The following is a 57,671-nucleotide window of genomic DNA, read 5'->3' on the forward strand; positions in this document are numbered from 1 at the left end:
GAAGTCAAGCCCGCCAGAGCCGATGGTATTGCCGTAACAGGTGGGAGAGTAGGTCGGTGCCTTTTTTTATACAGAAGCCTTTGCTATACAGCAGAGGCTTTTTTGTGTTTATACCTTTTTTATCAAGATTATCTTATCTTTAAGAATAATTTTGATCAATATGTCACAACCTACTTTTTATAAACTCTTCGCATTATTTATACCCATATGGTTTTCATATGCTAGTCCAGCTCAGGATGTGAAACATAAGAAGCCGAATATTATTTTTATCTTGTCAGATGATCATACGAATAAAGCAATCGGTGTATATGGCAATAAATTAGCAAAAACTCCTAATATTGACCGGATCGCTAATGAAGGTGCTTTATTTAATAATTTTTTTGTAACCAATTCTATTTGTGGTCCCAGTCGAGCAGCGCTATTAACGGGTAAATATAGTTATGTGAATGGTTTTATTTCAAATGACAAAAAATTCAATATTAATCAGTTTATTTTCTCCAGATCTTTAGCTGAATCTGGATATCAAACTGCATGGATAGGAAAATGGCATCTGGAAACATTACCTCAGGACGCATTCAGTTATTGGACTATTCTCCCTGATCAAGGTCATTATTTTAATCCAGATTTTATTACACAGGCGAATGATACGGTTAATCATAAAGGTTATGTCACAGATATTATTACAGACCTTTCAAAGGACTGGATAGAAAAAAGAGATAAGGATAAACCATTTTTTCTTGTAATCGGTGAGAAAGCCACACATCGCGAGTGGTTGCCTGCATTAGAAGATCTCGGAGCATATGATGATGTTACTTTTCCAGTTCCGTCAACTTTCTACGATACTTATGAGAATAGGAAAGCTGCAGCTCATCAGGATATGAGTATTTCAGGAACAATGAAACTGGGCTTTGATCTGAAAGTAAATGTTGATTATGAAACCGACTGGATTTATAGCCGATTGGATAGCAAACAACGTAATGCTTACCGTGCTTATTACGGTGATCGGATAAGTAAAGAATTCAATGATAGAAAACTAACCGGTAAGAATCTCGCAGAGTGGAAATTTCAACGTTACATGCGCGATTACTTCTCTACAGCTAAGGCGCTGGATCGTAATATCGGAAAGATTTTGAATTTCTTGGATGACAATGGTTTGGCTGAAAATACGATTGTTATTTATGGTTCGGACCAAGGGTTTTATTTAGGCGAACATGGATGGTTTGATAAGCGCTTCATATATGAAGAATCTTTGAGAACTCCTTTTATGATCCGCTATCCTGGGGTTATCAAAGCGGGTACAGTCATTGAACAGCCTGTTTTGAATATTGATTGGGCTCCCACATTGTTAGCGATGGCAGATGCTCCTGCTTCAAAAGAAATTCAAGGAAAATCTTTTTTTGATCTTTTAAAAAATGATGAAGTATCTTGGCGCGATCGAATTTATTATCATTATTATGAATATCCACAACCTCATCGTGTGATGCCACATTTTGGTATCAGAACTACAAAGTTTAAGTTGATTCGTTTTTATGGAGAACAAGATTTTTGGGAACTTTACGATCTTGAGAAAGATCCTCAAGAATTGAATAATATTTATAGTGAGTTTGAAAATAGCGAACTATTAATTGCATTAAAAAAGGATCTGGCAATATCAATTAAAGAATACAAGGATGATCTTGCCGCAGAGATAATGAGTAAATAAAACATCTACCTTTTTTTTGTACTTGTATTGACTTTTTAGGTATATGTATGGTACTTTTAGAATTCCTATATCGGATTTATTTTGCCAAGATTATAACTATGACAGCATATATGGCTTTTGCTGGTTGATGAGTTCATCCAATTATTAAGCTTAATCTGATCTCCTATTTAGGTGTAATTTATTATGTCAGATTTATTTGTTGCATAAACTACTTTATAAACAGGTTGTTATGAGATGAAACAGCTGTAATTTTTATCGATGGACTCTTTTGGTATAGTATTTGGCTATTTTCTGAAAAGGATAGGTTATTTATGAAGGCAAAATTTGCAATTTTTTTGGGAGGGTTAATGTTATTGCTGTCTGTTAGTTCTTGTGTAGGATATTATCATGATCATGGTCATAGACCTCAACGGGGGCATCATCACGGTCACCATAAGAAAGGACATAATAAACATTACAAAAAGGGGCATAACAAGCACCATAAAGGTAATGGAAGAAATAGAGGAGGACATTAACATAATAAGGGGATTATATATCCCCTTATTATGTTATGACATAATGATCATTTCTGATTGTTTAGATAGATTCTCTAATGGTAATCGCGGCATCTAGTTCTATCGTTTCGTAGACAATTTCTCTCTTTTTTAATCGAAATTCTAGAATATGAATCATTTTTTCAAAAGCTAATTTTCCTATTCTTGTAGCTGGTTGAGAAATGCAGGTCAATGGTGGATTAAAAGAAAAGGCATAATTCGTATTTGAAAATCCAATAAGGGCAATTTCCGATGGAATTTTAATTTTTTGTTGTGCTAATAAACCTATTGTACGATTTGTCAATAAGTCTGTAGCAGTAAAAATGGCATCAGGACTTTTATTGTCATTTTTTAATTCTTCTAATTTATTTAGGATTTGCTCTTCAACGATTTGAATTTGTGATAGATCGCATCTCAGTAGTTTTTTGTCATCAAATGCGATGTTATTTTGTTTTAAAGCCTCCTGGAAACCTAGAAGTCTTTCATTTGTAACACCATTAGCAACTCCTGTAATGTGCAGTATCTTGCTGTAGTTTCTATCAATAAGTTCTTGCGTTGCTTTTTGTGCTGCTTTTTTATTATCAATTCCTATTTTGAAGGTTTGTAGATTATTATTGATACGATCGAAGATAACAATAGGACAATTGCCATTATGGAGTTGTTGTAAATAACTTAAGTTAGCACTATCTGATACAGGTGAAATTAATATACCATCAACGCCTTTTGAATATAGGATGTCAATACATTTTTTTTCTACTGCAGGGCTTTCTCGACTTTGCATAATAATGATATTGTATTTCTGAAAAAGCGAGGACTCTTCTATTCCTTCCAAAATTTGTGAAAAGAATGAATTACTGATCGTCGAAACAATAACTCCTATAATATTGGTTTTACCGGTTTTTAAACTTCTAGCTAATGCATTATACTGGTAATTATGTTCATGGGCATAAGCAATGATCTTCTCTTTTGTTTCTTTATTTATTTCGTAACTATCGGATAAGGCTTTGGAAATGGTGGGAGCTGATAAGTTTAGCGCTTTTGCGATATCTTTAAGAGTTAATCTTTTCATAATTTCCTAATATAACTTATAAAGATACTAAATTGTGTAAAGATTCGATCATTGTAAGGGACATAATGTGTTTCCAATAATTAAATCCTATGAAATCTTTCTATCTTTGTATTTATGAGTACATTATTAGATATAGGACAAAAGCCATATAATCATTATGGATCTTACTTGAAAAAGAAATATAATGGTCAACGCGTATATAAAGTCATTGTGGATGGGAATTTTACTTGCCCTAATCGTGATGGAAGTAAGGGGTATGGCGGTTGTTCATATTGTAATGTAGATTCATTTACACCTGAATCTGCACGAAAATTACCAACAATTCGTGAACAGGTGGAAGAAGGCATTAAAAGAGCGCGAGAAGGGTACAGGGCTGATAAATTCATTATCTATTTTCAACCCAATACAAATACTTATGCTCCTGCACATTTTTTAAAGGCTATGTATGACGAAGCTTTAGCTGTTTGTCCTGAAGATACTATTGGTCTTTCTGTTGGAACAAGACCTGATTGTATTGATTTTGAAAAGGTAGCTTTGTTAGAAAGTTATTGTGATCGTTATGATGTTGATCTGGAAATGGGGATGGAGTCAATTTATGATGAAACTTTGAATAGAATTAACCGGGGCTGTTCTCATGATGAATTGCAAAAAGCACTAAAATTAGTTGAAAATAGTCCATTGGAAATTTGTGTACATACTATTTTTGGTTTTCCTTGGGAATCGCATGAAATGATGTTAAGATATGCTGATGAAATAAATAAGCACCCGCAGATTAAATTTGTGAAGTTGCATCATCTGCATATTGTTGAAGGATCGATCATGGGCGTTCAGTACAAGCGTGAACCTTTTCATGTTTTCTCCATTGATGAATATTGTGACTTTCTAGCAGAATTTATTCCGCTATTGCGACCGGATATTGTTATTCAACGTTTATTTGGGTTGGCAGATCAAGATTTACTGATTGCTCCAAATTGGGGAATGAAGAAATCAGCTATTCAAACGTACATAGATAAGGCTTTGGAACGTAAAGAGGCCATACAAGGCTCGAAATATATAGGATAAAAAAAGGTTGCTATCATTATAGCAACCTTTTTTTTATTTTTCTATGATTGATTTTAAATCGGCCGGAGAGTAATTGATCGATTTTAATGTTTTGTTATCTTCTGTTCTGAATACTAAGAATAGACCATCTACTTCTTTATAGTAACTATCGACATCTTTTGAATTTTTGTAATGTGCTATTGTTGCTTCAGCCTCTTCAATGGATTGACAGGCTTTACTCATGTTGGAACGTTGCACTTCTTCGAATAGCTCATTAAATTTGTCTTTTAAACCAAATTCAAGTACAGCACCTGCTAACACATACTGTATATCACATAATGCATCTGCTACTTCTACAAGATCATTGTTTTGGATAGCTTCTTCCAACTCTTTTAATTCTTCAGCAATAAGAGATACACGTAATGCACTGCGTTTTTCACTTGGGATAGTTGGTTTTTCTAATATCGGATGCTGGAAAACTTTATGAAATTCGGCTACGGATGTTAATGTTTTTGGATCAGTCATGTTATATTTTATTTTTGCTAAATTATGCAATATAATCTAATTTAAAAATTGAGTCAAATAAAAAAAGCAGCTGTGAAGCTGCTTTCTATATAAAGGAGTAAATATTAAATTAAATGTTTCAATTGAACTAGCTCACGCTCTTCAATGTATCTCCAACGACCTCTTGGTAAATCCTTTTTAGTCAAGTTAGCATATACAACACGGTCTAGTTTTACTACTTCATATCCTAACGATTCAAAAATACGTCTTACGATGCGATTTTTACCACTATGGATCTGAACACCAACTTCTCTTTTACTTCCGCCAGTTACGTAGCTTAAATCATCAGGTTTTACAAAACCATCTTCCAGTTCAAGACCGAAAACAATTTTATTAAAATCACCTTGTGTTAAGCTTTTATTCAATTCTACGTTGTAGATTTTACTGATGTTATTTCGAGGGTGCGAAAGTTTTTCAGCTAAATTACCATCGTTTGTCATTAATAATAAACCAGTTGTATTTCTATCTAAACGACCTACTGGATAGATACGTTCTTTAGTAGCTTTTGAAACTAATTCCATTACTGTGTGACGCTCCTGAGGATCTTCGGTAGTAGTAATGTAATCTTTAGGTTTATTTAATAGGACATAAACCATTTTTTCACGTTTCAAACGCTCACCATTATATTTAACGTCGTCTTTAGCTGGATCTACTTTAGCACCTAATTCAGTAACGGCTTCACCATTAACACTAACAACGCCAGCTGCGATTAATTCATCTGCTTTTCTTCTAGAACATACTCCAGAATTAGCGATATAACGATTTAAACGAATTAGGCCGTCATTTTGAGAAGATTTTGAACGTTGAGGTCTTTCTGTTGATCTTCTTTCAGTAGAACCCTCTTTACGATCTTCGTCATTATTGAATTTTTTATAAGAAGATTTATATTGTCTATCTGATTTGTCTCTAGCTGGACGTTTAAAGTCAGTTTGATCACCATCAGATTTTTGAAAAGATCTGCCTTCTTTGTTAAAAGGTTTGTCAAAAGTTCTTTTTCTGTCGGAGCTATCACCTTCTTTTCTGAAAGGTCTCTCACCGCCAAAAGATCTGCTTTCTTTGTTGAAAGGTTTGTCAAAAGTTCTTTTTCTGTCGGAACTTTCACCTTCTTTTCTGAACGGTCTATCACCACCAAAAGATCTGCCTTCTTTGTTGAAAGGTTTGTCAAAGCTTCTTTTTCTGTCGGAGCTATCACCCTCTTTTCTGAAAGGTCTCTCACCACCAAAAGATCTGCCTTCTTTGTTGAAAGGTTTGTCAAAGCTTCTTTTTCTGTCGGAGCTATCACCCTCTTTTCTGAAAGGTCTATCACCACCAAAAGATCTACCTTCTTTGTTAAAAGGTTTGTCAAAGCTTCTTTTTCTGTCGGAGCTATCACCCTCTTTTCTGAAAGGTCTGTCACCGCCAAAAGATTTACCTTCTTTATTGAAGGGTTTGTCAAAGCTTCTTTTTCTATCGGAGTTTTCGCCATCAAATTTTTTGAAAGGTCTATCACCTCCAAAAGATTTTTTGTCGTTATTATATGGTCTGTCTGTGTTATCTTTATTGCCGAATGATGAACTTCTCGGTCTTTTGTTTTCTTTGAAATTAGAGGATCTATCATCCTTTGAACGATCGCCTCTTGGTTTGAAGTTTTCTGAGGTACTTCTTGAGTTTTTGGACTTGTCATCACGACTGTTCCTTTTATTGCTGAATGGCATCTTATTACTATAAAATAATGTGAACGGCAAAGTTACCCATAATTTTCTTTTTTTCTAGAAATAAATTTAATTTTTTTTTGGAGGGATGAAAAGTTACAAAAAAATCAAGCTTGAAACATGTTTAAACCTTGAAAAGGTTAAGTGTTTGTTTTTTAAGTAAATAGTCTTTATCTTTGTAGCCTTGAATTTGTACCAAGCTATTTTTTGATCGATTTTATCGTGGATAGGGTAGCATTAAGGGAGTGAATGTTTAGAAAAAAAGTATTATGTTGTAGTCTGATTTTGTCGGCGTTAGTGTTGTCAAAATTGTACTCAAACCCAAACACAATTGCTGCAGGTGATGATAAGATCATTACTGTGAAAGCGCCAAGTAATCTTTCTAATGGGGAAGATGAAAAGGAGAAAAATGAAAATAATGATAATAATAATGATCATTATTTGAGTTCGTTGACATTTGCCAATGATACGTTGCCGATAAATCGGCCACATGTTGAAAGCAAGTTGTTGCGATATTTTAAAAACTTCTCTTTCAAAAAGAGAGGCTCTTACAGTCTACATAAAAAAGCAGAGGCCTATCTGCCGCAGATTGAGAAGATTTTAGCATCCTACGGTATTCCTGAAGACTTTAAGTACGTTCCATTGGTAGAAAGTGGATTGGATCGAGGAGTCGTTTCTTCTAAAGGGGCTGGTGGCTACTGGCAGTTTATGCCTGCAACTGCTAGACTTTATGGATTGAAAGTGAATGGAAATGTTGATGAGAGACGAGATTTGACGAAGTCTACTCATGCCGCCGCTAAGTACATTAAATCACTTTATAAGCAGTTTGGAAACTGGACTCTTGTAGCTGCTGCTTATAATGTAGGTGGAGGAAGTTTAAAGGGTTCTATTAGACGTCAGAAAGAGGATAGTTATTACAATTTGAAATTGAATAATGAAACTGGTTCTTATGTCTATAAATTGATTTCGATGAAAGAAATTATTGAGAATCCTGAAAAACATGGTTATACGCGATATGCGAACCGAACGGATCAGAAAGATCCAAATGAGAATATGTTATAAAAAAAAGGCTTGAATTATATAATTCAAGCCTTTTTTTTCTAGTGTCTGTTCTACCTATCTTAGGTCTACAATTTCATAACCGCTGTATTTGCTTTTGTTAAAGCTAAATAAACTGTTATCCAAATTCTTATTGGGAACCTGACTCTTAATCGTGTAACTGTATTGACCACCGTTTTTATCATAGATAGTCGCATCATATATCAGTTTTGTTGCTCTATTGATGCGGAGTTTTATCTTAGAATAGTTCTTTTTGCTATCAGTTGGTGTTAAATGAACGACATTTAAAAGTGTGTTTCCAGATTTTTCATTTGCAACCAAGTTATATTTAAATCCGGTTTTATAAAAGCTAAAAATATTACTGGGATCTATTGCATCTGTGCTATTCTCTATTGCCGCAATCTGAACTTCTTTTTCTTCTTTCAAAATAGTATATAAGCTCTTTGCATCTGATATCATTTCTTGACTATTCATCGTAATATGATATCTATTGTTTTTCTTATCTAAATAGAGTGTCCCTGCGTCGGTGTAGGCAGATTTATTTGAACCCTGAATTGCTGAAAATGAAAAGTTTGCTTGTACCGTTTGATAACTATCATACTTTTTACTGACTTCTGTCAATATTTTTTTTGCAGCAGCATCTTGTTGTGCCAGTGCTGGAGTTGCGACTGCTAAGGTTATGAAACCTAGCATGATGCCCATTGTTTTTTTCATCTTTTAATCCTTCCTTAATGTTTCTAAAAACTGTTCTAAAGAATATTCATCGGGATAGAGTACTTCACGGGCCTTGCTTCCTTCAAAAGGACCAACGATTCCTGCAGACTCTAACTGATCAATTATTCTCCCAGCTCTATTGTACCCCAGCTTTAATTTACGCTGGATGAGTGAGGTTGACCCCTGTTGATGCATAACAATTAGGCGTGCCGCTTCTTCAAATAATTGATCTCTATCTGAGAAATCAAAATCTGTAGAACCTGAACCATCGCCACTTTCATCAACATATTCAGGTAGCATAAATGCGGATGGATATCCACGTTGACCTCCGATAAAGTCAGAAATCATTTCGACTTCTGGAGTATCTACAAATGCACATTGAATACGAATCAAGTCACTACCTGTTGATAAAAGCATATCTCCACGACCAATTAATTGATCTGCACCTCCTGAATCTAAAATAGTACGTGAATCTACTTTAGATAATACGCGGAATGCCAAACGTGCCGGGAAATTGGCTTTAATCGTACCTGTAATGATATTGACCGACGGACGTTGGGTGGCAATTACCAAGTGAATACCTACCGCACGTGCTAATTGTGCTAAACGTGCAATGGGTGTTTCAACTTCTTTACCAGCTGTCATCATCAGATCGGCAAACTCATCTACAATAAGAACTATAAAGGGTAAGAATCGATGACCCTCCTCAGGGTTTAATCTGCGATTGACAAATTTTGCATTATATTCTTTCAAATTACGTACTTGTCCATTTTTTAGCAAGTCATAACGTTGATCCATTTCAATACAAAGGGAGTTTAATGTGTTGATAACCTTCTTTGTATCTGTGATAATAGCATCTTCTTCTCCTGGTAATTTCGCGAGAAAGTGTCGCTCTATTTTTTTGAATAAAGAAAGCTCTACTTTTTTTGGATCGACCAATACAAACTTTAATTCTGCAGGATGTTTCTTGTACAGTAGCGATGTTAAGATTGCATTGATACCTACGGATTTACCTTGTCCTGTAGCACCGGCTACCAGTAAGTGGGGCATTTTCGCTAAATCGGCAATATAAACTTCATTCGAAATTGTCTTCCCTAAGGCGATTGGCAAGTCCATATCCGTCTTTTGGAATTTTTCTGTTGCAATAATTGATTTCATGGAAACCATTTCAGGATTGCTATTAGGGACCTCGATACCAATAGTTCCTTTTCCCGGCATCGGAGCAATAATACGGATACCTAAAGCCGCTAAACTCAGTGCAATATCGTCTTCTAGATTTTTGATTTTTGAAATACGTACTCCAGGTTTAGGAATGATTTCATATAATGTTACCGTAGGACCGATTGTAGCCTTAATATGTTCAATCTCAATATTGTAATTACGTAAGGTATCAACAATTCTGTTTTTGTTGGCCTCCAGCTCTTGCTGGTTGATCGTGATTTTTCCAGTTCCATAATCTTTTAATAGGTCTAAGGTTGGATGCTGATATCCTGATAAATCTAATTTAGGATCATACTGACCGAATTGTGCAACTAGATCATTAGCCGTAATCGTTTTTTCTTCTTTAGGTGATTCTACTTCTAATTCATGACTTTGTACCGGCTTTTCTTCTACAATAGGATCTATTTGAAGAGGTTCGTCTACCGTAAATGAAACGGTATTTTCATTAATTATATTCGTATCTTCTTCAGTTGGAGTTGGTTCTTCGATTTCGAATGGGATGAGCACTTTGTTCTCTGGTTTAATTTCCGAAACAGGTAAAATGATTTCTTTATGAGGAGGAGTGAATTCTTCATTTAATTGAATATCAGCATTTCTACTCGATTGAAATTTGTCATTCAGACTAGGTGCAGGTGTATAGGTTTCCCTTCTATTGATTAATGGTTCAGATACTGATGGTTCTGCTGTACGGATGGAGTTTGTGTAGTTTGTTTCTTCTTCTTCCGTATCAAAATTTTCATCTTCCTCCTCTTGTTTTTTACGCGAGTCGAAAATACTAAATTTTAGATCTAGGTTGTATACCAGTATCAATGTCGTCAAATAGGCAAAGATTAAGATTCCGGCAACACCAACTGTTCCAATTTGAGCTTCTAATAATTTATTAGTCCAGAAACCAAACTTACCTTCTAAAATGTGAGGCACTTTTGTAATGAAGCTATGCAAGAAACCTAGTGTAACAGATATAAATACGATTGCGATAAAAGAGTATATAATGGTACGATAAACTGGTAATATTGATTTTTTGTACAATAATTTATACCCGATTACAAAGAAGACCAGTACAAAGAGAAAGGACGCAATGCCGAACCAATTGTAAATAAATTGATTTGCAAACAATGCACCATATTTTCCCAATCTATTTTGTACTACAGGTAGTTCGATATCGGGATTGTCAATTTCTTCCGCTGTATTCATCACTACGCCCCAACCACCATTATTGGTTGCAATATAGCTTTGATCTTCAGACCAGGTGAATAAATATGAAACAAAAGCTATCCCCAATAATATCGCACATAGTATCAGGAAAGCCCCTAAAATTTTAATTAATTTTTGTTGCAGTTCTGATAAGTCTCTAGCGGGAGCTTCTTCTTTATTTTCTACTTTCTTATTATTGGGAGCTTCTTTTTTCTGACTCCTTTTAAATGTTGTATTAGCGCTAGATGGTCTAAATGTATTTCCTTTATTTGACATGAATTTTCACAGTTATCCTTCATACAAACTTAAGTATTTAGGAGGAAATTTAATTGGCTTACTAAACCTTTTATTTTTTCTTGTAGCATTTTGTTTCTAACATACGTTTTTTAATGAGACGATCGTTGAATTTTGTTGTAAATAAAAAATGAAAATGAAAAAAGCATTATTTTTTGGAATCAGTATAATGGTTTTTATGCTGACATTAAATTCATGTAATAAGCTGGATGATGATTACGCTTATGTGGAAATCTCGGCTGTGTCTGCTGTGAATGCTGTACCTGGATCTGAAGGATTAGATATTGGTCTCGACCAGAATAAATTGAATAATAACTGGGAGGGTGTTTTCTCCTTTAATCGCGTTTTGAGTTATAAAAATGCGTATCCTGGTAGTAGACTCGTGCGGGTATTTGATCCGAAATCAACTCCTGGTGATACAGCACTAGTGAGTAAAAAAGTAGATTTTACTCCAGGCAAATTTTACAGCCTCTATGTGATCGGTAAAGATAAAGTTGATGTATTGGCTACTGAAGATGATTTTGGAACTTTGAAAACAGGATATGCAAAATTTAGATTTATGAATTTGAGTCCTGAAGCATCTAAGTTGACGCTTACATTAAATGATGTTGATAGTTTAGCTGTTAAAGATAAAGCTTATAAAGAATTGGCCCCTTTTAAGAATATTAAAATTGCTGATGTATATAAACTGAAAATAAATGGTGTTGGTATGACTGAACTGTTGGGAGATTTTAAACCTGAAGATAAGGAAGTTTATACCATTTATGCCGCAGGTTTGAAGTCAAGTAGCGATACCAATAAAAAATATAGCTTCCAAATCGTTAAGCATAAATAAGTAGAAGATCTGGTTATAATTGTGGTTGATTATAATAACTAAGCCTGTTCTGAAAAGAACAGGCTTTTTTTATCTCTGGACTGTATTTAATCGAATGGGAAGTAAATATTTGACATTGACCGGTATACCTCTTTGTCTTCCTGGTTCCCATTTTTTCATCTTTTTAGCGACTCTCAGTCCTGCTTCTCCGGTTCCATAACCGAGATCTCTTTTAAGTTTGAAATCGCGGGGTTCTCCACTTTTATCGATAATGAATTCAATTTCTACGATACCATTTACACCAGCATATAACGCTTGAGCAGGATAATCATAATTTCGACCAATATACTGCATCAGTGTGCTAATACCTCCGGGATAAGCAGGTTCTTTCCAGCCTGTAATTGAATCATAAGGTGTTTTATTGCCTATTGAATCTGTGGTAATGCCTGAAATCAGTTTCCCTTCTGTGAAAGTTTCTGTAAAGGTATATCGCTTTCCATTAAAGTGCCCCTTCCAATCACCTTGTTTTTTGTGATCGACATAGTTACCTTCTTCGTAACTATACGAGTTCTCTGATACGGCGAAACCATTGCCATTTTTTAGCAGGATCTTTCCTGTTGAATCTGCGTAGGCTAAATAAAGTGGCTCTTCAATTTTATATTTACCTTTTTTATCGATCGAAAAGGGATAATATAGAATAGATTTTATTTTACCATTTTGATGATAGTAGAATGCCGTATCGATCTGTTCTGAAGAATTTGAATACATCTGCTCTGATTTCAAATTCCCATTTTCAAACATTTCGTATTTTTTACCCTTAAATTTTGTTCCAAAAAAGTCGCTTACTTTGCCCTGCAGTTTTAATCCATTATTAGAAAGATAAAATTCTTCTGCTATTGTATCTTTTATATTTTCATCTGGAAAGGTAACAATTTTAACGTAATATGCTTTATCAAGCTCCTTTGTTATACTTCCGTATTTTGTATATAGCGTTTGAAAGTTTACTTGTGCATAACTAAAAGTAAACGTTATAAGATACAGCAGGCTTATTAATACGATTTTTCTCATCTAACTTAATGTCTGTTTGGATATGTAATTTTTTTAAAGTGTAAAGATAGTAAAAGTTCATAAAATAAAAATGACCGATCAAGTCGGTCATTTTTATTTTATGTAATTAAAAAAGTTTATTCAGCAATAATTAAATAGTAGTTTTTCTTTCCTCTTTGTGCAATGATATATTTATCATTAATCAAGTGAGAAGCATTGATTACTTGTTCAATATCTGTCGCTTTTTCGCGGTTGATTGACACACCACCACCTTGTAGCATTTTACGCGCTTCACCTTTAGAAGGGAATACCTGCGTGTTGACTGCTAGTAGATCTAATATGTTAATACCACTGCTCAAAGTTTCTGGTGAAACATTGAATTGCGGAATACCTTCGAATACATCTAAAATAGCTTCATGATCTAATCCATTTAAGAATTCAAGCGTACCATTGCCGAATAAGAAATCAGAAGTTTTGATTGCTGTTTCATATGCTTCTTCCGAGTGTGTACGGATAGTAATGTCTTTTGCTAAGGCTTTTTGTACTGCTCTTGTATGTGGAGCTGCATCGTGCTCGGCAATGATGGTATCAAGTTCTTCTTTAGATTTTAAAGTAAAGATCTTAATCCAATTTTTAGCATCATCGTCCGAAGTATTTAACCAGAACTGGTAATATTTGTATGGTGATGTTTTCTTAGGATCTAACCATACCGCTCCGGATTCAGTTTTACCAAATTTTTGGCCATCAGCTTTTTTAATTAACTGTGTTGTGATAGCAAAAGCAGTCCCTTGATCTTGGCGACGGATAAATTCTGTACCCGTTACGATATTTCCCCACTGATCGGAACCTCCCATTTGTACTTTACAGTTGTGATGTTTCCATAGATAATAGAAGTCATATCCTTGAATCAATTGGTACGAGAATTCTGTAAACGAAAGGCCGTTTTCACCTTCCAAACGTTTTTTTACAGAATCTTTAGACATCATATAGTTAACAGTAATTAATTTACCAACATCACGAATAAAATCTAAAAATTTGAAATCTTTAAACCAATCGTAATTGTTAACCATTTTGGCATCATTTTCACCTTCTCCAAATGCAAGGAATTTACCTAACTGAGTTTTCAAACAATTCACATTGTGATTTAATGTGTGTTCGTCCAATAAGTTACGTTCTGCAGATTTGAATGAAGGGTCTCCAATCATTCCTGTCGCACCACCAACCAAAGCAACAGGCTTGTGTCCTGCATTTTGGAAGTGTATCAACGTCATGATTTGTGTCAAGTGACCTACGTGTAAAGAGTCTCCTGTTGGATCAAAACCAATATAACCAGATACCTTTTCTTTATTTAGTAAGTCCTCAGTTCCGGGCATAATGTCTTGAAGCATGCCTCTCCAGCGTAATTCTTCTACAAAGCTCATTGTGTAAAATGGGTTAAAAATTTTTAATATAAGCCACAAATATAAGAGATTAAGCTGTATATTGAGTGAATATTTCTCGTTAAATGACTACGGTAGGTATAAAAATGCTGTTATGAATTTTTTATCACACTTTTATTTTGAACGTTTTGCGACGACTCCTGAAAGAGTTGTTGGTAGCTTATTACCTGATCTATTGAAAAATGCCGATAAGGCCTTTATCCTCAAACCCAATAATTTTGAAGATCAGATAGGAGCCAAACCGTTACAATCGGAATTGCTTAAAGGGTGGAATGGGCATATTGAAGTTGACCGTCTGTTCCACAATTCGGATTACTTTTTCCACCATACACATGAGATCAAAGAATCTGTCAAGAATGAATTGATCGGACTTCCGATTAGGCCTTCTTTTTTTGCGCATATCGCACTGGAACTGTTATTAGATCATCTTTTAATTGAACATAAAGCTGTTTCTATTGCTAAGTTTTATACCGCTCTTGAGCGGGTAGACCGTAACTCTTTACGATTTTTTCTAGTTACTAGTGAACTAAAGGATGTCGCGAAGTTTGATGCTTTTTTTGATAGATTTATTGCCTCTCAATACATTTATGAATACACGGATCTGATACAGGTTACCCGTGCGTTATTTCAGATTTGCAAACGTTTATGGTCTTTTGATGTTCATGAAGATCAAGTTTTGTCGTTAAGCAGTAAATTGAGCCTTTATGTAAAAGAAAATATGAAGGATTTTCATGACATCTATCAATATATTCATTATGAAATGATAGATTTTGAATAGTATTTGTCATGCATTACTATTATCCGTATTATTTTTTTTTATTTTCGTAGCAAATTACTTAACATATTAACATAAACTACATGTTTAAAAGACTTTTTCGTAAGAAAAGTGTTGATCAGATTATCTACGACTCGCAACATGGTGAGGGTTCAGGACTTGCAAAGGTACTCGGTGTAAGAGATTTGGTTTCACTAGGTATTGCGGCTATTGTCGGTGCAGGAATTTTCAGCACAATCGGCCTAGCAAGCTATGAGGGGGGACCTGCGGTTTCACTTCTGTTTATTTTTACAGCTTTTGCCTGTGTTTTTACGGCTTTGTCTTATGCTCAGTTTGCCAGTACAGTTCCAGTTTCGGGAAGTGCTTATACTTATGCATATGTTGCCTTTGGGGAATTATTTGCTTGGATTATCGGGTGGGCTTTAGTTTTGGAATATGCTGTTTCTAACACCGTAATTGCAATTTCCTGGTCTCAGTATTTTGCTTCGATGCTGGAAGGGTTTGGGATACATATACCCGCTTGGTTATCGATGGCTCCTGGCTATGCATTGGAAGCATCAAAAAAGCTTGCTGAGCACGGTGCAAATGCGTTGACGGCAGCAGATAAGCATGGATTAGAAGCTTATTTAAGCGCTCCGCGAATCGGGGGAGTACCAATCATCTTTGATCTCCCTGCAGGTATTATTACTGTACTAGTAACTGCTTTAGTCTATATTGGGATTAAAGAATCACAACGTGCTAGTGCGATCATGGTTATGATCAAAGTCGGGATTATATTGGCTGTAATTTTTGGGGGTATCTTTTATGTGAAACCGGAAAACTGGACACCTTTTGCTCCAAACGGAATGCACGGTGTTATGGGAAGTGTTGCGGCTGTGTTTTTTGCTTTTATTGGTTTTGATTCGATTTCAACGACTGCAGAGGAATGTAAGAATCCACAACGTGATTTACCTAAGGCGATGATCTGGTGTTTGGTAATCTGTACGGTCTTATATGTCGCTATAACCCTCGTATTAACGGGTATGGTTAATTACACGGAGTTGAATGTAAAAGATCCTTTAGCTTTTGTGTTTAAGTATGTTGGGTTTGATTATATGGCTGGTGTTATATCGGTTACTTCCGTAATTGCCATTACAAGTGCATTATTGGTGTACCAATTGGCGCAACCGAGAATCTGGATGACGATGAGCCGGGATGGGCTGATGTCTAAACGCTTTGCACGTATACATCCTAAATATCGAACCCCTTCTTATGCAACTATAGTAACAGGTATCGTTGTGGGAGTTCCATCATTGTTTTTTAAGATGGATTTTTTTGTCGATTTAACAAGTGTAGGTACTTTCTTTGCCTTTATTATGGTATGTGCGGGTGTTCTTTATATGGATTATTCTGGATTATCTGAAAAGTCAAAATTTAGAGTTCCTTATGTAAATGGTAAATATTTAGTTGGTCTAGGCTTACTGGTTACTATTGTTTTGATGTGGATTTATGGACAGGCAATCCTATCAGAATGGAAGAACCTGACTTTTATGGAGATAATCGAACATAAGGTGTTGATCATCATTTTTTGGTTAACCTGGTTAGGACTTAGTATTTATAGTTTTAAAATGAATTTCTCTTTATTGCCGGTAACTGGTATTTTGATTAATCTTTATTTAATGACAGAATTGGGAGCGAGTAACTGGATTATCTTTATTATTTGGCTTATTGGTGGATTAGTTATTTATTTCCTTTATGGATATAAGCACTCTAAATTGAATAAAGAAAGTATTTCTTAACGTGCATCATGCTACTAGATATAAAAAAAGCTCTAAACATTGTTTAGAGCTTTTTTTATATCTGCTAGAATCTCCAGAGAAGGATTCTGCCAACTTTATTTCCCTGTTCCATTCGGATGACTTCCATTTCGGTTACATTCAGCTTTTTAAGCTTGTGTTGTAAACCTCTGATATCTTCGCGGTGAGCTACCAATGTCGAAAACCATTTTACTTGATCTTTATAAAATTGGCTTTCAAAAATCATTCGTCCGATAAAAGCTTTTTCGCCACCATCGCACCACAGTTCGCTTCCTTGACCTGCAAAACTTTGAACGATATTTTCTTGCTCAGCGGGCTTTAAACTTTTTATTTTGCGGTCTGCTTGTGCCAATGCTTCTAATTGAGAGGAAAAGAATGGTGGGTTACAGATCACCATATCATATTTTTCATCTTCGAGAATGATATCCTTGAAGATAGCTTTGGGGTTATTCTGTAATCTAATCTGCACATTGTTTTTAAGTTCTGGATTTAACCGAACGATTTCAATGGCATTTTTGTACGCTTTCTTTACAATTTCTGAACCTACAAATGACCAACCGTATTCGTGATGACCGACAATTGGGTAGATACAATTTGCGCCAACTCCGATATCAAGGATTTTAACTTGTTTTCCTTTTGGAATTTCATTATTGTTGCCTTTCGCTAATATGTCAGCAACGTAATGAATGTAGTCTGCCCGCCCTGGAATAGGAGGGCAAAGGTTCTCTTTCGGAATATCCCAATATTGAATGTTATAGTATTGCTGAAGCAATGCTTTATTTAAATGTCTTACTGCTTCTGGATTTGTAAAATCTATTGTTTTTGTTCGGTAATCGTTAACAAAAATGAATGGTTTGAGTTCAGGAACGACTTTGATTAATTTCGCAAAATCGTATGCATCAAGATGTTTATTTCTAGGGTGAAGTTTTTTTGTGGGAGTTGTTGCTGTTCCTGCCATAATGTTGTATTTGATGCAAAAATAAGCTTTTATTTTAAGAGATCGCTGAAATAAAAAATAGCTGGTGGTAAATGCTCAATAAAAAAGCCTCCAAGCTGTTTTTAACTTCTTGGAGGCTTATGGTATAAACAGGATACTATCAGTTGTTTTTCCGCTTTAAATCTATGGTTGTTGTTTGCGGTAAACTTAGTGGTACGCGTTCTATAGTTACAAAACTAGCATCTAAACCAAATCCTTTTTCTTCGGATAGACTTAATTTTTTAAGATAACCATATATCTCCATGATAATACGTTCGGACCAACTTAATTGATTTCCTTTTGAGAGTACTTTTTCTAATACAACAAATTTAAAATCTCCTGGGATTTTGTGTTTCTTTAAAGTATCGTACTGGCTGGTAATATCAATTTCACCTTTTTGCACCATATCTTCCACTACTTTGCGGAATAGCAAACTGATACGTTGCTCCTCCCTAAAGCCTAGTTTGAAATCTATACGAATTAGTTTTCCAGGAATTAATTGATCGATTGTATACTCACGTGTGTGGGGATGATCCATAACATCAACGTGAACCAACCAGTACACGTCGGCACGTTTTGGTTTTTTATTTAATATCGAATAAATTATTTTGGATTCAATTTCTGATTTGAAGTTTGCACTTGTTAGATACACTAAATGTGAAGCGTATGGAGGTACAGACTTGTCTTCGCTCAATTCTGAAATGATCGGATAGTACTTATCGATATTGATGAAGTTAACAAATCTGTTTTTAATACGTCTGGCACTCCACCAAGCGTACATTATGAGAAATAGAAGCGATGCTAATAATAATGTAAGCCATCCTCCATGCGCAATTTTTACACCATTTCCGACTAGAAACATCAATTCTAATATTAAATAGAAGCCTGTAAATAATGCAATGAAATATTTATTGACTTTTTTAGCTGCAAGAAAGAAAGTCATCAAAATTGTTGTCGTTAAGAATGTCAAGTTGATGGCCAAACCATAGGCGGCTTCCATATTACTTGATTCTCCAAAAATTTTAATGATCAGCATACATCCAGCCCACAAAATTAGATTGATGGAAGGAACATATAATTGGCCTTTATGATCACTTGGATAGCGAATAGCAACCTTCGGCCATATATTTAAGCGTACAGCTTCCGAAATAAGGGTATATGACCCTGAGATCATGGCTTGACTGGCGATTACTGCAGCCATGGTTGCAATCGCAATACCGTAACCAAGAAACCAATGTGGCATGATGGCATAAAAAGGATTATTTTCTCCTAGTACTTTGCCTTCTTGTGTCAATAACCAAGCACCTTGACCAAAGTAGTTCAATACGAGTGTTAGTTTTACGAAAATCCAGCTGATGCGGATGTTTCCTTTACCACAATGTCCCATATCTGAATAGAGAGCTTCTGCTCCTGTTGTACATAGGAATACAGCACCAATGATGAAAAGGGCATTCGGATATGCTATGAGTAGTTTAATAGCATAATAAGGATTAAGCGCCTTTAATACTTCATATTCAAGATGAATATTACTAATACCTAATACTCCGATGGTGGAAAACCAAACGAACATCAGTGGACCAAAGATTTTACCAACTACCGATGTTCCAAAGCGTTGGATAGCAAATAATAAGGTAATAATTGTTACCACAATTGGAATTGTTGGTAGACCCGGATACTTAATGTCTAATCCTTCAATCGCCGAAGAGATGGTGATGGCAGGTGTAATCATACCATCTGCAAGGAGAGTAGCTGCACCGATCATTGCTGGAAAAATCAACCAAGGTGCTCTTTTACGTACCAATGAAAAAAGAGAGAGAATTCCTCCTTCACCTTTGTTGTCTGCCTGAAGGGTAATCAGGACATACTTAACAGTTGTTTGTAAGGTAACTGTCCAGAAGACACATGATAATCCACCCAGAACAAGGTCTTTGTCAATGACACCTTTGTTCATAATGGCTTTGAAAACGTAAAGTGGAGAGGTACCAATATCTCCAAATATGATCCCTAAACTAATTAGTAGACCAGCAAGACTTACTTTTTGTGCGGTACTTTGATGACTAGTCGTCATTTTTTTATTTGATTTAAGTAAAAAAACCTTCATTTTAACACGAATATGAAGGTTCGTTGCAATAGAAAAACTCGTGCCAAATTTTAGCAATTAGTTTGACAACGGCAAATCTTGTTAAAAATTGTTAAATGGCAAATTTTTATTCAATATAAGTTAATAATATCTAAACAAATAACCTACTTTTGTTGTTGATAAATTGATTGGGAAATATTATATTTGATTTAAACTATAACCGATCTAAGAAGTCCTATATACAAATGAAAATTATTATTAAAAAAATAGCTTATTTAGGCCTGCTCTGTGTGATTACGCTGACAGGAAGTTTAGGCTATGCATCTGTATTGCATACTTCGAATTCTACTGAAACGGCCAATAACGATGGACTATCTTATTTGGATAAGGCTGATCATCTGGCTTATTCTATGGGATTAACCGCTAATTCTGATAATACGAAGGAAGTAGATAAGCTGATTAATAATGTTAAAGTTTTTTATAACCCGATTTCAGAACAAATAAGTTTATCATTTAAATTAGGGAAACAAAGTTCAGTTGCGATTAAAGTGATGGACGCACTTGGAAATGAAGTCGTTCAGTTAATGAATGGAAGTTTAGATGCTGGTAATCAAAATCTTTCTTTTGATCCAACTGGTAAACTTAATTCAGGATTTTACTTTATCCGTGTTGTTTCTGGCTCAGAAACTGTTGTAAAGAGATTTTCTGTGCGTAAATAGAAATTAAACGATAAAAAATATAAAAGGCTTAAATGATATCATTTAAGCCTTTTTCGTTAATTAGGAATTTCACTTTCTTCTATCCACAAGCCATCCGATTTAATGATGTTGATGAGCTCGTCTAAAGCATGTGCTGAACTTACATTTTTCTTAACAACTTCTTGACCGCGATAAAGTGTAATCTTATCAGGTCCGGCTCCTACATAGCCATAATCGGCATCAGCCATTTCACCTGGACCGTTAACAATACAGCCCATAATGCCTATTTTTAATCCTTTTAAATGATTTGTTCTATTTCTAATCATCTGCGTGGTCTCTTGCAGATCGAATAATGTACGTCCACAGCTCGGGCATGATATATATTCTGTTTTAGAAATTCTAGATCTTGTTGCTTGTAGGATTCCAAATGATAAGGATACTATTTTGTCCAAAGGTGTTGCTGGCGAATCAATCCAAACTCCGGATCCAAAGCCATCAATTAAAAGTGCTCCTAAATCGGTCGCTGCGTATAACTGAAGTTTCGAAATTGGTTCTTCCGGATTCATGAAATCACCAATTGGTCCAGAAAATGCCACGGCTTCGTAGGTTCTTTTAATGATAACCGGGTTATCTAAGCCAATTTCTTGAAGATTTTTGAAGAATTGTCTTTGTTCTGCCATGCCATGAACTGCTGTTGTCTCTAAAAGAAACACAATAGTTTTATCAAGTGGTAGCGTTTCAAATAAACTTGTTACTAAATCTTCGTTTTTAATTTTTACTATATTTAAAGAAGCATCCTTCTCATTAGCTTGATTGAATTCTTCCAGCGTAAATAAAGGGTGTATATTGGCTTTATTTTGAATACTTTTCCACGTGTTGTAATTATACAGTTGTTTTAAATTTGCCGGCATGTTAAAAGATGGCAATTGATCGCCTAGATAAACAAAATCAACCGACTGCTCTCCCATGTGATATTTGTCTAACAGCATATCGTAGCGGTAGCCTGCTTGCGACAAGAAACCGGCATCTTTTAGATTTTGTCTGGAGATGTCAACTACTACACGTGGGACCAATGATCCTCCAATAAAAGTATTGACTTCTTTTGAGATATAAGGAGTAGGGCTGTTATTGTCTGTTAATTTTAAGATTGGAGGAATCACAGACGTATTGAAATCGTGCTGTCTTTTTGTATATCGATTAACTAAAGCAATAGCAACTGGAGCTTCTTTTTCTGGCTCTTCAGTCAGCGAAACACGTACTGTATCACCTAAACCATCTTCTAATAAAGTTCCTATTCCAACAGCTGATTTGACGCGTCCATCTTCTCCATCACCAGCTTCCGTTACACCTAGATGTAATGGATAGTTCATGTTCTCACTAATCATCTTCTCGACCAGCAGTCTATAGGCACGAACCATCACTTGCGGATTGCTTGATTTCATGGAGATACATAAATTGTAATAATTTAAGTCTTCACAAATTCTGATGAATTCCATAGCCGATTCAACCATTCCTTCTGGAGTATCACCATAGTGACTCATGATTCTGTCCGAAAGGGAACCATGATTGGTTCCTATGCGCATAGCAGTGCCATATTCTTTACAAATATTGACTAAGGGTTTGAATTTTTTATAAATACGGTCTAATTCAGCTTGATACTCACTGTCTGTATAGCTCAGTTGGTCGAACTTCTTCTTATCGGCATAGTTACCCGGATTTACACGTACTTTTTCAACGATTCTTGCTGCAACTTCTGCCGCATTGGGAGTAAAGTGAATGTCTGCTACTAGAGGAACATGATATCCTCGGGCGCGTAATTCTTGCTTAATATTAGCCAGATTATTAGCCTCTTTTATAGAAGGAGCTGTTATTCGTACATATTCGCAACCAGCATTGACCATTCTGATGGTTTGTTCCACAGAACCCATGGTATCCATGGTGTCGATTGTTGTCATACTTTGAATACGTATCGGATTGTCTCCACCCATGGGTACATCTCCAATTTGTACTTCTCTTGTCTTCCACCTTGAATAGGTGGTTTGCGAGTTGCAATAAATACCAGGTAATGTCAAAAGTTTACTTGTGTCCATATCTAATGCAAAGTTATGCATTCTACTGCACTTCTCTAGGGTCTTTTTAGTAGCGGCTAACTGTTACTGAGGTTATACCACCATCAATTGAAATTTTGAATTTATTTTTGGCATTTTCAAAATTAGGACTTGTCAGTATTCCTTTGTCTCCACCTTTTATAAAACTGTCATCAGCATCTACAGTTGACAGTGCCATTTCTGTAATAATCTGGCATGCGACTTCTCTTGGTAATGCTATTTTTATGGAAGAAGCACCGGCGTCAATATTAATATTAGAAATCATTTGTGGATTTCCGAGTTTAAGATCTAGATTACTCGCGCCAGCATCAACTGTAAGATTTTTAATTTTAAAATTTGATAAGTCACCTTGCATATCTGCAGCACCTACGTCAAAGTTTAAATCCCAGATGATATTTTTGTTTAGCTTGATAATGGTGGAATTTCCTTTTGAATCTATTCCTTTTTTTGTTTTTCCACTTAAATTAAGCGTTGCAGCCCCGTCGTTCTTAACATCAGTATTTAATGATAGAAAATATTTGTCAGATGTATTGGCTGCTTCAAAGAGATTTGCTACGGTTGTATCTTTTAATACTAACTTGGTAGCTCCTAAGTCAATATTGGCAGTCGCATGGCTGGTATTTATATTTTTCTTGGCAGAGACAGCGTTTGAGGTTCCGATGAAATCTTCTTCATTTTCGGAATCAATATCCAGATCTCTATTTTCCATGATTCGGGATAAGAAACTTTGGTTAGGTGTTGTGATGCCTATAAATGTGAATATTGCTAAAATGACGCATGTGGTTCCGATAGATATCATATATCCAATGTCTTTCTTAGGAACAAGAATATTTACGCCTACCAAAATGATTAATAATGGCCAATAGCGAAAAACTTCGAACCAATTAAACTCAATAATATCCATTTTACTTAAGAGTAAGATTACTCCGATGAATAAAAATATAATGCCTGTGGTGATTCTTTTTGCGTCCATAATAAAATTATTTGTTCGTTTGTTTTTAAAACTACAATACAAATGTAATCTAAAATAAATTTTTGATTTTATGAATTAGGTTATTCATGTACTAATCTCGGTAAAATATATGATTTCATCGGTAATTGAGAGATTGTATTTCTTGGGGACGATCTATTTTTGCTTGTTTTGAGGTTATGGTATTCTTATGAATCTTGTATCGCTATCGTAATGTTATGGCAAACCAATTTGTAATATATGGTGTTATAGTAGTATATTAGACGTTAAAGAAGAAAAATACTATTTATATATGATATTTCACCATATTGGTTCTTATTTGTTATTGCTGCGGTCGGTTTTTAAGAAACCAGAAAAAGGAAAAATTTATTGGAAGGAAACGATGCATGCCATGAACGAAATTGGTATAGGGTCTTTAGGTCTCATTCTTATTATTTCTACGTTTATTGGGGCAGTTATGACGATGCAAATTGCCTTTCAGTTGGTTTCTGATTTGATTCCAAATTCAATAATTGGTTCCATTAACCGAGATTCCAATATTTTGGAACTGGGACCTACGATTTCTGCTTTGGTGCTTATGGGAAGTGTTGGGTCTTCTATTTCATCACAAATCGGCTCCATGCGTGTGACTGAGCAAATCGATGCTTTAGAGATTATGGGTATTAATGCACCAGGTTACCTTATACTACCCAAAATATTGGCTGGAATTACCATGGTTCCTGTTTTGGTTATCTTAGCAATTTTTTGTGCTATTTTGGGTGGACTCATCGGAGGAGCTCTTTCTGGAGCAGTAACACCATCAGACTATATTATGGGAATTCAAGAGGGCTTTAATGGCTTTACCGTTACTGTTGCAATTGTAAAAGCATTTGTTTTTGGCTTTATCATCACTTCCATATCTGCATATAAAGGTTTTACGGTTCGAGGTGGGGCTTTAGAAGTCGGTCAAGCGAGTACTAAAGCAGTTGTTATTGGCTGTATTACAATATTGGCAGCTGATTATTTAATAACGGCTCTCATGCTTTAATTTCTTTTAAAATAATTATGATAAAAATAGAGCAGATTTATAAATCCTTCGGAAGTAACGAGGTATTGAAAGGTATTGATGCCACTTTTGCACCAGGTAAAGTAAGTTTAATTATTGGAGGATCAGGCTCTGGAAAAAGTACCTTGCTAAAATGTATGGTTGGGCTACATGAGCCGGACAAAGGTCGTGTTCTCTTTGATGGTAAGGATTTTTCAAAACTTAGTTTTGAAGACCGTATTCCAATTCGAAAGGAAATTGGCATGTTATTTCAGAATTCGGCATTATTCGACTCCATGACTGTGGAGCAAAATATTATTTTTTCATTGGATATGTTTACGGAGATGTCTAAATCTGAAAAATTAGACCGGGCTAATTTTTGTTTGGAACGGGTTAATTTGAAAGGAAGGAATAAACTTTATCCTTCAGAGTTATCCGGTGGGATGAAAAAACGAGTTGGAATTGCTCGTGCAATAGCCATGAGTCCAAAGTATCTTTTCTGTGATGAACCAAATTCGGGTTTGGATCCAGAAACTTCCATTTTGATTGATGAGTTAATCTTAGAGCTAACAGAAGAGTATAATGCGACAACAATTGTGGTTACGCATGATATGAACTCGGTAATGGGTATTGGAGAATATATTCTATATCTCTACAAAGGGCAAAAGTTTTGGGAAGGTTCAAATCAAGATATGATGCGGTCTGATGTGGAAGAATTAAATAATTTTGTATTTGCAAGCCCACTGATGAAGCGAGCAAAAGAAACGATGTAATCTATTCATCATTGCGTATTTGTTTTTAGATTTACGTATCTTTGCGCCAAATTATTGATTTTGACTACTACAGATATACAATTATTAACACCACAACATTGGAAAGATTACGAGTTAATCGATTGTGGTGATTTCGAGAAATTAGAACGCTTTGGCAATTTAGTTTTGATTCGTCCAGAACCGCAGGCTGTATGGCCAAAAACGCTATCTGCAGCGGAATGGAATAAACGCCATGATATTAAATTTAAAGGTCGCTCTGCTACTTCGGGAGAATGGTTGAAAAAAAATCCTAAAGCGCAGGATCGTTGGCATATTCAATATAAGAATGATGATGTTGCGATTAAATTCCGTCTGGGATTAACTTCATTTAAGCATGTTGGTATTTTTCCTGAGCAAGCGGTTAACTGGGATTATATTTCACAGTCAGTGCGTGCTTTTGAAACGGAAAATCCTAAGGTCTTAAATTTATTTGCTTATACAGGTGGTGCATCATTGATTGCGCGTGCCGCTGGAGCAGATACAACTCACGTGGACTCTATTAAACAGGTAGTTAGTTGGGCTAATGAAAACCAAGAGTTGTCGGAAATTGATAATATTCGTTGGGTAGTAGAAGATGCATTGAAGTTTGTAAAGCGTGAGGTAAAAAGAGGAAATAAATATAATGGTATTATTTTAGATCCTCCGGCTTATGGTCATGGTCCTAAAGGGGAGAAGTGGAAACTGGAAGATCATATCATGGAAATGATGCATGATGTGGTGCAATTACTAGATCCTAAAGAGCATTTCTTGATTTTAAATACTTATTCGTTAGGTTTCTCTTCTGTTATTGTGGAGAACTTAATTCGTACTGCGTTTCCAAAAGTAGAAAATCTAGAAGTCGGAGAGTTATATTTGCAAGCTACTGCGGGACCAAAATTACCTTTGGGTGTTTTTGGTAAGTTCAGAAAAGTTGCTAAATAGATACTATAACAAAATATAAATTAATAAAAGGATAGCCGATTGGCTATCCTTTTACTATTAATAAGTTTCTCTTTAATTCAGTATATTGTACTGTTGGAACTTATTAAAATTTTATTTCTGCGAGTTCTCTTTCTGCACTTTTGAGTTGCTCCGGTATACATTCTACAATTTGATCTGAAAACCCCTTTAGCTCATTTTTTAATCTGCTGTAATAAGCTATTCCTTCTATAAGTTGATTTTTGAACTTTTCGACATATTTTATTTTTTTGTCATTGACCGTGTCGGCATTCATTTCTACATATTTTTTGATGTGTGCTACATATAAGTATAGTTCACTAATAAATAAAAATGGCCTTTTATCATTTTTGATCAAATCGTCTTTGCCATAAATATGATTAATCATCTGATCAAGGGAGAACTTATTTTTAAACCAAACAGTATTTGGACCTGGACAAATGGATACAGCATCTTGTTCTTTATGTTTCAGGATGTTATATTTTAAATATGCCGGGGTAGCTAGTCCATCACATAGACATGTCTTTTCTGTAATAAGATCATATTCCATATTATAGGTTTTTTGATCTAATGATTTTCCCTGTAATTCTTTTATTTTTTTGTCTTGATATGCACGTGAAGCTGTACATAGCGGTTCATTACTGAAATCTAAGTTTGATACGAGATATTTCTTTTTACATGGACTTCCGGGTCTTCCGTCTTTTATTCTTTTTAAGCGTAGGCGTTCTGCAGAGCTTTTTCTGAAATTATTAAAAGGTACTCCGAGAGGAGAAGCTCCACTGATATAAAAGTCTTCTTCTTCCGATGTGGTCAGTGCTAATAATGTTTCATCATCGACTGTGGTTGCTTCGGGGACCAATAAAAATGGTGATCCCCATCCTACAGCATCAAATTCATAATGTTTCAGTAGGAATTGATGTTCACTTGATGTGCCCACACCTCCTTGAACAGTGTATTTAATCGGCGGAGCAGCTTGGAAGTTGCAACCTTTTTGTAACCAATAATTCTGATAAATGCTGAATAGTTCTTCCTGTAATTCGTGTTTTTTATTTTTAAATTCGGATAGGATAGGACCTAATAAAAATCCTTCTGTTGCAAAGGCATGTCCACCACAATTTAGCCCAGACTCTACACGAAATTCTGAAACCCAGATTCCTTTTTTCGCTAAAAACTTTGCTTGAATCAATGCTGATCTGTAGTCGCTAACTTTTAGTGTTATTTTTTTCTGAAAAGTTCCATCTTCTTGCTGGCAGAAAGCAGGCAACTCTGCTAAATAGGCGTATAGTCTTGGATTCATACCTGCTGATAAGATGACAGACGACTGCAGGTCTGATTGTGCAAAACCTCGTAAGGCAGCTAGCGCGTCTGAGTAAGTATCATCTAATGCAATTCCATCTTTATCATAATTAATTTTGTCGACTTTAGACATGATATTGACATCGATATCTCCAGCTTTGATAAAGGATCTAAGGATTTGCTTTTTTTTAGCCTTTTCTAAGATATCTGTTTCTGAAAGCATCGCATAATAGATATTTTTTGCGGGGTGGGATTCGGGGATGAGCTGGAAGTAGCGATCGATCTCTGATCCTTTTTCAAAAAACTCTATACGCATATGCTCAATTTGTTCTTGAACAATGTTGGAAACCAGATTTAAATAACTGGAAATACGATGAGCTCTGTAGTCAGGTTCTTTTTTTGTTATCGGATGGTATTCTTTTTTGTTTAGGGTACAATAGTATGCTCGAATACGCTCAATTAATTCATCATCTACAATGGATATCACAGATGAAATACCAAATCGAGCGACTTTTAAAGGGGAATCTATTGAAAATGCTAGACCCAAAACGGGAATATGGAATGAATGCGTCATATCAGTTTTATTTCAATACGAAATACCGAATAAAAAGGATATGAAAAAGTAATGTCTGTGTGTTTAAAAAATGATATGCGTCACTTTTATTATATCCCTAAAGAATCTTCTGCCCGATCTCATGTAATAGTTATGATTCTTTTACACCTTTAGTTGTAGTACAGTTTTACTGCAGGTGAACGAATGGGATTTCTAAAATGGCTGTATGGATAATATGAAAGAAAAACAAGCGGTCTTAACCCGCTTGTTTTTCTAATTTCGCCAGTTTGGCTAATTCTTCTTCTAGATCTAGTTCTACACGAAGATTATTGACGATATGTTTTTGTCTATCGGGAGTGTTTTTACCCATATAGTATTCCAAAAGTTGCTGTATTTTATTGTCTTTAGATAAGAAGACAGGGTCTAAGCGCATATCTTTTCCGATAAATAAACCAAATTCGGAAGGGGAAATCTCTCCAAGTCCTTTAAATCGGGTAATTTCGGGCTTATTTCCTAATTTTGCAATTGCGCGTTGTCTTTCTTCATCGGAATAGCAATATATGGTTTCTTTTTTATTCCGTACACGGAACAAGGGTGTCTGTAAGATAGACACGTGACCAGCCTTTACTAAATCAGGAAAAAACTGAAGGAAAAATGTCAAGAGAAGTAAGCGGATGTGCATACCATCTACATCGGCATCTGTAGCAAATACAATGTTGTTATAACGTAAGCCATCTAAACCGTCTTCAATATTTAAAGCATGTTGCAGTAAATTGAACTCTTCATTTTCATAGACAATTTTTTTAGACATGCCGTAAGAGTTTAAAGGTTTTCCTTTTAAACTAAAAACAGCTTGTGTCTGTACATCTCTAGATTTAGTAATTGAACCTGAAGCTGAATCCCCCTCGGTGATAAATAAGGTTGTTTCCTGATTACGTTCGTTTTTATCGGAGAAATGGACCTTACAATCGCGTAATTTACGGTTGTGTAACGAAGCTTTCTTGGCACGTTCATTTGCAAGTTTTTTGATACCGGCAATATCTTTACGTTCTCTTTCCGATTGTAAGATACGTTTTAACAGAGCGTCTGCTGTATCTGAATTTTTATGCAGGTAATCGTCCAATGCTTTTTTTAGAAAGTCATTGATAAATGTTCTTACAGTTGGACCATCTGGACCGATGCTTTGGGAGCCAAGTTTTGTCTTGGTCTGTGATTCAAAGACCGGCTCTTGCACTTTGATTGCGATCGCGCCAATGATAGATGACCGTACGTCTGATGCTTCAAATTCTTTTTTATAGAACTCACGGATTGTCTTCACTAAGGCTTCGCGAAACGCTGCTTGGTGTGTTCCTCCTTGCGTTGTATGTTGTCCATTGACAAAAGAGTAGTATTCTTCACCGTATTGCTGTCCGTGGGTAATCGCGATTTCAATATCCTCACCCTTTAGGTGAATGATAGGATAACGCATGGATTCGGTGTCAATATTCCGCTCTAATAAATCTTTTAGACCATTTTCAGAGATGAATTTCTGTCCATTGAAATTAATAGTTAATCCAGAATTTAAAAAAACATAATTCCAGATCATGTTTTCCACAAACTCTAAACGATATTTGTAATTTCTAAAGATGGTCTCATCGGGGTAAAATATAACTGCGGTACCATTACGCTGTGTTGTTTCTTTTTCTTCATCTGATAGTAACTCACCTTTACTAAACTGTGCGATACGGGTTACTTTTTCGCGGTATGATTGTACCGTGAACTGTCCAGACAAAGCATTGACAGCTTTAGTACCGACACCATTAAGACCTACAGATTTTTGAAAGGCTTTGCTATCGTATTTACCTCCGGTATTGATTTTGGATACTACATCTACGACAGAACCAATGGGAATTCCACGTCCGTAATCCCGAACAGCGACTTTATTGTCGTTGACCGTAATATCGATCGTTTTTCCAGCTCCCATCACAAACTCATCAATAGAGTTGTCGACTACTTCTTTTAATAAGACATAAATACCATCGTCGTACGCAGAACCATCTCCTAATTTCCCAATATACATACCGGGACGTAAGCGAATATGTTCTTTCCAATCGAGGGAACGTATACTATCTTCGTTATAAGTACTCATGTTTTTTAATTATTCTTCGGTGTGTAGCAAAAATAGCAAAATAAAGATTAAATAAGTGCAGTCACGATCTGAAAACATTTATTTAGAATGGAAGATCTCTCTAGAGGAGCGTTTGTGTAATTGTTCTCCAATAAATTGTATAAATATTTATATTGCATTCCCTATTATTTACTTAAATTTAGGAAACATTATAAATAGAAATTATGGGCTTATTTGATAAAATACGGAATGAGTTTATCGATATCATTGAATGGGTAGATGATAGTCCTGATACTATAGTCTGGAAATTTCCACGGTATCAGAATGAAATAAAAATGAATTCGCAGTTAACAGTACGAGAAGGACAAGTTGCTGTGTTTATGAATGAGGGGGTGATTGCGGATGTCTTTACTGCGGGTAGACATGTGCTGACAACTCAGAATATGCCTATCATGACGACCCTCCAAGGGTGGAAATATGGATTCAATAGTCCATTTAAAGCAGATGTGTTTTTCATAAGTTTGCGTCAGTTTACTAATCAAAAATGGGGTACTAAAAATCCTATTATGTTAAGGGATGCTGAGTTTGGTCCTATACGGCTTCGGGCTTTTGGATCTTACGCTTTTCAGGTTAAAGATGCTGCTGTCTTCTTAAAGCAAATTGCGTCGACTAATCCAACTTTTACGGTTGAAAGTATTAATGAGCAACTTCGAAATATCGCTGTAACCAGAGGGATGGATGCAATTGCAGAGTCAAAAATTGCTGTCTTAGACCTAGCTTCTCATTATGATGAGGTATCCAACTTTATACAAGAGAAAATACGTCCTGAATTTGAAGAGATCGGTTTGAATCTAAATAAATTTCTAATTGAGAATATTTCATTGCCCGAAGAAGTTGAAAAGGTATTGGATAAAAGAAGCAGTATGGGTATTGTTGGAAATTTAGGTGCTTATGCTCAATTTCAAGCAGCTAATTCCATGGAAAAAGCTGCTGAAAACCCCAATGGCGGAGGTCTTATGGGCGCAGGAATGGGTGTTGGATTAGGTGCCGGAATGGCTGGCCAGATGTCAGGTATATTTCAACAGAATAAATTTGAAGGCAATAATCCGACGGGTGCCTCTCCATCGGTGGCACCACCGGCGATACCACAAGCGGTTCAGTATTTTCTAGCGATTAATGGAGTTCAAGAAGGACCTTTTTTGATTGATCAGCTGAAAGACGAGGTAAGAAGCGGCAAACTAGTTTCTTCTACACTCGTTTGGAAAGCTGGACTGGAAAATTGGATTGAAGCGCGTGAAATTGACGAATTGACAAGCTTGTTTAATGCTGGCCCTCCGCCAATTCCGGGGGCATAGATTCTGTTTATGAGTTTTGAGGAAAAGACAACGGAAGTTAGTCAGAATTTAAAGTGTCAGGGTTGTGGGGCGATTTTAGCTTACCAACCAGGAACGTCATATCTAAAATGTGCTTACTGTGGTACTGAAAATCAGATTAAGGAAAGTGACTTAACGAACCAAGTTATCAGTCCGGTTGATTATGAAGAATTTACAGCAGCGATGCAAGATATTCATGACGCTCGGTTTACGGTTGCTGCTGAGGTGGTGCATTGTCAAAACTGTGGAGCCAATTCTACATTAGATCCGCATGTTACAGCAGATTTATGTGCTTTTTGCGCTTCTCCTTTGGTGATTGACCATCAAGAAAAACGTATTGTAAAACCACATGGGGTGATTCCGTTTTTTATTGAGGAGAATAAGGCATTTCCGCTTTTTAAAAAATGGGCTGGAGGTTTATGGTTTGCTCCCAATGATTTTAAGCGTATTTTTAGTGCGCAAAATAATAGGTTGAAAGGTGTTTATATTCCTTTTTGGAGTTATGATGCCGAAGCGAGTTCTTCTTATGAGGGGCAACGAGGTGAATATTATTATGTCACTAGAACTAGAAGAACTGCTGATGGCAAAACAGAGACCTATGAGGAGCAACAGACCAGATGGTATTATGCTTCTGGACGTGTTTTTAACCGATTTAAAGATGTTATAGTTAGTGCTTCAACGTCATTACCTAATAATTTTGCTTCAAAAATAGGTCCTTGGAATATGGAATATCTGAAGCCTTTCAATGATCAATATCTTAGTGGATTTATCGCAGAAACCTTTAGTATTGATCATGTGGCTGGTGCTCATGCCGCCAAAAAAATTATGGATGATGAGATCGCTGATACCGTCAGATCGGATATCGGCGGAGATACGCAAAGGATTGACGATATTGATTCTGTTTATAAGGATATCAGGCTAAAGTATATCTTACTTCCGGTTTGGCTGTCGGCTTATCGATATAAGGGTAAAAGTTATCAGATTATGGTTAACGCATTTAACGGTAAGGTTTATGGACAACGACCATATAGCTTTTGGAAGATTGCGCTCTTGATATTGTTTGTAATAATTCTAGTCGTTTTGTTAAGCCAAATGGGATAATCTTGTTATAAATAAAAAATGGTCTTATTGAAAATACAATAAGACCATTTTTTATGATATGATCGATAGCTTTATTTGTTTAAAGAAAGTAAGAACCCTATTGTAAAGTTGGCATCCCAGTCAAATACAAAGGTATCGCAGTTCGTAGCATCTTTAATTGCTTTATAGATATTTACCCCACTTTTGATTTTTACTTTATCGGTATTATAGGTTTCTGGATTATTTAATACGGTAAAACGTTCTTCGCCAGTACGTGTTTGTTGGGCCAATTCAAATGGCACTCCCCCTATGATAAAACAGATTTCTCTGTTGGCTGCAGGAATTTTTGCTGTTAACGTTTTTACTTCAGTATAAACATCTTCATCTTTTAAGTTCTTTTCGTAGTATTTCGCACCTGGTGCTTCAAGTGATTTTGTTTCACCAGCAACCCATGAAATTTTAGTATTACCTGAGCCAATATCTACGACAAAGGAATTGTCCTGATAAGAAGGAGGAAGTACGCATTTTAGTGCTAATTTACCTTCTTGTTCTGCTGTTACTAAATTAACAACAAATCCCATTTTCTTTAGTTCGGAAACAATAACTGCTGTCTTAGGTTCTTTTTGTGCGCCGGAGCTGATGACAAAGTGTATGTTTTTTGATTTAACACCTTTGTCAAACATAGTTCCAATGTAGTCTTTAAGTCCTTTCCGGATATCTTCTGTACTGGCTAGACCTTCATAGACAAATGATTTGCCAAAATCTTTGGAAATGATTTCCCAGTGATTCTGCTTATCGATATTTACGACAAAAGAATTGAAACCTGAGGCTCCGACTTCGATTACTCCTTTATATTCACCATTTACAGGTTTTTCAGGTTGATAGTTAAATGTTCTTTTATCGTCAGTTGATTGTTTCGATGGATTGGACGATATATTAATAGCTGTGGTATCGGAGGTGCTCGTTGATTGTCCATCAAATTTACCAGATTCGAAAGCCCAATAGCCCAGAGCCAGTAATGGGATTGCAATAATTATTGCTTTAATTGGCCAACGTAATCTAGCCCATGTTGATTTTTCTTCCATAATTATAGTGTATTTTTTTTAAATTGATTAATCTAATAATGTAAATCCCTTATCTATTTTTTCTTCCGGTTTGAGTTCATAACTTGCGTCTGCCATCTGGCTTACATTCAGTACTTTCAAATTTCGTTCATCTACTTTACGGATAAATTCTTCTAATTCTACTTGGGTAGGAGCTCCTCCTACTGTTATGTTATTGTTTTGATCTAAAAAGTCTAGGTTTGATCTGATGGAAGCAATATTTTGGCTGATGGCTCCTGTTGCGGCATTCATAGCTTCTTGGAAAGCCCAACCGTCTTTTATATTAAAGACATCGGCAAGCCCTTCTGTAGCATTTTTCATCTTTTGAGTAGCTTCTAGTTTTTTTGAGATAATCGAAATACTGCTGTCTAGAGTACTTACATAAATTCGAGCAGCACTTTCATTATCTTTTAGTACTTCTAGTACCTTTGCAAATTGATTAGCATACTGTACATAGCTTCTCGCATTTTGTTCTTCAGACTCTCCTTCTTTTCCTAAGAGAAATGCTTTTGTCCGTGTCTCTTTTGCATTTCGCATGTAAGCATTCGCTTTCTCCGTATTGTTGTTTTTCGATTCATTTTGGGCATTTTCATCTTGACTTGCCGCTTCTGCAGTGAAACGTTTTGCATAAATGTATTTTTCTTCTGCTGTTTTTTGTGCGGTTTCACCGCTTTGAATCATATCGATACGAACGCCATCTACATTACTTATTTTTTCTTTTACTCTTTTTAAGGTATCTTTTGCGTCTTTTGATAAAAGCTGTAAGGTCTCTATTGGATTATTACGAATAATGGCTTTTTCGCCTTTAAATAAAAGGACAGTGCCAAAGCGATGTAATAGCTGAATAATTTTTGGCGCTAATAGTAATAAGGTTATTAATAAAATACTGAATATTACGAACAAAATACTTTTAGCGGCATATTCAAGCATGACGGGTAAAAACTTGAAAAAAGCAATTGCTCCGCCAATAACCAATGCCCAAAAGAATATACTGGAGATTGTCTTTTTGGCTTCTGGTGTTTGCATCTGAGCAGGCAGATGGTCTCCTAATACTTGAAAAATTGGTAGCTGTGATTTTATTTCAGCTGGAATATTAATGTACTGTTCTTTCTTTTCCATTGGTTTATATCTTATGAGATTGACCTTTCTATAATTGCTAAGGTTGTTTGTATATCATTGACGACTTCATTGACAGCGGCGTTTCCAATTGATATCTTTTGCTCTATCTCTTTTAGTTTTGGCTCATATTTATCATTAATCTGGGCTAGGGTAATTTGTTTCTTTTTCAAATCATCCTGAAGCTTTGCAATGCTATCGGTCAATGTTTTTATTTCATTATTTAAGGTTGTCTTTTCAAATTCACGGTCTTGTTCTGCTTTATGCTTTTCCGATTCTTTTTGCTGTGTTTCTTTGGCTATGGTTTCTTTCAGTTTGTTAGCATAATTAGTGCCAGTTGTTTTTAGCTTGTCCTTTGTTAAAGTATTATCAACAAACTTAAGCGAAGTATAGGCTGCTTTCAGTGTTGTTTCGTCTACTTTTCCCATTGCAGCCGCAGCATTCCATACCTCAAAAAAGTCTAATCCTTGTTCATTGAGTCTTTCCAGTATTCCGAGCACCTTCAGTTTCATTTGTTTAATATCGGTGGAACCGTCATTGGCTGTAATGGGTATGGCTGGAGGCTGCTGGTTTGAAACTGTTTTTATTTCGGGGGCTGTTGAATAATCTTTTATTTCTGTAGCGGGTGGATTTTTTTGGATATCGGGAGACGGGTTTTTGAGCTGAGTCTCTTCCTGATCTGTAAAAATTAGCTTTTTAAGACTATCCAATATACTATAGCTTTTATTGTTTCCTTGATCAGTCATAATTTTTGTTAGTTAAGTATAGTAAAAATAATAAAAAATGGTAATCTTGATTCATATTACTACATTTTTAAAACATTTATTTTATATCACGATTGCCCTGTCGGGCAATCCGAAATTTAATTGTAATCTATTTAATGATAAGGGACAGGCTAGGAGGGATATAAATCAATCAATCTATTGAGTTTGGGATAAAAAAAACTCGGAAAGCTAATTTCCGAGTTTTCGTGATGATAAGAAATAATAATTTGAAACGATTATTTTATCTACCAAAATCATCTTGAACACGAACAATATCGTCTTCGTTTGAAGGATTTTCGATATCGGTATGTTGCCATATTTCAGCTAATATACCGTAACCATCTAATCCGATTAATCGGTGGCGCTGACCTTGACGAAGTTTGATGACACTACCTGCTGTTAGCGTTTGTACAACTGATTCGTCATCTGTATCCGATACCATAACGCCCACAGTTCCGTGAATTACTTTCCAAATTTCGGCACGACGGTGGTGATACTGCCATGATAATCTTTTTTCGGGAGCTACAACGAGAATTTTTGGACTTAATTTGCCAGAAATTTTTAGGTCTTTTACATCTAATCCGTCGAAATACTCATCGGCAAATTTTTGTGCTTGATCTTCGTTGATTACAAAGAAACCTCCCCAGGGTCTTGTCTGATCTGATTTATCAATTTCAAATCCTTTTTCTTTTAACGCTTTATCTAATTCCTCAAATAGCGTTGATTTATCAGTTACCATAAATATGTGTCTTAGTAAGAATGTACGGTTATTTTAGTGCTAAATATAAATAAAATCTTTTAAATAAAAAGTGCATAAACGTTTTAGCGATATTTTTTTTGTTTACAATTTATCTATTGTTTTTATTTCTAGTTACGTTTGGTTTCATCTGAATCGGATATTTATTAGAAGTTGCATACGTCCTATTTGAAGTGTGCTATGATTATATCCTCTCAAAATATTTGATTAGTTTTGTAATCCTATATTAAAATTATCAGTATGTCAGAAATTAAAATAGATCGTGAAAATACGTCTTTTATGCAAGCTGTTGCTTTTGTTAATCAGACAAATCAACATGTTTTTCTTACAGGAAAAGCAGGGACCGGAAAAACGACATTTCTGAAATATATACGTGATCATAGTTATAAAAAAATGGCGATCACTGCGCCAACTGGTGTTGCTGCTATGAATGCGGGAGGTACAACCCTACATTCACTTTTTTGGTTGCCTTTCGGAACTTTTATAGAAGATCACGAGCTAAAATGGGATGAACAGGATGGACATATTTATAATAAAAGCCGCTTATTCAGTACTATTAAACTAACTAAACAGCGTCGGACGATTCTTCAAGAATTGGAATTATTGGTTATTGATGAGGTATCGATGGTTCGGGCTGATACATTAGATGCTATTAATGTTATTCTGCAATCTGTGCGTCGTGATATGCGACCATTTGGAGGTTTACAATTACTTTTTATTGGAGATCTTTATCAATTACCACCCGTAGTGCGTGATCATGAGTGGCAGGTTTTGCGAAATCACTACAGCTCTGTGTTCTTTTTTAATGCCAAGGTTCTTCGTGACAATCCACCGATTTTATTAGAGTTAGATAAGATTTATAGACAGCAGGATGAAGGTTTTATTTCCATTTTAAACGCAATTCGAAATAATAACTGTGATATCGAAATGCTGAAAGAATTGAATACCTACTATAAGCCAGATTTTGAGCCAAAGGAAGGAGAGCAGTTTATTACGCTTACTTCACATAATCGAAATGCTGATGATATTAATGGAAAAGCATTGGCTAATCTGTCTGGTAAGATGCTGAATTTAAAAGCTGTTGTTAAAGATGATTTTTCTCAAGGATCTTATCCCGCAGAAGAGATTCTTTCTTTGAAAATTGGTGCCCAGGTGATGTTTATACGTAATGATACGGGTGAGGATCGGAAATATTATAATGGTAAGATCGGTACTGTGAAAGATATAAATTTGCAAGCTGGAACTGTGGTTGTTAAATTCCCCGATGGAAGTGAGGATGTGACGGCTAAGCGAGAAACTTGGGAAAATATCAAATACAACTATGATAAAGGGCAGGATCAGATCAAAGAAGAAGTACTGGGGACATTTTCACAGTTTCCGTTGCGGTTAGCTTGGGCGATTACTATTCACAAGAGCCAGGGTCTGACATTTGATAAAGCAATTATAGATGCGGGTACTTCATTTGCTGCAGGACAGGTTTATGTTGCATTAAGTAGATTGACGAGTTTAAAAGGGTTGGTCCTGAAATCCATTATACCGACCTACGCAATTAGAACAGATAGTCAGGTTGTTGATTTTGCATTGCGCTCTTCTTTTCAAACCGATATTAAAGAAATATTGGAACAGTGTCAGAGGTCTTATTTGGCACAAAACCTAATTCAATGTTTTCGCTGGGATTATCTAACTACTTCATGTCAAGAGCAAGTTATTGCATTAGCTGATCGTAATATCGATAATAAAGTGGAGGCAGAGGCTTTTTGGTCTACCATACAGTCAAATCTGCTCACACAAGAAAAAGTAGCACATAAATTCATTACACAATTATATGAGCTTTTAAAAAAAACAGATCAACATGTAGACTACGCTTTGATCTGTGACCGTACGACTTCAGCGGTCAATTGGTTCTTACCTAAGATGGATCATGATCTCGTTGATGCGTTGGAACAGCATATTAAGGAATGGCAGATTAAGAAACGAACTAAAAAATACATTGATGAGGCTAAAGAACTGTTGTTGGATTTTAAGCGTAAGCGTGAGCAACTTCGACAGTGTTTGATTATCGCAGATGCATTATCTAAAAAAGATAATTTTCAGGAAGCTTTGGAACAGGTGCAGGAGCAGTCAAAGACAAAAGAAAAAGAAGATTTAGTCGTGCAAAGTGAAGAGGGAGAGAGCTCTAAAAAGTTGGATACAAAGCAGGTAACTCTTGAACTCTACAAAGATGGTGCTAGTATTGAGGAGATCGCGGTGAAAAGAGGTATGGTAGCGGGAACAATTTATGGACATCTTATTCATTTTGTTGGGACAGAAGTGGAGGCCACAGAATTGATTGAACAGGATAAGCTGGATCTCATCATTAATACCATAAAAGCACATCCAGGTAAATCTTCGTCAGAATTAAAGATGATGCTGGGAGCGAGTATAGACTATCCGCATATTAAAATCGGACAAAAAGTTTTAGAAAATCCAGTTCATGATTAAGATGTTTCAAAATATGTGTATGTTTGTAAAAGTTAGCTATAAATAGCCATGGGAAAGTCTAATAAAAACCCAAATAAGTGGATGGTTTTTATCTCATTGCCTCTGCAAATGGGAGTCACAATTTATTTGATGTATATGTTAGGCACCTGGCTAGATGAGAAATACCATTTTTCTAATGGTCTTGCCATGAAAATATGCACATTTATAGGTATTTTCGCCTCACTTTATCATTTTATACGAGAAGCTAATCGATTGAACAGGGATGAATAATTACATTAAATTTATTGCAATACTTCTAATTTTTACTGCGGTCCTCTTTGGGGCGCACTACTTTGCACTACCCTCTTTTGGGATTGCTGATTTTAAAAGTTTAACTGGTTTTGAATTGTATAGTTTATACGCATTTGAATCTGTTGCTTCATTAGTTGTATTAATTGTTATCCTGATCTCCGATTCCGTAATGCCTAAAAATATAGGTTTCATTTTTTTGGGCCTAATTACGTTAAAAGCAGCATTAAGTTATGTTTTTTTTAGAGGGGGATTGAATCATTCGTCCGATGATATATTCGAATATAATTTTTTAATCGTATTTTTTCTATACTTGTTTTTTGACGTATTAGTTGCTTTTAAGGTCATTAATAAAGAAGTGGAATCAGTCAATAAGTAGTTTTAATAAAAAGTTCAAATTAATCGCAAAAAATGACAAATAATATTGTATTTTTGCGCAAAAATAAAAAACAGAACATGGGGAGCGTTAAGAAAGCATTTCTTTTTTTTGCAGTAATTTTATTTGCTGTTAGTCCATTTTTAGTAAAGGCATCTGAGTCTCATACAGCTGAGATTTCAACTCACGCAGAAGAGCCAAAAACTCAGCGGGAGGAAATAGATGAGTATATTGATCACCACTTACAAGACGATCATTATTTCTCTTTGTATACAGATAAAAAAGAAGGTAAGACTTATGGATTTCCTTTGCCAGTGATTATCATTGACGGGGGTGTTAAAATTTTTATGTCCTCAGAATTTGATTTTGGTAAAAATACCGTTGAAAAAGATGGACAGTTTTATAAATTATACCATGGTAAAATCTACAAAACAGATGCTACCGGTACACTTAATTATGATGAACACCATCACCCGACAAATGCTAAGGCATTAGATCTATCAATTACTAAAAATGTTGTGGGTTTAATTTTAGCAACTGTTTTGTTATTCTGGGGATTTATTGGCCTAGCAAAAACATACAAAAAGGGAGCGAATAATTTACCTAAGGGTGCAGGTCGCGTGTTAGAACCTTTAGTTTTATATGTACGTGACGAGATGGCGGTTCCAAATATTGGACATCGTTATAGAGAATTTATGCCGTACTTATTGTCTGTTTTCTTCTTAATTCTAGTTTTAAACCTATTAGGTTTAACACCGCTGGGATTCAATGTTACAGGTAATATTTCAGTAACGATATGTTTAGCAATCTTTACATTTTTATTTGTGAATATTAAAGCAAATAAGGACTACTGGAAGCATATTTTCTGGATGCCAGGAGTACCAGTTCCTTTTAAATTTGTTTTGGCACCAATTGAAGTATTAGGAATGTTTACAAAACCATTCTCTCTAATGGTTCGTTTGTTTGCCAATATTACAGCTGGACACACCGTTATTATGGGATTGATTGCAATTGTTTATGTATTGCAACAACAATTAACGTTGGGAGGTAGTATCGGGGTGTCTATGCTATTGACAACTTTCCTGATGGTAATTGAAATATTAGTAGCATTTTTACAAGCGTTTATCTTCACGATGTTGTCATCGCTATTTATTGGAATGGCTGTTGAAGAGCATAACGAAGCACATCATTAAGAAATTTTTTGTTTAATTATATTTAAATCATTTATTATGTACAATTTAATTGGAGCGGGTTTAATCGTTATCGGAGCAGGATTAGGTCTAGGTAAAATCGGTGGTTCAGCAATGGAAGCTATCGCACGTCAACCAGAAGCAGCATCTAAAATCCAAACTGCGATGATCATTATCGGAGCCTTATTAGAAGGTTTAGCTTTCGGTGCGTTATTATTAGGTAAATAATCACCCAATGAATTTAAAAGTATTATTTATGACGGTTGGTCATAAATAATACTTTCAATTAGACGAAATACAAAAAATATTATCATACATCAATGGAAAAATTAATAGAACAGTTTTCATTTGGTTTGTTTTTCTGGCAAGTCATCATCTTATTAATCATTATCTTTTTATTAGGTAAATTTGCTTGGAAACCTATCATCGCTGCTTTAGCAGAACGTGAACAAGGTATCTCTGATGCTTTGGAATCTGCTGAAAAAGCTAAATTAGAGATGGCGCGCTTAACCAATGAAAACGAATCCTTACTAAAGGAAGCTCGTGTAGAACGTGATCTTATCTTGAAAGAGGCTAAAGAAATGAAAGATAAGATTGTTGCTGAAGCAAAAAATGTAGCCCATACTGAAGGTGCTAAGATGATAGCTCAAGCATCAATTGAAATCAATGAGCAAAAAAACAAAGCAATGGCAGAAGTAAAGAATCAAGTTTCTACTTTGGCATTGGATATTGCTCGTAAAGTATTAAGCAAAGAATTTGAAGACCAAAATAAGCAAGAAACGTTAATTGCAGATTTGCTTAAAGACGTGAAAGTAAACTAATCGGTCATTCAAATTTTATCATTAAAGAAGTATGTCAGTATTTAAAGTAGCATCAAGATATGCGAAATCATTAATTGATTTGGCAAAAGAACAAGGTAGTTTGGACGCTATCAAAACGGATATGGATCAATTCATCGAGGTTTTGAAAGCTAATCCTGAGCTACGTGCAGTATTGTCTAATCCAATTATTAAATTGGACAAGAAAGTAAATATCTTAGAGGCATTATTTAAAGATAAAATCAATCCTGCTATTTTATCATTCTTCAAGATCATGATTGAAAAAGGTCGTGCTGAAGTGATCGAGGCTGCTGCTCATGAATTTGTTCGCGAGTACAATGAAGTAAAAGGAATTGTAAAAGCTACAGTGATATCTGCAGCACCACTTTCTGATACTAATTTATCAGAATTAAAAGCAACAATTGCAAATCAAGTTAATGCGCAGGTTTTGATTACAAATAAAGTTGATCAATCTTTGATCGGTGGGTTTGTAATCACGATTGGTGACAAACAATATGATGCAAGTATTGCAGGTAAATTAAATAGATTAGAAAGATATTTTGAAGGTCAACGCGTTTAGTGTTGATTTTAGCATTTAACAAAATCAAGAACCCCTTATAATAATAACAATGATAGAGGTAAGACCAGATGAGGTTTCGGCAGTTTTAAGAGAACAATTGTCGGGCTTTAAATCAGAAGCCGAACTAGAGGAAGTTGGTACCGTACTTAGTATTGGTGACGGTATTGCTCGTATTTACGGCTTAACTAAAGTTCAGTCCGGTGAATTGGTTGAATTTGATAACGGATTACAAGGTATCGTATTAAACTTAGAAGAAGACAACGTTGGTGTTGTACTTTTAGGTCCTTCAGACATCGTGAAAGAAGGTGATACTATTAAACGTACTAATCGTATTGCATCTATTAAAGTAGGTGAAGGTATGTGCGGACGTGTTGTAAATACATTAGGTCAGCCAATCGATGGTAAAGGACCTATTACAGGTGAGACATACGAAATGCCAATCGAGCGTAAAGCTCCAGGTGTATTGTTCCGTCAGCCAGTAACGGAGCCATTACAAACAGGTATCAAAGCGATCGATGCAATGATTCCAGTAGGTCGTGGACAACGTGAGCTAGTAATCGGTGACCGTCAGACAGGTAAGACTGCAGTATGTATCGATACAATCTTAAACCAAAAGGAATTTTATGATGCTGGTCAACCTGTATTCTGTATTTATGTTGCTATTGGTCAAAAGAACTCTACAGTTGCGAATATCGTTCGTACTTTAGAGGAACGTGGTGCGATGGCTTATACGGTTGTTGTTGCGGCTTCTGCTGCTGATCCAGCTCCATTACAATTTTACGCGCCAATGGCGGGTGCTGCTATCGGAGAATTCTTCCGTGATACAGGTCGTCCAGCATTGATCGTATATGATGATTTATCAAAACAAGCGGTAGCTTACCGTGAGGTTTCTTTATTATTGAAAAGACCTCCGGGACGTGAAGCATACCCAGGTGACGTTTTCTACTTACATAGCCGTTTATTAGAAAGAGCTGCGAAAATCAATGCTTCTGATGAGATTGCTAGAAATATGAATGATCTTCCTGAGTCTATCAAACACTTGGTAAAAGGTGGTGGTTCATTGACTGCTCTTCCAATTATTGAGACTCAAGCGGGTGACGTTTCTGCTTATATTCCTACAAACGTAATTTCAATTACTGATGGTCAGATTTTCTTGGAGTCTAACTTGTTTAACGCAGGTATCCGTCCAGCGATCAACGTAGGTATTTCTGTATCTCGTGTAGGGGGTAATGCTCAGATTAAGCCGATGAAGAAGGTAGCGGGTACATTGAAATTAGACCAGGCACAATACCGTGAGCTAGAAGCTTTCGCGAAATTTGGTTCTGATTTAGATGCAGCAACTAAAGGAGTTTTAGACAAAGGTATCCGTAACGTTGAGATTTTGAAACAAGCTCAATACTCTCCGGTTTCTGTTGAAAAACAAGTAGCAATTATTTATGCAGGTACTAAAGGTTTATTCCGTTCAGTTCCAGTAAATAAAGTGAGAGAATTTGAAGAAGAATACTTAACGTTGTTAGAGCAACGTCATCCAGAAGTTTTAAATGCTTTTAAAGCAGGTAAATTCTCAGATGAGTTAACTTCAGTATTAGAAACAGTAGCTAAAGATTTAGCATCAAAATATTAATTAGATATGAGTATAGAGTATTGAGTATAGCGAGTTATACTCAATACACAGTACTCAATACTCAAATCTCAAATTAAATATGGCAAATTTAAAAGAAGTAAGAATCCGTATCGCATCGGTAACATCAACACAGCAGATTACTAAAGCGATGAAAATGGTATCTGCAGCGAAACTAAAACGCGCTACTAATGCAATTGTTCAATTGCGTCCGTATGCGAATAAACTTCGTGAAATTTTGGCAGATGTATCTGCAAGTGTAGAAGGAAGTAATTCTCCTTATACGGTAGATCGTGAACCAAATAAAGTGTTGATTATTGTTGTTTCTTCTAATAGAGGTTTGGCTGGTGCTTTTAATGCGAATGCAATCAAAACTGCAAATAATTTAGTTGCTGAAAAGTATGCTGATCAATTACGTAAAGGTGATGTAAGTATCATTACTGTAGGTAAGAAAGGATATGATTTCTATGCTAAAAAGCCTGCTTATAATATTATTGCCAATCATAGTGATTTATTCGGTGCTTTAAATTTTGAGAATACTTCAAAAATCACTGAATTTGTAATGGAACAATTCAAAGAAGGTAACTTTGACCGTGTAGAAGTGGTGTATAACCAATTCAGAAATGCAGCGGTACAAATCTTGACTTCGGAACAAATTTTACCATTACTTCCTACGGAAGATACCCTTTCGACTAAGGAAAAAACTGCTGAGGTTGATTATATTATCGAACCTTCGAAAGAGAAGATTATTGAGGAATTAATTCCTAAAGCTATTAAAATTCAATTGTATAAGGCTATTTTGGATTCTCATGCTTCTGAGCATGGTGCCCGTATGACTGCAATGGACAAAGCAACTGATAACGCTGGAGATTTGTTAAAAGCATTAAAGCTTTCGTACAACCAAGCACGTCAAGCTGCTATTACAACAGAATTAACAGAGATTGTTTCTGGTGCAGCGGCATTATCAAACGGATAATTAAGAGTAATATCAATATAGAAAAAGGCGGTGAATTTATTTTCATCGCCTTTTTTATGCTTTACCTGATCATTTTTTCCCGCTCGTCATAAAGCCCGACTAACAAACTATTTCCTTTATTATCTACTCTGATCCCTCCGAACTTTGCTTGTTCATATTTTGTGGCATGCCCTTCTTGAAAAAAGAAGGATTCGGCACCAATATTTAAACTATGTCTATTAGACATAGTGTATTTGATTAAGAGTTCGTCTTTCTTTAACGGTGTCGTATTGTTTTGCAAGCGAACCCCACTTGCTATACCTTTAGTATTTAATTTGACAACAACGTATCCACGTGGAGGCACTTCTGAAGGCGTTATACTGTCTGCTATACTATATCTTAAGCGCATGTAATCGCCTTGCATAAGTGATCTCGGATCGACAGGTGCTAACTCTAAAAGAATCAGTTTACCCTCTTTTAGAATTTTTTCCTTCTGCAGGATCGTAAAAGCGAAATAAGCAATGATGGCCAATAAGTTCACTGCAATGATCCAGTTTTTATATTTTTTCATTGTTGATTTTGTTTGAATTTATAACAAAGTAAATGGCTAAAAATAACAGTCCGGAAATAACTAAAATCAATGACTTTACCAATAATGAAAAGGTTAGATTATAGTAAAAATGCCATAAGGAAAGGAGTAGGGAAATAAGACCAATTGATAGACCCATCCTATATTGATAATTAAAACAAGTTAAGATGAGTAGTATTGAACATGCGATACCAGGATTAATAACTGTTGAACCTAGCATCAGTATGAGAAGTGCATATGTAGGAAAAAGTACTTTGGATGTTGTGATCTCAAATTTACTTGTGATTTTATAAACCACCCATAAAATTGCAAATCCATATAGTACCGATAATATATATAATGCGAATGAGTTGTTATTTACTTGCTCATTGTAAGTCTCATAATGTGATAGTATAATGAATGCTGTCGTGGCTACTGTTGCAAGAATAAGCCCTAAGCGCAATGGATTATAGATTGTACTGATTAAATTTCGTTTGGATAGTACAGCTGCTTCATGTGATAAAAAATAGATCAATGTAATTATGAGAATAGCATTGATCAGTGTAATGAATAATATATTTTGATAATTGTGATTGATTAAAGCTATTATGGAATAAATAATGCCAAGTATATTTAACAGGGATAACAGGTGGCGTTGTACAATTAATAGTGTACATAAGCTGATGATAAAACAGAGTATAAATATGTAATTTAAATCATGGATATCGAAACCATATATGAGCATCCATCCTCCCGCAATATAAAATGCAATACTTGCAGTATCAATGATAATGGCGTTATATTTTTTAATGCAGTATAGAGATAGAATAAGAAAGATGGAACCGCAAATGATTAAATTCAACTTATCGTTTAAGATGTTTAGTAAAAATAAGGCTCCTAAAAAACTTAAAACACTTAATATAACTCCAAGTATGGGTAGTATTTTTATAGTCAGATTTGATCTGTTTTCCTCCAAATGTTGATACGCTGCCATTGTATCATTTATATTGATCTGAAAATTGGGCTCGTTGCCTTTGCTCAAAAGTTCTATTTTATTTAGTATTTCTTGTTTATTTTTCATTGGTCCATTTTCTTTGAAGATTTAACAATAATTTTATAATGGCTGTCACCGTTATTATCACAAAAAGACTGATGATGATCAAGACAAATTCATCTTCAAAGATTCTAATAAGCAGACAATTAGTGATAATTAAAATACTGAAAGCTATGGTTCCAATGAAAAATGTACTTTTTGTCTGTAAGGCATAATAGATATAGTAAGAGTAGCATGCTAGCGTACCAATAATTAATAATAATCCGTTTAGGAGTCTTGAGTCAAATATGAGGTAACACAAACCGATTGTTGCAATTGAGGTTACAATAAGAGTAAACGTATTTCTAAACCATAGTGGTATCTGGATTTTCCGATAATGATTTAGAGATAATAAGGCCGTTAACGCACTACCATTGATAAAGAATAGTAGTGTAGACATACTAACTGGGTCAAAACTATTTAGAACTTGATCGTTGAATAGGAAAATGGTTGTATTAATAAGAAGAATATGGAGAAGCAAAAGTGGATAAAATCGTGTTGCGATTACCCAAATCGTGATAAATATCGTCCAGGCAAGAAAAAAGTCATAGGCATTAGCTCCCGTTTGGTATATCTGTCCAAATACCGCAAATAATACACCGACTAACATGGAAGCAGCTGTCAATAATGTATTTTTATATACTTCATTTATTTTTAATAGAAGTGCACAAAGTACAGTTGCAGCTAGTAGAAGAAGTATAATTCCGATTTTAATGAATTTGTTTAAATCTGCCCAATTGAATGCAAAGAAAAATATAATGCCAGAGACAACAAACCCGATTCCTAATACAAGTAAGAATAAATCTAAGAATCGCTTCCAGTCTCTGGTATTTACGTACACATTTTCTTCTAAAAGATTTTCTATCTGTTCTCTTGAAAGATTACTATGCTTACTTGCAATCGATATGTCTTCACGATTTAGTTTTTCCATTACTAAATCTAACGAAAAATTGTGATAATTTTCTGGAATAGAATGGATCTGAAAAAGATTGAAGGTGGGAGATACTTCGGAATCTGATAGGCTATATGATGTTTTCCATAGGAGTTATTAACATAATGTTAATAACTCCTGTGGAAAACACTGTTTTAATTCTGAGGGCTAGCAGTAAATCTTAGTTTTTTTTAAAAAATTACCGTGTGTTTTCTACCAACGGATGAGGGCTGATCCCCATGTAAATCCTGCGCCAAAAGCAGCTAAACAAATAAGATCTCCTTCTTTAATTTTTCCAGCTTCCCATGCTTCACATAATGCAATTGGAACTGATGCCGCGGTTGTATTTCCATATTTTTGAATGTTATTAAATACTTGATCGTCATTTAGCTTCAATGTCTTCTGGATGAATTGCGAAATTCTAAGATTTGCTTGGTGGGGTACTAAGAGGGTAATATCTTGTGTTGTTAAATTATTTTTGGTTAGTGCTTCTCCTATTACCTCTGGAAATTTTACCACTGCTTTTTTAAATACTGTCTGACCGTCCATGACTGGAAATGCTGTTCCATTTTCTAGCATTTCTGCTGTCATTAACATTCCGCCAAGCTCTTGTTCCGGCCATTTTGGTTTTTCATCTAACCAGATCCCACCAGATGCACCAGGGTAATACATCGCTAACTTTTCAGCATCAGCACCGTCAGAATGTAAATGAGTACTTAGAATACCTTTACCTGCTTCATTTGTAGGTTGAAGAACAACAGCTCCGGCGCCATCTCCAAAGATTACGGACACACTTCTTCCGCGTGTTGAGTAATCAAGGGCAAAAGAATGTTTTTCAGAGCCAACGACAAGAATATTTTTGTACATCCCAGTTTTGATAAATTGGTCAGCGACAGATAATGCATAAATAAAACCTGAACATTGGTTTCGGATATCTAAAGCACCTACTTCTTTCATACCCATTTCCCGCTGTAGAAGTACGCCACAACCAGGGAAATAATAATCAGGCGAAAGCGTAGCAAAAATAATAAAATCAATTTCTTCGGCAGTCGTATTTGCGCGTTCAATCGCTATTTTTGATGCTTCAACAGCCATAGTGGTGGTTGTTTCACCAATTCTATCCGCATAACGACGCTCTTTAATACCTGTTCTTTCCTGAATCCATTCATCACTTGTATCCATGAAACGGGTTAAGTCTTGATTGGTGTAAACATTTTTTGGTACGTAGTATCCTATACCTGCAATTTTGGATTGAAACATATGATTGTATTTATGTTAAGTTCAAATTAAGTAAAATTACGTAATTTTTGAAAATTAAAGTACTTTTGTAGTATGAGTACAGAAACTGCACAAGAAACCTATTCCTTATCCGAAATTTTAGCTTCAGTTAAAGATTCCAATCGACTGATTTTGTGGAATGACGATATCAATACTTTTGACCATGTTATTTTTTGTATGATGCATCATTTGCAATATTCGGAACCTGAGTCTGAAAGAATTGCTTTTAAAGTGCATAATGATGGTAAATGTGCAGTCTTGGAGGGATCTTTGACTGAGATGGAGGTCTATAGAAAAATTCTAAAAGCAGAAGGTCTTACTGTATCTGTCGAGTAGATTTTTATTTCCGAGATAGGTCATTTTATTGAGTAATAAAGTGGTTACGAGTCGTTTTAGTTCAACAAAAAAATACATTTTTGTAGTATTACAGCTTATAACTTTATTATGTTCTCTAAAAATCAGACCCATTTCTTTACTTTTCTTATTACGTTTTTATTCTTTCCGATAATAGCTTTCGCTCAATCTGGTAAAATATCTGCTACTCTTATTGATGAAAAAACTGGAACTCCAGTCAATTTTGCTAGTGCATCATTACTGACGGGTAGTGCTCAAGCTTATTTAAAGGGTACCCAATCTGATGAGAATGGCGTAGTCATTTTTCAAGATGTTCCAAATGGTACTTTTACGTTACGTGTTACTTATGTTGGCTATTCCGACTTCGTGAAAACAAATATTGTCGTATCAAATTCTTCCAATCTTAATCTCGGTAAATTAGTTTTAAAACCTTCTGGTGAATTGCTTAGTGAAGTTGTAATTGAAGGAAGAGCACCGGCGATGCAGATTGGAATCGATCGTAAGATTTTTAATGTTGGAGAAAGTTTGGTGAGTGCAGGTGGTACAGCCACCGATTTATTAGCAAATGTGCCAACTTTACAAGTCGATCAGGATGGGACGGTTAGTTTAAGAGGATCTAATGTTAAGATTTTGATTGATGGTAAAGAATCTGCAATGGCAGGTAATGATGTGACGGCCTTATTACAGAGTTTACCAGCTAATTCAATTGATAAAGTCGAAATTATCACCAATCCTTCTTCCAAATATGACTCAGAAGGGCAGACAGGAATTGTAAATATTGTATTGAAAAAAAATATCCGTACGGGATTGAATGGTGCTGTTAATACATCTGCAGGTTCTTATGATAACTATATGGCTGGATTGACGCTTAATTACAGAGATAAGAAGTTCAACTATTTTGGTAGTTATAATTTTAATCGCCGTAATATGGTTGGGAGCGGGAAGGTGGATAACACTTTTTTAGATAATAACAGCCGTATCTATAATGAATCTGAGTCTTCCCGTAAAGGAAACGGACATAATATTAAGGCAGGAGTTGACTATAATATAACGGATCGTACTACTTTGGGGCTTTCTGGTAATATGAGTATCCGTAATAGTGATCGTTCTGAAGATTTGAATTACCAATATTCTAATCATCCTAAACTTTCGGGGACTAGTAATCGTAATTCACGTCAATTTGAAGATGACTTTGCTTATGATTTAAATTTTGATTTTAGACATCAATTTAAGCGATCTGGAGAAGAGCTGACTGCGAATGCAAGTTATGGAAATGATAAAGAAGATGGAACAAATGATTTTTTACAGAACTTTAGTGGTCCCATACCTGCTGATGGTCGTAAAAATGTGACTTCTGAAAACGGAAAGGTGATTAATCTACAAGCTGATTATGTATTGCCATTTTCTGAGACGAGTAAGTTTGAAGCTGGATATAGAACGCAGATTAGAAAATCTTTTGATACGCAGTTTTCTGAAATCTTAGTTGATAGCCTTGGGCTTTATTTCCCCGATTATAAGATCAGTAATGATTTTGATTTTACGAGTTCGGTTCATGCTTTATATGTTAATTATCAGAATAAATTAAGCAAAAGAATTGGTTATCAATTGGGGTTACGTGGCGAGCAATTTGAATTAAAATCGACTTACTTTTCAAAAGATCCAGAAGTACTTGTCAAAGAAGAAAAAGCTAATCAAAATTTCTTTCGTCTATATCCGACTGTATTCTTGACGTATGATCTTGATGACAGCGGTGATAAATTACAGTTGAGTTATTCTAGAAGAGTACAACGCGCTCGGGGCTGGCAAATCAATCCATTTCCAGATGTGACTGATGATATGAACCGACGTCAGGGTAACCCAAATCTAAAACCTGAAGATGTGCATGCTTTTGAGTTGAGTTATGCGAAAACTTATGGTAAAGTTAATTTGGTCAGTTCAGCATATTTTAATCATACCAGTGAAGTGATTCAACCTTACGTATTCTTTGTAGATTCGAATAGTGTGACTTATAGTAAATGGGAGAATTTAACAAGCCGTACTTTATCTGGTTTTGAATTTATTGCCAAAGTCAATGCAACAAAAGATTTTGATTTTACATTCAATCTGAACTTGATAAATATCAATTATAAAGCTAATGAGCTGTACCAGTTGCCAAGTAGGAAGGGATTTTCTTATAATTCTAATTTAACCATGAACTATAGGATGACACCAACATTTTCTGCACAGGTTAGAGGCGAATATAATTCTTCTCGTGTAATGGCTCAAGGAAAGATGAATGCGATGAAAGGTATAGATGTAGCTTTGAAAAAAGATGTCTTTAATAAGAAAGCTTCTGTTATGTTGAATGTCCGTGACGTATTCAATTCTAGAAAAATGGAAGGGTATACGGAAACGCCGCAGTTGATTTCTAATTTTGAAAGGCGTTGGATGAAAAGAATGGTTACTTTATCAGTTTCGTATCGATTCGGAGGTCAGGATTTAACAAAGTCTAAGAAAAGGGAGACTAATACAAATGAAATATCCGGAGAAGAATATTAAGATATATTCTTGATTCCGATGATTTTTTTTTAAATTTAATCCATATAAATACTAGATATGAAATTAAGAACAATCGTTTTAGCAGCTACTATGCTCGCGGGTACTGCAAGTGTTGGTACTACTGTCGCTCAACAGAAGAAAGAAGTCCCTGCATATAAGGTTTTGGATCTACCTAAGGTAGATTTGAAAAATTTTAACAAAAATAAACAAGGTGCATATGTCATTTTTGATGGTACTTCTTTAACAGGATGGCGTGGTTATGATAAAGCTGTATTGCCTAAAAAATGGATCATTGATGATGGTGCTATAAAATTTGACAGCAAGGCAAATGTTGGAAATAATGAAGGTGGAGATTTAATTTTTGCTCATGATTTCAAAAACTTTGAATTGGAACTGGAATGGAAAGTGGCAAAAGGAGCGAACTCTGGTATTTTCTTTTTAGCAAAGGAAATTGAAGGACAACCAATTTATATTTCCAGTCCTGAATGTCAAGTGCTGGATAATGAAAATCATCCTGACGCGAAGATGGGGGTTGATGGAAATCGTAAATCAACGTCGTTATATGATATGATCCCTGCGAAGCCTCAAAATGCTAAGCCTTATGGTGAATGGAATAAAGTGAAAATTGTTGTTAATAAAGGTAAAGTTGAACAGTGGCAAAATGACGTCAAAGTTGTTGAATATACACTATGGGATCAATCATGGATTGATCTATTACAAAAAAGTAAATTTAGTGAACAAAAATGGCCTTTGGCTTACGAATTATTGAAGAATGTCGGTGGCAAAACTAAATCAGGCGTTATCGGATTTCAGGATCATGGTGATGACGTATGGTTCAAAAATATTACTGTGAAAAAATTGTAATTACCATAAAGCATAAAAAAAGCGAGCTTGAAAATCAAGCTCGCTTTTTTTATGCTTTATGATTCTGTTATTTCATTCCTTTATTTTATAGAATGGACTGTAATTCTTTTAAATTACTGATCATATGTATTACATCTTGTGGTCTTTCACCTTGATTAGGATTAAAGAATATGGCATCCATGCCTACATTCATTGCTCCTCGAACATCTGCATCAATATTATCACCGATCATGATGGAATTGTCAATTTTTGCGTCGGCTTTATCTAATGCGAAATTGAATATTCTGGGATCAGGTTTATTGACCCCAACCACTTCGGAAATAAAGATATTTTTAAAATATTTATTGAGATCACTTTTATCAAGCTTTACTTCGCAAGCTTCTTTGAATCCATTTGAAATCAAATGTAAATTGTAATTTTTATACAGATATTGAAGTGTTTCATGTGCATGTGGAAATAAATTGGTTTTCTGCGGGCACATGCGTAAATATTCTATTTCAAAACTAGAGGGAAATAGGGAAGGATCTACACCAAGTTGTGTAAATGTATCTGCAAAGCGGGCACGGCGTAATTCTGTTTTATCAATTTTACCATGATGATACAGATTCCATACGCGATGATTATTGACCGTATAGGTTTGGATAAATTGGGCAGAGCTTTCTTGCTGAAATAGCTGATCAAATTTGTAATGATAATATAGTTCGTCCAATGTCTCTTCTGCATTTTTATCAAAATCCCAAATGGTATGATCTAAATCGAAGAATATATCTTTTTTGTCTTGTTGAAACATAGTACAAATATAGCGTAATATGAACTAATGAAAGAAATAGGGGCTGTTCGATTTTCCTCTTAGTGTCATAAAGTCCAACACATTTTTTTATACCTCTGTTTATCGTTATTTTTGTTCTGTTGCAATATATCGTATGAAAAAAGCACTTGTTTTATTTTATTTTCTTGTTTTTTATGCCACCTCCCAATTGATCTGGTGGGGTGTTATGCTTGCTCGGTTTCAACCACAAAGGAAATCGATGATTATCGGTGAAGGTATATTTTTTTTACTGATCTTTCTTTGGGGCGCTTTACGTTTAAAAAAGCTTTTTGTTCGTGAACAAAAATTACAACAACAGCAACAAAACTTTTTATTGGCCATAACTCATGAATTAAAATCTCCGCTAGCTTCGGTCAAATTATATATTCAAACAATTTTGAAAAGAGATTTGGATAAGGAACAGCAACAAGTTTTTTTAAGGAATTCTTTGAAGGATATTGAGCGATTGGATGATTTGGTTGAAAATGTATTAATCACTACTAAGCTTGAAAGCCGCAATTATAATCTTCCGAAGGAAAAGTTTAATCTCACCGAATTAGTAGAACAAATTGTGGACCGCCTTCAAAAGAATGCTTGTAGAACGCAAGTGTTGAAACCTAATTTGGATTCGGATGTTATGATCTACGCTGATAAGTTTGCAATAAGTAATGTCGTGACTAATTTGATCGAGAATGCAATAAAATACTCTCCACCATGTGCAAATGTTGTGGTTAAATTAACAAATGAAGAGCATGGAATAATTTTTTCTGTTGCTGATCATGGAATTGGTATCAGTGATGTGGAGAAAAAACTTATCTTTAATAAATTTTATCGTGTAGGAAGTGAAGCGACACGTAAAACTAAAGGTACCGGTTTGGGGTTGTATATAGTGAAGACGGTCTTGCAAAAGCATAACGCGTCTATTAAGGTAAAAGATAACACTCCTTCGGGGAGTATTTTTGAAGTAACATTTGATAAAAATGCAAAGTAAACAACGCATACTGCTCGTAGAAGATGAAGAACACTTGTTAGAGGCTATCAAGTTAAATTTGGAGTTAGAAGGTTACCGTGTAACAACAGCTACAGACGGTAAAAAGGCTTTGAAAATATTCAAGGAAGAACGTTTTAATTTGATCATTCTGGATGTCATGATTCCTGAGATTGATGGATTCCAGGTTGCCGAAACTATTCGACTACAAAATACGGAAGTTCCTATTATGTTTTTAACTGCTAAAAACAGTAGTGAAGATCGTATCACTGGTCTTAAAAAAGGTGCAGATGATTATTTAATCAAACCTTTCAATTTGGAAGAACTTATCCTTAGGGTAGGTAATTTGGTGCGAAGAAGTTTAAAACCTGATGATTTGAAAGAATTAAACTCTTATCAAATTGGTGATAAAACAATTTATTTTAATTCATATGAATTGCATCATGCAGATGGTACTATTACTTCTTTAACAAAGAAAGAAACCATGTTGTTGAAGCTATTGATTGAACGCCGAAATGAAGCTGTTTCTCGCGAACAAATATTGGAAACAGTATGGAATTATGATGTTTATCCTTCAACTCGTACGATTGATAATTTCATCTTGACTTTCCGTAAATATTTTGAACCTGATCAAAAACACCCAATTTATTTCCATTCTATTCGTGGTGTTGGATATAAATTCACGGATAATAATGCATAACGTTTTATGATGACATTTAAGGCTCGTGTAGCTGTTATTATCATTGCATTATTGTTAATTGGATATGGCGTTTATGCTGGACATTATCAAACTTCGATCCTGATTGCAGGTGGTGTTTGTTATCTGGTGTGGAGTCATTTGCGCGAGAGCTCAGTAGCTATGGCTAGTGATTCATTTCATAAGCAGGACTATGCTAAGGCAAAAGTTTTACTGGCTGAAGTGAAAAATCCTGATCGCTTGAGGAAAGGACGTCGTAATATTTATGAATATATGATGGGTACTATTTCACTTCATGAGGATCGCATTGATGAAGCTGAATACCATTTCCAATTAGCATCAAGATTACCGTGGAAAAAAGATAATGAAAAAGGGATGGTCTTAATCAATTTATCGAATATCAGTTTAAGAAAAGAAGAGTATGAGCGTGCTCAAGCTTATATTGATGTTGCGAAGAAATTGAATTTAACAGAACGTCAAGCCATTATAATTGGCAAAATACAAAACGAAATTTCAAAACATATATAGTGATTACTACTTTACAAAACGATTTATTGATTAGAGCTGCACTTTCGCAGCAAACTGAACGCCCGCCTGTATGGATGATGCGTCAAGCTGGAAGATTTATGCCTGAGTACTGGGCAATAAAAAATAAATATTCCTTTTTGGAAATGTGCAAAACTCCGGAGATTGCTGCAGATGTTACCATGTTGCCAGTTGATTTACTAGGTATAGATGCCGCAATTTTGTTTTCTGACATTTTGGTTACAGCAGAAGCAATGGGTGGAGATTTAAGTTTTGAACAAGGAGTAGGTCCGCGTTTCGCTAATCCAGTGCGTTCTTTTGCTGATGCTGATAAATTAGCTACAGATTGTTTGCCTAAATTGGAATATGTAGCTGATGCTATTAAAGTAATTCAACAGCGTTTGAATGGTAGTATTCCTTTAATTGGTTTTGCAGGTGCACCATTTACAATTTTAAGTTATTTAGTTGAAGGGGCTTCTTCAAAAGATTTTAAGTTGACCAAATTGATGTTGAATAATGAACCAAAATTGGCTCACACTATTCTTCAAAAGATAGCTGATGTAACTGTCGAGTATTTAAACATGCAAATTGCTGCTGGTGTTAATGCTGTTCAGTTATTTGATAGCTGGGCTTTAGCTTTATCTTGGAATGATTATAAAGAGTTTGCTCATTATTATAATAATCAAATCATCTCTCGTTTGAATCGAAAAGATGTTCCCGTAATTTCTTTCTGTAAAGGATCTTCTGTGTTTGCCCCAATAATGGCAGAAGCAAAACCGGATGTGATATCTGTCGATTGGAATGCAGATTTAAAAAATATCAAACAATCGTTACCTGCGGGAATTGCTGTTCAAGGTAATTTGGATCCATTTGTATTGTATGCTGATAAAAAAGTAATCAAAGAAAAGATCCTTCAATTATTTGAACGTATGCGTGGTGAAAATGGATTTATTTTCAACTTAGGTCATGGTATTATGCCTGATATCCCTTTTGATAATGTGAAATACGCAATTGAAGTTGTTAAAGAATTTAAATATTAACAAGTATCAGTTTAACAAACAAAACAAGGAACAAATATTTGTTCCTTGTTTTGTTTGTAGTAAATAAGTTCTTCTCAATAACTCAATATTCAATTATCTTTGTATTCATACTTTTAGGATTATGATTTATCTTTACGCTAAAGCGATACATATCATATTTGTCATTTGTTGGATGGCGGGATTATTTTATATGCCCCGACTATTCATCTATCATACAGAGGCAAAAGATCAATCTAAAGAGGCATATACCGTTTTACATAAGCAGTTTTCAATCATGGAGAATCGATTGTGGTGGGTAATAACTACTCCTGCTATGTACATTACAGTTTTCTCGGCTTTAGTAATGCTGTATGTTAATCCATCATTATTACAAATGGGGTGGATGCATGTCAAGTTGCTATTTGTGGCAGCTATGATTGCTTACCATTTTATCAGTCAACGGATGATGTTTAATCTTAGAGATGAAAAATCAACGCTTAGTTCCTCAAAACTTAGAATGTGGAATGAAGTTTCTACTGTACTGTTGTTTTCCATTGTTTTTACCGTTGTTTTAAAATCTGCATTGAACTGGATCTATGGCGTTGTCGGTCTGCTATCACTGGCGATTGTATTAATGATATTGATCAAAGCTTATAAAAAATATAGAACTTCAAGAGAAGGCAAATAATGATTTTTTAATTTCTAAAAAATCGGAATCATTCCAAACTAATTATTACTATTAAATTCGGTTATTTAGACTAGCAGATGTTGATCTGATCTTTACTGGATAACTATTGAGAATAAATAATAGTGTACATTTGCAGTAAATAAAACATTTTATGTCATTTGAGTCTTTAGGTTTATCACACAATATTATCAGTTCTGTCAAGCAATTAGGTTATCTGAAACCTTTTCCTATTCAAGAACAAGCTATTCCAGTTATCTTATCGGGCAAAGATCTGATGGGTATTGCGCAAACAGGCTCTGGGAAAA

The 57,671-nt window shown here is 35.2% G+C and carries 54 protein-coding genes (1 of these 54 running past the window's edge); 32 read left to right on the forward strand and 22 right to left on the reverse strand.

Annotation, left to right across the window (positions count from 1 at the left end):
- From JAZ75_RS25985 to JAZ75_RS10655, 3 genes are all read left to right on the forward strand, one after another.
- A partial coding sequence (locus JAZ75_RS25985) for a hypothetical protein (protein ID WP_232789406.1) occupies positions 1-183 on the forward strand: 183 nt, incomplete at its 5' end.
- The gene (locus tag JAZ75_RS10650; RefSeq protein WP_208701715.1) at positions 161-1,702 is read left to right on the forward strand and encodes a sulfatase; all 1,542 of its coding nucleotides are present in this window, start codon (positions 161-163) and stop codon (positions 1,700-1,702) included. The genes JAZ75_RS25985 and JAZ75_RS10650, both read left to right, overlap by 23 nt.
- A gap of 311 nt (positions 1,703-2,013) precedes the next feature.
- Positions 2,014-2,217 (forward strand): hypothetical protein, encoded by a 204-nt coding sequence (locus tag JAZ75_RS10655; RefSeq protein ID WP_132771021.1) that lies wholly within the window; start codon positions 2,014-2,016, stop codon positions 2,215-2,217.
- Positions 2,218-2,278: 61 nt separating this feature from the next.
- On the opposite strand, the gene JAZ75_RS10660 is transcribed toward JAZ75_RS10655, so the two are convergent.
- The gene (locus tag JAZ75_RS10660; RefSeq protein ID WP_132771020.1) at positions 2,279-3,304 is read right to left on the reverse strand and encodes a LacI family DNA-binding transcriptional regulator; all 1,026 of its coding nucleotides are present in this window, start codon (positions 3,302-3,304) and stop codon (positions 2,279-2,281) included.
- Between the two features lie 114 nt (positions 3,305-3,418).
- Between JAZ75_RS10660 and JAZ75_RS10665 the strand changes: the two genes are divergently transcribed.
- On the forward strand, positions 3,419-4,366 hold the full coding sequence (locus JAZ75_RS10665) for a TIGR01212 family radical SAM protein (RefSeq protein WP_208701717.1): 948 nt from the start codon (positions 3,419-3,421) through the stop codon (positions 4,364-4,366).
- 33 nt (positions 4,367-4,399) lie between these two features.
- Here JAZ75_RS10665 and JAZ75_RS10670 read toward each other — a convergent pair whose 3' ends face one another.
- The gene (locus JAZ75_RS10670) at positions 4,400-4,870 is read right to left on the reverse strand and encodes a nucleoside triphosphate pyrophosphohydrolase family protein (protein WP_132771018.1); all 471 of its coding nucleotides are present in this window, start codon (positions 4,868-4,870) and stop codon (positions 4,400-4,402) included.
- 104 nt (positions 4,871-4,974) lie between these two features.
- A complete protein-coding gene (locus JAZ75_RS10675) occupies positions 4,975-6,603 on the reverse strand; it encodes a pseudouridine synthase (RefSeq protein ID WP_208701719.1) in 1,629 nt (542 codons plus the stop codon).
- Positions 6,604-6,849: 246 nt separating this feature from the next.
- On the opposite strand from JAZ75_RS10675, the gene JAZ75_RS10680 reads away from it, so the two are divergent.
- Entirely contained in the window at positions 6,850-7,662 is an 813-nt protein-coding gene (locus tag JAZ75_RS10680) for a lytic transglycosylase domain-containing protein (protein ID WP_031289146.1), read from the forward strand.
- A 54-nt stretch (positions 7,663-7,716) separates the two neighbouring features.
- Here the strand turns inward: JAZ75_RS10680 and JAZ75_RS10685 are convergent, their stop codons facing one another.
- Entirely contained in the window at positions 7,717-8,373 is a 657-nt protein-coding gene (locus tag JAZ75_RS10685) for a LolA family protein (RefSeq protein WP_132771015.1), read from the reverse strand.
- A 3-nt stretch (positions 8,374-8,376) separates the two neighbouring features.
- Entirely contained in the window at positions 8,377-11,064 is a 2,688-nt protein-coding gene (locus JAZ75_RS10690) for an FtsK/SpoIIIE family DNA translocase (protein WP_132771014.1), read from the reverse strand.
- A 154-nt stretch (positions 11,065-11,218) separates the two neighbouring features.
- On the opposite strand from JAZ75_RS10690, the gene JAZ75_RS10695 reads away from it, so the two are divergent.
- Complete coding sequence (locus tag JAZ75_RS10695; RefSeq protein ID WP_168127089.1) at positions 11,219-11,917, forward strand: DUF4397 domain-containing protein; 699 nt, start codon at positions 11,219-11,221, stop codon at positions 11,915-11,917.
- Between the two features lie 69 nt (positions 11,918-11,986).
- Here JAZ75_RS10695 and JAZ75_RS10700 read toward each other — a convergent pair whose 3' ends face one another.
- A complete protein-coding gene (locus tag JAZ75_RS10700; protein ID WP_208701721.1) occupies positions 11,987-12,964 on the reverse strand; it encodes an energy transducer TonB in 978 nt (325 codons plus the stop codon).
- Between the two features lie 116 nt (positions 12,965-13,080).
- Positions 13,081-14,364, reverse strand: coding sequence for a tyrosine--tRNA ligase (gene tyrS / locus JAZ75_RS10705; RefSeq protein ID WP_208701723.1), 1,284 nt, complete (start codon positions 14,362-14,364; stop codon positions 13,081-13,083).
- 112 nt (positions 14,365-14,476) lie between these two features.
- Here tyrS and JAZ75_RS10710 point away from each other — a divergent pair, with 112 nt between their 5' ends.
- Both JAZ75_RS10710 and JAZ75_RS10715 read left to right on the forward strand, forming a co-directional pair.
- The gene (locus tag JAZ75_RS10710) at positions 14,477-15,160 is read left to right on the forward strand and encodes a hypothetical protein (RefSeq protein ID WP_208701725.1); all 684 of its coding nucleotides are present in this window, start codon (positions 14,477-14,479) and stop codon (positions 15,158-15,160) included.
- Between the two features lie 80 nt (positions 15,161-15,240).
- Positions 15,241-16,935: an amino acid permease gene (locus tag JAZ75_RS10715; RefSeq protein ID WP_208701727.1), complete on the forward strand. Its 1,695-nt coding sequence runs from the start codon at positions 15,241-15,243 to the stop codon at positions 16,933-16,935.
- A gap of 64 nt (positions 16,936-16,999) precedes the next feature.
- On the opposite strand, the gene rlmF is transcribed toward JAZ75_RS10715, so the two are convergent.
- Entirely contained in the window at positions 17,000-17,911 is a 912-nt protein-coding gene (rlmF, locus tag JAZ75_RS10720) for a 23S rRNA (adenine(1618)-N(6))-methyltransferase RlmF (RefSeq protein WP_208701729.1), read from the reverse strand.
- A 139-nt stretch (positions 17,912-18,050) separates the two neighbouring features.
- Positions 18,051-19,997, reverse strand: a complete 1,947-nt coding sequence (locus JAZ75_RS10725; RefSeq protein WP_132771007.1) for a KUP/HAK/KT family potassium transporter — start codon at positions 19,995-19,997, stop codon at positions 18,051-18,053.
- 257 nt (positions 19,998-20,254) lie between these two features.
- Between JAZ75_RS10725 and JAZ75_RS10730 the strand changes: the two genes are divergently transcribed.
- Entirely contained in the window at positions 20,255-20,728 is a 474-nt protein-coding gene (locus JAZ75_RS10730) for a T9SS type A sorting domain-containing protein (protein WP_052764493.1), read from the forward strand.
- A 56-nt stretch (positions 20,729-20,784) separates the two neighbouring features.
- Here the strand turns inward: JAZ75_RS10730 and ispG are convergent, their stop codons facing one another.
- Both ispG and JAZ75_RS10740 read right to left on the reverse strand, forming a co-directional pair.
- On the reverse strand, positions 20,785-22,797 hold the full coding sequence (gene ispG / locus JAZ75_RS10735) for a (E)-4-hydroxy-3-methylbut-2-enyl-diphosphate synthase (RefSeq protein WP_208701732.1): 2,013 nt from the start codon (positions 22,795-22,797) through the stop codon (positions 20,785-20,787).
- A 46-nt stretch (positions 22,798-22,843) separates the two neighbouring features.
- Positions 22,844-23,788 (reverse strand): LiaI-LiaF-like domain-containing protein, encoded by a 945-nt coding sequence (locus tag JAZ75_RS10740; protein ID WP_132843025.1) that lies wholly within the window; start codon positions 23,786-23,788, stop codon positions 22,844-22,846.
- Between the two features lie 289 nt (positions 23,789-24,077).
- Between JAZ75_RS10740 and JAZ75_RS10745 the strand changes: the two genes are divergently transcribed.
- From JAZ75_RS10745 to JAZ75_RS10755, 3 genes are read left to right on the forward strand one after another with little or no spacing between them, the layout of a single operon-like run.
- Positions 24,078-24,812: an MlaE family ABC transporter permease gene (locus JAZ75_RS10745; RefSeq protein ID WP_183917190.1), complete on the forward strand. Its 735-nt coding sequence runs from the start codon at positions 24,078-24,080 to the stop codon at positions 24,810-24,812.
- A 17-nt stretch (positions 24,813-24,829) separates the two neighbouring features.
- The gene (locus tag JAZ75_RS10750; protein WP_132771004.1) at positions 24,830-25,582 is read left to right on the forward strand and encodes an ABC transporter ATP-binding protein; all 753 of its coding nucleotides are present in this window, start codon (positions 24,830-24,832) and stop codon (positions 25,580-25,582) included.
- Between the two features lie 54 nt (positions 25,583-25,636).
- Positions 25,637-26,542, forward strand: coding sequence for a class I SAM-dependent methyltransferase (locus JAZ75_RS10755; protein ID WP_132771003.1), 906 nt, complete (start codon positions 25,637-25,639; stop codon positions 26,540-26,542).
- Positions 26,543-26,645: 103 nt separating this feature from the next.
- Here JAZ75_RS10755 and JAZ75_RS10760 read toward each other — a convergent pair whose 3' ends face one another.
- Both JAZ75_RS10760 and JAZ75_RS10765 read right to left on the reverse strand, forming a co-directional pair.
- Entirely contained in the window at positions 26,646-28,427 is a 1,782-nt protein-coding gene (locus tag JAZ75_RS10760) for a hypothetical protein (protein ID WP_208701734.1), read from the reverse strand.
- Positions 28,428-28,662: 235 nt separating this feature from the next.
- Entirely contained in the window at positions 28,663-30,534 is a 1,872-nt protein-coding gene (locus JAZ75_RS10765; protein ID WP_021188656.1) for a DNA topoisomerase IV subunit B, read from the reverse strand.
- A 203-nt stretch (positions 30,535-30,737) separates the two neighbouring features.
- On the opposite strand from JAZ75_RS10765, the gene JAZ75_RS10770 reads away from it, so the two are divergent.
- Both JAZ75_RS10770 and JAZ75_RS10775 read left to right on the forward strand, forming a co-directional pair.
- The gene (locus JAZ75_RS10770; RefSeq protein WP_132771001.1) at positions 30,738-31,868 is read left to right on the forward strand and encodes an SPFH domain-containing protein; all 1,131 of its coding nucleotides are present in this window, start codon (positions 30,738-30,740) and stop codon (positions 31,866-31,868) included.
- Between the two features lie 9 nt (positions 31,869-31,877).
- Positions 31,878-32,987, forward strand: a complete 1,110-nt coding sequence (locus JAZ75_RS10775) for a zinc finger domain-containing protein (RefSeq protein WP_208701736.1) — start codon at positions 31,878-31,880, stop codon at positions 32,985-32,987.
- Positions 32,988-33,058: 71 nt separating this feature from the next.
- On the opposite strand, the gene JAZ75_RS10780 is transcribed toward JAZ75_RS10775, so the two are convergent.
- From JAZ75_RS10780 to JAZ75_RS10795, 4 genes are all read right to left on the reverse strand, one after another.
- Complete coding sequence (locus tag JAZ75_RS10780; RefSeq protein WP_232789407.1) at positions 33,059-34,051, reverse strand: hypothetical protein; 993 nt, start codon at positions 34,049-34,051, stop codon at positions 33,059-33,061.
- A 27-nt stretch (positions 34,052-34,078) separates the two neighbouring features.
- On the reverse strand, positions 34,079-35,188 hold the full coding sequence (locus JAZ75_RS10785) for a hypothetical protein (RefSeq protein WP_021188659.1): 1,110 nt from the start codon (positions 35,186-35,188) through the stop codon (positions 34,079-34,081).
- A gap of 11 nt (positions 35,189-35,199) precedes the next feature.
- The gene (locus JAZ75_RS10790; protein ID WP_208701738.1) at positions 35,200-35,931 is read right to left on the reverse strand and encodes a hypothetical protein; all 732 of its coding nucleotides are present in this window, start codon (positions 35,929-35,931) and stop codon (positions 35,200-35,202) included.
- Positions 35,932-36,190: 259 nt separating this feature from the next.
- Positions 36,191-36,688, reverse strand: a complete 498-nt coding sequence (locus JAZ75_RS10795) for a phosphomannose isomerase (RefSeq protein WP_021188662.1) — start codon at positions 36,686-36,688, stop codon at positions 36,191-36,193.
- A gap of 258 nt (positions 36,689-36,946) precedes the next feature.
- Here JAZ75_RS10795 and JAZ75_RS10800 point away from each other — a divergent pair, with 258 nt between their 5' ends.
- From JAZ75_RS10800 to atpG, 9 genes are all read left to right on the forward strand, one after another.
- The gene (locus JAZ75_RS10800) at positions 36,947-39,187 is read left to right on the forward strand and encodes a helix-turn-helix domain-containing protein (RefSeq protein ID WP_208701740.1); all 2,241 of its coding nucleotides are present in this window, start codon (positions 36,947-36,949) and stop codon (positions 39,185-39,187) included.
- A gap of 48 nt (positions 39,188-39,235) precedes the next feature.
- Positions 39,236-39,457, forward strand: a complete 222-nt coding sequence (locus JAZ75_RS10805; protein WP_021188663.1) for an AtpZ/AtpI family protein — start codon at positions 39,236-39,238, stop codon at positions 39,455-39,457.
- Positions 39,450-39,854 (forward strand): hypothetical protein, encoded by a 405-nt coding sequence (locus tag JAZ75_RS10810; protein ID WP_208701742.1) that lies wholly within the window; start codon positions 39,450-39,452, stop codon positions 39,852-39,854. The genes JAZ75_RS10805 and JAZ75_RS10810 overlap by 8 nt, the downstream gene beginning before the upstream one ends.
- Before the next feature lie 32 nt (positions 39,855-39,886).
- Entirely contained in the window at positions 39,887-41,044 is a 1,158-nt protein-coding gene (gene atpB / locus JAZ75_RS10815; RefSeq protein WP_232789408.1) for a F0F1 ATP synthase subunit A, read from the forward strand.
- Between the two features lie 36 nt (positions 41,045-41,080).
- Positions 41,081-41,269 carry an ATP synthase F0 subunit C gene (gene atpE, locus JAZ75_RS10820; protein ID WP_021188666.1) on the forward strand — a complete coding sequence of 63 codons (189 nt, stop codon included), beginning with the start codon at positions 41,081-41,083 and terminating at the stop codon, positions 41,267-41,269.
- A 92-nt stretch (positions 41,270-41,361) separates the two neighbouring features.
- Positions 41,362-41,862, forward strand: coding sequence for a F0F1 ATP synthase subunit B (locus JAZ75_RS10825; RefSeq protein ID WP_021188667.1), 501 nt, complete (start codon positions 41,362-41,364; stop codon positions 41,860-41,862).
- A 31-nt stretch (positions 41,863-41,893) separates the two neighbouring features.
- Positions 41,894-42,439 (forward strand): F0F1 ATP synthase subunit delta, encoded by a 546-nt coding sequence (locus JAZ75_RS10830; protein ID WP_021188668.1) that lies wholly within the window; start codon positions 41,894-41,896, stop codon positions 42,437-42,439.
- A gap of 49 nt (positions 42,440-42,488) precedes the next feature.
- Entirely contained in the window at positions 42,489-44,063 is a 1,575-nt protein-coding gene (gene atpA / locus JAZ75_RS10835) for a F0F1 ATP synthase subunit alpha (protein WP_021188669.1), read from the forward strand.
- Positions 44,064-44,142: 79 nt separating this feature from the next.
- Positions 44,143-45,036, forward strand: a complete 894-nt coding sequence (gene atpG / locus JAZ75_RS10840; RefSeq protein ID WP_021188670.1) for an ATP synthase F1 subunit gamma — start codon at positions 44,143-44,145, stop codon at positions 45,034-45,036.
- Positions 45,037-45,097: 61 nt separating this feature from the next.
- Here the strand turns inward: atpG and JAZ75_RS10845 are convergent, their stop codons facing one another.
- The 4 genes from JAZ75_RS10845 to JAZ75_RS10860 all read right to left on the reverse strand — a co-directional run bounded on the left by JAZ75_RS10845 (position 45,098) and on the right by JAZ75_RS10860 (position 48,867).
- Positions 45,098-45,586, reverse strand: a complete 489-nt coding sequence (locus JAZ75_RS10845; protein WP_132770994.1) for a GDYXXLXY domain-containing protein — start codon at positions 45,584-45,586, stop codon at positions 45,098-45,100.
- Positions 45,573-46,664, reverse strand: coding sequence for a DUF4401 domain-containing protein (locus JAZ75_RS10850; RefSeq protein WP_208701744.1), 1,092 nt, complete (start codon positions 46,662-46,664; stop codon positions 45,573-45,575). Before JAZ75_RS10850 ends, JAZ75_RS10845 begins: the two co-directional genes overlap by 14 nt.
- Positions 46,654-47,607 carry a DUF2157 domain-containing protein gene (locus JAZ75_RS10855; protein ID WP_208701746.1) on the reverse strand — a complete coding sequence of 318 codons (954 nt, stop codon included), beginning with the start codon at positions 47,605-47,607 and terminating at the stop codon, positions 46,654-46,656. The genes JAZ75_RS10850 and JAZ75_RS10855 overlap by 11 nt, the downstream gene beginning before the upstream one ends.
- A 213-nt stretch (positions 47,608-47,820) precedes the next feature.
- A complete protein-coding gene (locus tag JAZ75_RS10860; RefSeq protein WP_208701748.1) occupies positions 47,821-48,867 on the reverse strand; it encodes a 3-oxoacyl-ACP synthase III family protein in 1,047 nt (348 codons plus the stop codon).
- A 72-nt stretch (positions 48,868-48,939) separates the two neighbouring features.
- Here JAZ75_RS10860 and JAZ75_RS10865 point away from each other — a divergent pair, with 72 nt between their 5' ends.
- The 3 genes from JAZ75_RS10865 to JAZ75_RS10875 all read left to right on the forward strand — a co-directional run bounded on the left by JAZ75_RS10865 (position 48,940) and on the right by JAZ75_RS10875 (position 52,641).
- Entirely contained in the window at positions 48,940-49,221 is a 282-nt protein-coding gene (locus JAZ75_RS10865; RefSeq protein WP_132770990.1) for an ATP-dependent Clp protease adaptor ClpS, read from the forward strand.
- A gap of 108 nt (positions 49,222-49,329) precedes the next feature.
- The gene (locus JAZ75_RS10870; RefSeq protein WP_208701750.1) at positions 49,330-51,777 is read left to right on the forward strand and encodes a TonB-dependent receptor domain-containing protein; all 2,448 of its coding nucleotides are present in this window, start codon (positions 49,330-49,332) and stop codon (positions 51,775-51,777) included.
- Between the two features lie 57 nt (positions 51,778-51,834).
- Positions 51,835-52,641 carry a DUF1080 domain-containing protein gene (locus tag JAZ75_RS10875; RefSeq protein ID WP_208701752.1) on the forward strand — a complete coding sequence of 269 codons (807 nt, stop codon included), beginning with the start codon at positions 51,835-51,837 and terminating at the stop codon, positions 52,639-52,641.
- A gap of 85 nt (positions 52,642-52,726) precedes the next feature.
- On the opposite strand, the gene JAZ75_RS10880 is transcribed toward JAZ75_RS10875, so the two are convergent.
- Positions 52,727-53,431, reverse strand: coding sequence for a YjjG family noncanonical pyrimidine nucleotidase (locus tag JAZ75_RS10880; RefSeq protein ID WP_208701754.1), 705 nt, complete (start codon positions 53,429-53,431; stop codon positions 52,727-52,729).
- A 133-nt stretch (positions 53,432-53,564) separates the two neighbouring features.
- Between JAZ75_RS10880 and JAZ75_RS10885 the strand changes: the two genes are divergently transcribed.
- The 6 genes from JAZ75_RS10885 to JAZ75_RS10910 all read left to right on the forward strand — a co-directional run.
- Entirely contained in the window at positions 53,565-54,440 is an 876-nt protein-coding gene (locus tag JAZ75_RS10885; protein WP_132770986.1) for a sensor histidine kinase, read from the forward strand.
- Positions 54,430-55,137, forward strand: a complete 708-nt coding sequence (locus tag JAZ75_RS10890) for a response regulator transcription factor (protein ID WP_021189964.1) — start codon at positions 54,430-54,432, stop codon at positions 55,135-55,137. The genes JAZ75_RS10885 and JAZ75_RS10890 overlap by 11 nt, the downstream gene beginning before the upstream one ends.
- 6 nt (positions 55,138-55,143) lie before the next feature.
- Entirely contained in the window at positions 55,144-55,662 is a 519-nt protein-coding gene (locus tag JAZ75_RS10895; protein ID WP_232789409.1) for a hypothetical protein, read from the forward strand.
- Positions 55,662-56,699 carry a uroporphyrinogen decarboxylase gene (hemE, locus tag JAZ75_RS10900; protein WP_021189966.1) on the forward strand — a complete coding sequence of 346 codons (1,038 nt, stop codon included), beginning with the start codon at positions 55,662-55,664 and terminating at the stop codon, positions 56,697-56,699. Before JAZ75_RS10895 ends, hemE begins: the two co-directional genes overlap by 1 nt.
- A gap of 121 nt (positions 56,700-56,820) precedes the next feature.
- Positions 56,821-57,366: a CopD family protein gene (locus JAZ75_RS10905; protein ID WP_132770985.1), complete on the forward strand. Its 546-nt coding sequence runs from the start codon at positions 56,821-56,823 to the stop codon at positions 57,364-57,366.
- Between the two features lie 151 nt (positions 57,367-57,517).
- On the forward strand, positions 57,518-57,671 hold the 5' portion of the coding sequence (locus tag JAZ75_RS10910) for a DEAD/DEAH box helicase (RefSeq protein WP_208701756.1). The gene runs 989 nt beyond the window's last position; 154 of the gene's 1,143 nt are visible here — the first part of the coding sequence; the start codon lies at positions 57,518-57,520; its stop codon lies off the right edge, out of view.

This window comes from Sphingobacterium sp. UDSM-2020 (genome assembly GCF_016132525.1).
Taxonomy (GTDB): Bacteria; Bacteroidota; Bacteroidia; order Sphingobacteriales; family Sphingobacteriaceae; genus Sphingobacterium; species Sphingobacterium anhuiense.

Bases quoted from the DNA above. Each gene is read 5' to 3' on its own strand.
- JAZ75_RS10805 (WP_021188663.1), top strand. From the start codon at position 39,236: ATGGGAAAGTCTAATAAAAACCCAAATAAGTGGATGGTTTTTATCTCA.
- JAZ75_RS10775 (WP_208701736.1), top strand. From the start codon at position 31,878: ATGAGTTTTGAGGAAAAGACAACGGAAGTTAGTCAGAATTTAAAGTGT.
- JAZ75_RS10740 (WP_132843025.1), bottom strand. From the start codon at position 23,788: ATGGACGCAAAAAGAATCACCACAGGCATTATATTTTTATTCATCGGA.
- atpE (WP_021188666.1), top strand. From the start codon at position 41,081: ATGTACAATTTAATTGGAGCGGGTTTAATCGTTATCGGAGCAGGATTA.
- JAZ75_RS10890 (WP_021189964.1), top strand. From the start codon at position 54,430: ATGCAAAGTAAACAACGCATACTGCTCGTAGAAGATGAAGAACACTTG.
- JAZ75_RS10715 (WP_208701727.1), top strand. From the start codon at position 15,241: ATGTTTAAAAGACTTTTTCGTAAGAAAAGTGTTGATCAGATTATCTAC.
- tyrS (WP_208701723.1), bottom strand. From the start codon at position 14,364: ATGAGCTTTGTAGAAGAATTACGCTGGAGAGGCATGCTTCAAGACATT.
- JAZ75_RS10770 (WP_132771001.1), top strand. From the start codon at position 30,738: ATGGGCTTATTTGATAAAATACGGAATGAGTTTATCGATATCATTGAA.
- JAZ75_RS10830 (WP_021188668.1), top strand. From the start codon at position 41,894: ATGTCAGTATTTAAAGTAGCATCAAGATATGCGAAATCATTAATTGAT.
- atpG (WP_021188670.1), top strand. From the start codon at position 44,143: ATGGCAAATTTAAAAGAAGTAAGAATCCGTATCGCATCGGTAACATCA.
- JAZ75_RS10790 (WP_208701738.1), bottom strand. From the start codon at position 35,931: ATGACTGATCAAGGAAACAATAAAAGCTATAGTATATTGGATAGTCTT.
- JAZ75_RS10690 (WP_132771014.1), bottom strand. From the start codon at position 11,064: ATGTCAAATAAAGGAAATACATTTAGACCATCTAGCGCTAATACAACA.
- JAZ75_RS10730 (WP_052764493.1), top strand. From the start codon at position 20,255: ATGAAAATTATTATTAAAAAAATAGCTTATTTAGGCCTGCTCTGTGTG.
- JAZ75_RS10655 (WP_132771021.1), top strand. From the start codon at position 2,014: ATGAAGGCAAAATTTGCAATTTTTTTGGGAGGGTTAATGTTATTGCTG.
- JAZ75_RS10885 (WP_132770986.1), top strand. From the start codon at position 53,565: ATGAAAAAAGCACTTGTTTTATTTTATTTTCTTGTTTTTTATGCCACC.
- JAZ75_RS10905 (WP_132770985.1), top strand. From the start codon at position 56,821: ATGATTTATCTTTACGCTAAAGCGATACATATCATATTTGTCATTTGT.
- JAZ75_RS10810 (WP_208701742.1), top strand. From the start codon at position 39,450: ATGAATAATTACATTAAATTTATTGCAATACTTCTAATTTTTACTGCG.
- atpA (WP_021188669.1), top strand. From the start codon at position 42,489: ATGATAGAGGTAAGACCAGATGAGGTTTCGGCAGTTTTAAGAGAACAA.
- JAZ75_RS10685 (WP_132771015.1), bottom strand. From the start codon at position 8,373: ATGAAAAAAACAATGGGCATCATGCTAGGTTTCATAACCTTAGCAGTC.
- JAZ75_RS10845 (WP_132770994.1), bottom strand. From the start codon at position 45,586: ATGAAAAAATATAAAAACTGGATCATTGCAGTGAACTTATTGGCCATC.
- JAZ75_RS10650 (WP_208701715.1), top strand. From the start codon at position 161: ATGTCACAACCTACTTTTTATAAACTCTTCGCATTATTTATACCCATA.
- JAZ75_RS10675 (WP_208701719.1), bottom strand. From the start codon at position 6,603: ATGCCATTCAGCAATAAAAGGAACAGTCGTGATGACAAGTCCAAAAAC.
- JAZ75_RS10700 (WP_208701721.1), bottom strand. From the start codon at position 12,964: ATGAGAAAAATCGTATTAATAAGCCTGCTGTATCTTATAACGTTTACT.
- JAZ75_RS10760 (WP_208701734.1), bottom strand. From the start codon at position 28,427: ATGACGCATTCATTCCATATTCCCGTTTTGGGTCTAGCATTTTCAATA.
- JAZ75_RS10725 (WP_132771007.1), bottom strand. From the start codon at position 19,997: ATGACGACTAGTCATCAAAGTACCGCACAAAAAGTAAGTCTTGCTGGT.
- atpB (WP_232789408.1), top strand. From the start codon at position 39,887: ATGACAAATAATATTGTATTTTTGCGCAAAAATAAAAAACAGAACATG.
- JAZ75_RS10795 (WP_021188662.1), bottom strand. From the start codon at position 36,688: ATGGTAACTGATAAATCAACGCTATTTGAGGAATTAGATAAAGCGTTA.
- JAZ75_RS10825 (WP_021188667.1), top strand. From the start codon at position 41,362: ATGGAAAAATTAATAGAACAGTTTTCATTTGGTTTGTTTTTCTGGCAA.
- JAZ75_RS10680 (WP_031289146.1), top strand. From the start codon at position 6,850: ATGTTTAGAAAAAAAGTATTATGTTGTAGTCTGATTTTGTCGGCGTTA.
- JAZ75_RS10860 (WP_208701748.1), bottom strand. From the start codon at position 48,867: ATGTTTCAATCCAAAATTGCAGGTATAGGATACTACGTACCAAAAAAT.
- JAZ75_RS10875 (WP_208701752.1), top strand. From the start codon at position 51,835: ATGAAATTAAGAACAATCGTTTTAGCAGCTACTATGCTCGCGGGTACT.
- JAZ75_RS10750 (WP_132771004.1), top strand. From the start codon at position 24,830: ATGATAAAAATAGAGCAGATTTATAAATCCTTCGGAAGTAACGAGGTA.
- JAZ75_RS10895 (WP_232789409.1), top strand. From the start codon at position 55,144: ATGATGACATTTAAGGCTCGTGTAGCTGTTATTATCATTGCATTATTG.
- JAZ75_RS10670 (WP_132771018.1), bottom strand. From the start codon at position 4,870: ATGACTGATCCAAAAACATTAACATCCGTAGCCGAATTTCATAAAGTT.
- JAZ75_RS10710 (WP_208701725.1), top strand. From the start codon at position 14,477: ATGAATTTTTTATCACACTTTTATTTTGAACGTTTTGCGACGACTCCT.
- JAZ75_RS10785 (WP_021188659.1), bottom strand. From the start codon at position 35,188: ATGGAAAAGAAAGAACAGTACATTAATATTCCAGCTGAAATAAAATCA.
- JAZ75_RS10870 (WP_208701750.1), top strand. From the start codon at position 49,330: ATGTTCTCTAAAAATCAGACCCATTTCTTTACTTTTCTTATTACGTTT.
- JAZ75_RS10745 (WP_183917190.1), top strand. From the start codon at position 24,078: ATGATATTTCACCATATTGGTTCTTATTTGTTATTGCTGCGGTCGGTT.
- JAZ75_RS10880 (WP_208701754.1), bottom strand. From the start codon at position 53,431: ATGTTTCAACAAGACAAAAAAGATATATTCTTCGATTTAGATCATACC.
- rlmF (WP_208701729.1), bottom strand. From the start codon at position 17,911: ATGGCAGGAACAGCAACAACTCCCACAAAAAAACTTCACCCTAGAAAT.
- JAZ75_RS10780 (WP_232789407.1), bottom strand. From the start codon at position 34,051: ATGGAAGAAAAATCAACATGGGCTAGATTACGTTGGCCAATTAAAGCA.
- ispG (WP_208701732.1), bottom strand. From the start codon at position 22,797: ATGGACACAAGTAAACTTTTGACATTACCTGGTATTTATTGCAACTCG.
- JAZ75_RS10850 (WP_208701744.1), bottom strand. From the start codon at position 46,664: ATGAAAAATAAACAAGAAATACTAAATAAAATAGAACTTTTGAGCAAA.
- JAZ75_RS10665 (WP_208701717.1), top strand. From the start codon at position 3,419: ATGAGTACATTATTAGATATAGGACAAAAGCCATATAATCATTATGGA.
- JAZ75_RS10765 (WP_021188656.1), bottom strand. From the start codon at position 30,534: ATGAGTACTTATAACGAAGATAGTATACGTTCCCTCGATTGGAAAGAA.
- JAZ75_RS10695 (WP_168127089.1), top strand. From the start codon at position 11,219: ATGAAAAAAGCATTATTTTTTGGAATCAGTATAATGGTTTTTATGCTG.
- JAZ75_RS10865 (WP_132770990.1), top strand. From the start codon at position 48,940: ATGAGTACAGAAACTGCACAAGAAACCTATTCCTTATCCGAAATTTTA.
- JAZ75_RS10660 (WP_132771020.1), bottom strand. From the start codon at position 3,304: ATGAAAAGATTAACTCTTAAAGATATCGCAAAAGCGCTAAACTTATCA.
- JAZ75_RS10855 (WP_208701746.1), bottom strand. From the start codon at position 47,607: ATGGAAAAACTAAATCGTGAAGACATATCGATTGCAAGTAAGCATAGT.
- JAZ75_RS10800 (WP_208701740.1), top strand. From the start codon at position 36,947: ATGTCAGAAATTAAAATAGATCGTGAAAATACGTCTTTTATGCAAGCT.